The organism is Paenibacillus mucilaginosus 3016 (genome assembly GCF_000250655.1).
Taxonomy (GTDB): Bacteria; Bacillota; Bacilli; order Paenibacillales; family NBRC-103111; genus Paenibacillus_G; species Paenibacillus_G mucilaginosus.
Window position 1 is genome coordinate 313,948 of sequence record NC_016935.1, and the last position, 57,671, is coordinate 371,618.

The window sequence follows — 57,671 nt, forward strand, 5'->3', positions numbered from 1 at the left end:
CTGTTCCCGCGTTCTTCCTTTCGCATGACCGTGCGGCAGCGCATCTCCGTTGGTCTGCTTCAAGGGCTGTTCGGGATTCTCTTTATTCATTTCGGCTATCCGGTGACGGAGCATATCGTGCTCGATTACCGGCAGCTGACCCTCATGACGGCCGCCCACTTCGGCGGCTTCACCGGAGCGCTGACGGCCGGTCTGCTGATCGGGGGGTTCCGCTTCTGGGAAGCGGGAGGCGATCCCGGGGCCATGCAGGCTGCCCTCTATACGTTCCTTGCCGCAGCGGGGGCCGGGGGATCGCCCATTACATACGCACCTGCCTGCGCAGGTGGGTATCGATGACGGTTTATTTTGCAGCGGTGACGGCCGGGGCCCTGCTCCTGATCCTGCAGCCGCAGGAATACGGCATCCTTCCGTACTATACTTCACTGCTGCTCGGAGGCTCGCTCTTCGCCGCGCTGGTGTATACCGTAATCCAGGGCACGATTCTGCGGCTGAATGTCAATCGCACGATTGCCGCGCTGATGAAGGAATTCGAACGCGCAGATCACGGGGATATCCACCGGAAGGCGCTGCAGGAGATCATCGATCTGCTGGAATGCGATTACGGCAGTCTGCTAACCGTAGACCGCGGCGGCTACAAGATGGTCACGCTGCGGGACAACGGGGTGATGTCCGAAACGGCCTGCAGGGTAACGGATATCGATACGGAGTCCGTGGAGATTGTCCGCCGCCGGGAGCCGCTGCTCTTTCCGAACTGGAACCGGCGCAGGCCGTCCGGCGGGCTTGACCAGCATCTGTATGCGCAGGGGATGCGTTCTTCACTCCATCTGCCGGTCTTGTATCAAGGGCAGGTGATCGCCGTAATCAACGCGGGTTCGCGCCGGGCGGACCACTTCTCGCGCAAGCATCTGCTCCAGCTGGAGCAGACGGCGCCGATCTTCTCCTTCGGCCTGTCGCACATCAATGCCGAGAACATGTACCGGGCGGTGTCCCAGACAGGCCAGGAAGCCATTATTCTGGCGGACGGCGAGATGCGGATTCTCGAGTGGAATCCGGGAGCCGAACGGATCTACGGCTATACGCGCCGGGAAGCGCTGGGTCAGCCCTTATCGCTCATCATCCCGCACCTGTGCCTCGAGTCGTTTGCCGCACAGGAGGCGGCGGCTGGCCAGGCTGAGCCGGTTCCCGGCGGGACGCTCGAGCTGGAGGGGCTGCACCGCGACGGGCATACGTTTCCCATTGAAATTTCCTTCACCCGGTGGCAGGCAGGGACGCTGTTCTTTTACAGCAGCATTATCCGGGATATCACCCGCCGCAAAAAGACGGAGGCGCAGATTCTCGACTCGGAGAACCGCTTCCGAGCCTTGTTCGAGAACGCAAGCGATATGATTCTGCTCGGGGATTTTCACAACGCCGTGGGTCTCATTCTGGAAGCCAACGATGTCGCCTGCCGGAAGCTTGGGTATACGAAGAACGAGCTTAGAGGTATGACGGGAGCGGAGCTGGGTGTGGGGGATGAGCATTTCAACGCGGAGTATGCCAAGATCATCCGGCTGCTGAAGGAGGAAGGCTCAGCTACCTTCGAGTGGCGCCTCAAGGCGAAGAACGGGGAGGTGATCCTGTGCGAGTGCAGCACGAAGATCATCGAACTCGGCGGACGGAAGGCTTCGCTCAACATGCTGCGGGATATCTCCGACCGCAAACGGGCCGAGGAGGAGCTGAGGAACAGCGAGGCCCGATACCGCCGGCTGGTCGAGCTGTCTCCCGAGCTGATTGCCGTCCATACGGACGGCAAGGTGGTGTTCATCAACCAGTCGGGGGCCCGGATGCTCGGGGCGGCCTCTCCCGAGGAGCTCATCGGCCGGAGCATTATGGACTTCGTTCATCCGGAATATCACGAGGTGGTGGGGAGCCGGACCCGGCAGATGTACGACAACGGCACTCCCGTAGAATTGCTGGAGGAAAAGCTCGTGGGCGTCGACGGCCGGATCATCGACGTGCTTATGCAGGGAACCGATATCCGGTACAAAGGAAAGGCATCGGCCATGGTGATGGCGCTCGACCTGACGGAACGCCGGCGCGCTGAATTGTCGCTGAAGGAGACGGAGGACCGGTTCCGCAAGCTTATCGAGCTCTCGCCGGATGCCGTCTGCGTATACCAGGAGGGGCGGATTGTGTTCGCGAACGCCCGTGCCGCCGCCATCTTCGGACTCAGCGGTCCGGCCGAGGTGGTCGGCAGCCCGACGGAGCGATTCCTTCATCCGAAGCACTATGACAAAGAGCTGCTGCTGGCCAAAGAACTGTATCACAAGAACGGGATTCTTCCTCATCTCGAGCTGACTTATTTGACCGCGCAGGGTGCCGAGGTGATGGTGGAGGTCTCGATCTCCTCGATCCTCGACGGCGGCAAACCGGCGATCTTCACCTCGTTCCGGGATATCTCGGAACGCAAGGCGGCCGAGCAGAAGCTGCAGGAGACCAACCGCAAGCTCCAGGAGGCCAACCGGCAGCTTCAGCAGCTGTCCAGCCGCGACGGGCTCACGGGTATTCCGAACCGCCGCAGCTTCGACGAGGCGTATGCCCGTGCCTGGGAAGAAGCGGCTAGGGGCTCCAAGCCGCTCTCGGTGATCCTGTGCGACATCGACTTCTTCAAAGCGTACAACGATACGTACGGGCACCAGGGCGGCGACGCCTGCCTGCGGGCCGTAGCCGGCATCTTCGAAGCGGCGGCTGCGGGAAGCGGCCAATTGGCGGCGCGTTACGGGGGCGAGGAGTTCGTCATCCTGCTGCCCGGGAGCGGGGTGGAGGAGGCCCGTGCCGCGGCCGAAGCCGTACGGGCGAAGGTAGAGCAGGCCGGCATTCCGCATAAGGCCTCCAAGGCGGGCGGCTGCGTGACCCTCAGCGCGGGGATCGCCACCGTGATTCCGCACCCGCTGGTGCAGCCCGGCGATCTCATCGGGCAGGCGGACAAGGCGCTCTACAGGGCGAAGCTGCAGGGCCGCAACCGCGTGGCAGCCTACGGGGACGCCGCAGGGACCGGGAGATCCTAAGCTTCGGCGCGGTCTGGCGGCGGGACTGCAGGGAATACAGGAAGGGCACCGGTATGCAGCCGGTGTCCTTCTTGCTGCACGGGCACAGCGGCCGCTTCGCGGTGCGGGAGCGTCTTCCCATTCATTACATCCTATGGAGACCAGAGTCGATTCCGGCAGCTTAAGTCGATTCGCGGGAAGTTTATGTCTTTGTCTCCTTCTGGTACGATGAGATGAGGACAGAAAATGATTTGAATGCAGAGATGATTTCCTGGAGGAATAAACATTTTAGTGGAGCGTCAGGATAGGGGGCGGCGGTATGCTGCAGTATTTCAGGGACGTGTATACCTCGTGGATCGATTATCCGCTGCGTGAGGGCAGGCGGCTTGGCGGGCGGTACGAAATCGTCCGCTTCCTGGGTATGGGGAGCTACGGGCTGACGTACCTGTGCCGGGACAGCCGGGAGGCTGGGGCCGAGGTGGTCGTGAAGATGGCGAAGCCGAGCAAAAAAGAGCTGGGCCGCCGTCTGCTGCAGCGGGAGCATGAGATCCTGAAAAAGCTTCAGCACCCCCGCATTCCGGCAGCCGGGGGCACCTTCGAGGAGCGCGGCAGGCTTTGTTTGGTAACCGAGTATATCGCGGGGGAGACGGTCGAGGATCTGATCTTCCGGGAGGAGCGAAGGTTCACCGAAGAGGTGTCCCTGTTATTCATGCGGGAGCTGCTCGAGATTGTGGCCTTCGTCCATGGACAGGGTTACGTGCACCTGGATGTCCGCATTCCGAATGTGATGGTGCGCGGCGGTGATATTCATCTCATCGACTTCGGTCTCGCCCGCCGGATCGGCGACACGGAGGGACAGGAGCCGTTCGAGAATGACGAGATGCGGCGTCGCCGTACCCCGGAGGCGCAGAGCGATCTGTATGCGGCAGGCCACTTCCTGCTCTTCCTGCTCTATTCCACCTACCGGGCCGATTGGAACAGCCCGGAGGCCGGCTGGGAGGAGGAGCTCACGGTGTCGGAGGGGACGCGGACGCTGATAAGGCGGCTCCTGCAGGAGGAGCCGCCTTATGCGGATGCCGTAATCTGTATGGCTGAGCTGGACCGGGTGCTGGGTGCTCTTCAGAGGTCATCCCCCTGAGAGCGCTCTATGCACGGATGATTAACTGGAGCTGCCATGTCTGTTCTTATAGTAGCGCTGGCCGTATCCCGAACCGTAGCGGTCGGACGATGAGCCGCGGCGCATCGGACGGTTGAAGCGGTGGGAACTGCTGTAGCGGCGGTTGCTGTGCTTGGAACCGGTGACGGAGTGCAGGATCTTTTGAAGCAGGTGTTTCAGCATAATGTAGAATCCCTCCCCAAGTGGTTGTTATGGGATACTTTACGCAGAAGAGCGCGGCAGGTTTCGGAAAGAGTCAGAGAATCGGTTCAGGTAAAGAGTGGAGGTCCCCTTATTGCTGCCCCTCAATCCTTATCCCACTCCCGGATTTCGCAGAGGATCAGGTAAATGATCCCCACGATCAGAGCCGTCCGGCTCCAGAACGTGAGGGTGCCGCTGGGCGTGCCTCCCGGGTAGATGGCGGCCGAGAGCTCATAGACACCGGTGAGGAAAGCCGACAGGGCGCAGAAGGCGACGCCGGCTCCGCGTTTGGTCATGGTGATTCCCTCCTTGGAAAATAAGGAAGCCCCGACGTCTTGGGATGTCGGGGCTTCGATGTTCAAGCGGATGGGATGACGCCGGATTACCAGCGCGGGTTCACGGGCGAATCCTGCAGCTCGGCGCGCACCTGCAGGTACTTGTAGAAGGCTGTGGCCGCCTGTGCCCGGGTCATCTCGGTCTTCGGCCGGAACTTGCCGTCCTCGAGCGTCATGATGCCGAGGCCGTTCACGAGCGCGACAGCGCCGGGATTAGCGGCCGCACCGTTCTCGAGATCCGTCGCCTGCAGGACGAAGAGGCCTTCGGTCTGCGCCAGCTTGCGGTAGCCCATGGCGCGGACGAGCAGCTCGGCCAGATCGGCGCGGGAGAGGGAGGCATCCGGCTGGAACGTGCCGCTGGTCCGGTCGATCAGGCCGCGGTCGGCGGCGTTCTCGACGTAAGCGAAGTACTTGGAGTCCTTCGCCACGTCCGCGAAGGAGGCCGCACGCTCGGCATAGGCTCCGGCGGAGAGCGGCATGTAGCCGCCGTTCACGGCCGCGAGCAGCATCTTCACCATCTCGCCGCGGGTGATGAGTCCGTCCGGCTGGACCTTGCCGTCCGTGACTTCGAGGGCGCCGTAATCGATCATGAGATTCAGCGCTTCCTCGGCCCAGTGGCCGGCAATGTCCGCAGGAGGCGCGGCGAACGGATCGACCGTGCGGCCGCTCTCGCGGCTGCGCCACTTGCCGGATTCCCCGTCCAGGAACAATTGCTGCTCGCGTTCGGTGAACTTCGGCACAAGGCCGTAGACCAGCCGGGTCTGCAGCTTCTCGCCGCCCGTAGGGGCGATCTCGCCGGCGGCGGCCATCACGTTGTATTTCTCCACCGGCATGCCGCCTGCACCATCATACCCGTACGGGGAAGGCTTGCCCTTGTAATCGATAACGTACTGCAGCTTGATGTCATATTGGCCGAGGAGCAGCTTCCGTGCTTCATCTTCCGCGATGACCTTCCGCGGCTCCGCCGGGTAAGGGATCGTGGAGAGATTGGAGTGGAACTCCTTGATCTCGCCTGTCTTGCGGTCGAGGCCGAGGCTGACCGATTCATATTCCGTCGGAATCCCGCCGACGATGCGCCGGTAGTTCACCGGGTAATACGGCATGGAGGCCAGCTTCGATGTCCACTCCGGTGAGGCTTCGTTCTGCGGATCGAGATAGAGCTCGTGCACATATGCCGGCAGAATCTCCCGCAGATGCTTCTCCGCGCGGCTCTTCAGCTCGTCGGAGGTAAGATCTGCTCCAGCTGTGTCCGTCGAGGCGGCCAGCGGCCGGAAATCGTTCGGCGAGAAAGCGAGAATCACGCCGGTGGAGCTGTCGACGGAGGCATAGATCATCGTGCCGCCGTTCTCGGGCGACCCGCCAACGGACCAACGTAGATCCCAGGCCGATGTCGTCCGGTTCGTCCGGGGATCGGTGTACTCCCGGTACGAGGCGTCCTCGAGCTTCGCTTCCTTCGGAAGAGTGAATTTCCCTGTGATGCGCTCCACCGCCTGTTCCTTGGTGAGCTTGAGCGGAGCGGACGGAAGCTCGGCGAGCGGCTTGTCGCTCAAAGGCACGGGCTTCACGGCAGGAGCAGGCTTGCCGCCGGAGAGGGTCAGGACTTCGCCTGTGGCGGCATCCACCATCAGCGGGTCCGCGGTGTAAGCAACGTAGAGCTGCTGCGCGCCGCTTTCGGCATTATAAGGCGTAACGTACTGCAGACGCGGGTTCGTCGCCTCCTGAAGCGTGTCCGCGGCCTTGTCAGCTGCAACAGGCGTGCCGGACGGTGCGAACGCAAGCGATTCGTCCCACTGCTTGGAGTAAGAGATAATCCGGCCGTCGCCGTCCACCGTGATGCGCACTTCATTGCCATAAAAAGGAATGCCGTTCACGCTGCGGACCCAGCGCAGGGGATATTGGGTTTCCCCGCTGAGCGGCTTGCGGAAATTCTTTTCGTCCTCAAGCGCATAAGTCAGCTGGCTCTGCTCCTTCGGAAGCATCTTGGCCAGGTGGGCCTCGGCGATCGTCTTGGCTTTGTCCAGGGACACCTGCGGAGGGAAGGAAGGCTTGCGGTCCGGATCGCCGTCATAGATCTGGTAGGAGAGCAGCCCGCCGTTATTGGAATCTACCGTGACGCTGATGCTGCCATAATATCCCTTGGCGTCCTGCTTCACGAAGGACAGATGCCAGGCGCCGCGGGCGCTGCCGCCGGAGAACGGGGTGACTTGGTAATTGACGCTCTGGAGCTTGTAGTCGGTAGGAATGGTGACGTAGGTGCCGGCAAGCTCAATGGCGCGCTCCCGGGAGACTGCCGTATTCACGGGAGCGTCGCTTGCGGCTGGCAGCGCTTCCTTGGCCGGTGCCGACGGTCCGGCGGCCGGCAGAAGGACGGCTGATGTTTGTTTGGACGCCGCATCGGGGGTCATGGCCGCCAGGGGGGAGGCGGACGTCAGCAGAAGGGCGGTGGTGAGGCCGGCGATACCCCAAGGCTTGAAGAATGGCTTTTGCATAAGTGGATCCTCTCCGTATCGGTGGAATAGGTTGCTACGCACTAAACGCGGCCGATCCCCGGAAGGTTGCAGAGGTTCAAGAAAAATCATGAATCCAGAGGCCCAATTTCAGGAAGAAATAGATGCAAAAACCACATGAAGACACAGGTCGGCAGACATATGGGAAACCATGGCGTATTCCAATCCTTTTTTCCAGTACAGGTAGCCGAACCAGATCCCGAGCAGTCCGTTCAGGATGAGGATGCGGGCGACGATCACTCCGTTCAGCGTCCCGTACAGACCGGCCGCCGCGGGCAGATGTCCGATGCCGAACAGCAGGGTCGAGAGGAGAATGGCGCACCAGAAGTACCCGGAGGGAATTCGTGCCCCGGTCCGGCCTGTAATCTTGGAGAGCAGCCATACGATCAGGGTCATTGCAAAAAGACGCAGCAGGAGCTCCTCCGTGATGCCTCCGTAGAACATGGCGAGCAGGCCCTGCCACCAGGCGGGACGGGGAATCGGATCCGCTTGGGGCGCCTCAATGGCCGGGGTGAACACGTACGCATCGAGCAGCGCAATGAGGAGACAGCCGATCAGGCTGCCTGCGATGCCGATGGCCATCCAGGACCGGGAGACGGGCGGCTGGGGTGTCCGGGAGACCCATGCCCGCAGGTACGGCAGGTCCAGGAGTGTCCGCTCCTGCAGCTTGAGAGCGGCGGCGGTGAGGATGAAGAGGAGGACGGCCTGCTGGACCACGCCCAAAGCGAGCGCGGCGGGAAGAGGAAGACCGCCGGTGTCGGGCAGTTTCCCGCCGAGCAGGGCGAGCTGATACGGCAGGATGGCGGCCGCCCCGATCGTGCCAAGGAGGGTCAGGAGGAGCGTCAGAGGCAGGTTCTGTCTCATGCGCGCCCCCGGGAGTGATAAAAAGTGACGGCGAGGGTAAGCCCCATGACGGCGATGAGGACGAACAGGAAGCCGAAGGCGGTGGTGCCTTCCGGAAGCAGCAGGCAGGCCAGCATGAGCAGGCCGCCGATGAACCAGATTTTCCCGGCCGTGCGGTGGGTGCGGCGCCAATTCTCTTCGCTCGCCAGAGTCCAGGGCGTCCGGATTCCGATATACCGGTTCGGCTGAAAGCGCGGCATATAGTTGCCCAGGATCAGGAAGACGATGCCCATGAGGATGGTGACATACTTGGCCATGTCGAACTCATAGCCCACGGCGTACAGGATGATCGCGATATGGGCGCCGAACAGGAGGCCGATGGAGGTCTCGCGTACGAGGGTCTGGGCGGACAAGGTGCGGGCGTCGGACGGGTTCACGGGGACCAGCAGGGCTGCCGCCATCAGCAGAAGCATGAATAAAGGCGCTGTGGCCAGTGCCCAGAATTTGGTCATGAAGCCGTCCGGTGTGCCGTCGAAGCGGAAATGAACCGCCATCTGGTCGGGCATGTACGGATAGGCATAGAAGCTCAGGGCGACGGCAAGAATGAACAGGGTAAGGCTGGGCAAATAATGTTTCATGTAGGATCCTTCCTTTCCTTGGAGGCTGGGGCTGTCCGTTCCTCTGCGGGCAGAGGGAAGGCGAGCAGCCATTTCATGAGTTCCTGAAACACGGTCAGGTTCAGCGAATAGACGATGTGCTGCCCCCTGCGCTCGTCCCAGACAAGCTCCGCCTGCTTGAGCAGGTTCAGATGGTGGGAGATGCTCGGCTTCGACATGTCGAACTTGTCGGCGATCTCGCCGGCGGTCATGTCGCGTTCCTTGAGCAGATCGAGGATTTGCCGCCGGGTCGGGTCCGACAGGGCCTTGAAGGTATGATTGAGCGCCAGGATGGTTCACCTCTTTCTGTGGAGCATGGTGGTCTGTTGATTGATTATATATTTAGAAAATTATCTAAATGTTTAATTCAAGTAAACCACAAGGGGATGCCGGCGTCAAGGGCTCATGAGGACTCAGGCTTGATCCGGCCGGGTCTGCTGGACCGGGGACGGAGCTCCGATAACGCACACCCCCCCAGGCCGGTGGTCGGAGGTTTTATACAAAATCTAAGAATCTATATCTCGCCTGGGGTCGATCCTGCGATCTTAAGCGCTTGATTCTACTGGAGGCCAAGTCCGTTTATGAAAATAGCGGAAGTGTGGTGCGTTATTTCCACTTTTTGATGGTTCCCACCAGAAATAAAGGAACTCAGATGCGTTATTGTAGGGATGGGTGCGGTTTTCAGGCCCGTATTCCCTTTATAAGGCATTTGAGTTCCGCTATTTTTCGGGAAATGGCGGGAAATATCTCAATAAGATACCTCGCTTCCGCTATTTTTAAACGAACGTTGGCGAGTCCTTCGGAAACGATCGGTCACCAAAAAACGGACCGCACACCTTCCGGCTCCAACTGCAGGATGTGGATCGAGGCAGTCCCTTGCAAGCGACTCTAGCTGAAACCATTCGTCCGGCAGGTGTACTCCCCGCACCCTGTCCCCGTATGGACCACGGTGAGGCAGGGATCCTGCCAGATCAGGTTGAAGAACGGTCTGAATTTATAAAATTTCAGGGTGGAGTAGAGAGTGACCAGCGTAGGATTGGCCCGCAGAGATCTTAAGGACGGCAACAGGCGTTTTTCTTAGGAACTTCTCGGTAACGATGCGGCTGACCGTGAACGGGCAGCCGGTATCCACCGGAGGCAGCGGCATGCAGGGAGGTGCGGGAGGTTCTCCATATTCACCTGTTCCGGTAGGCCTGAGGCGAGCAGCCCTTGACTTTCTTGAACATCCGCGAGAAGAGAAGGGGATCGCGGTAGCCGACCGAGTGGGCGACCTCCGCGACCGACAGGCTCTCGCGCCGCAGCAGCAGACCGGCCTGCTCCATCCGGTACTGGAGCAGGAACTGCCGCGGCGGAACGCCGAGCGCTTCCTTGAAGAGCCGGGCCGCATACTTGCGGTCCAGGCCGAGCTCGGCGGCGAGCTCCTCCACGGTCATGCTGCGGGAGTAGTTGGTCTCGATGAAGGCGACCGCCCGGGCTACATAGCCTTCTCCCGCCGGGCTGCCGCCTCCCGGGAGAACGGTGTTCCGGGCGTTCTCCGCCCGGTCGACCAGCCCGCCGAGCAGCGCATACAGCGATGACAGGAGCCGGAGGTCCCGGGAGGCCGGCCGGCTGCCGGCCCCGATCATCTCCTCGATGAGCCGCCAGAGCCCGCCGCTCTCCTCATCGGAGCAGGTGAATACCGGCGATTCGGGACCGAGCCCCGCCCGGCTCAGGAAGCTGTCCGCCTGCAGTCCGTTGAAGGCGGCCCATGCATAGCTCCAGGGCTCGTCCGCATCCGCTTCGTAGTAAGCCACATCCTGAGGCCGGATCAGGAAGCCTTGGCCGGCCGTGACGGCATAGGTCCGTCCGCCCCGGCGGAAGATTCCCCGGCCGCGGCGGACCAGGTGGATTTTGTAATGATCCTTGAGCCCCGGGCCCCAGGAGTGTCCGGGAGTACAGTCCTCCGCGCCGCAGTAATATAATTTGAGCTCCATGCCGGGGACGGCGGAAGGAGCGGGGGTATACGTTCGTTTGCTGGATGGCATCGCAACACTCGTCCTCACTTGAGACTGCCTGAAATCATGGTGACATTATACTATATTTCGCTGACGTGCTGACATATGCCTGAGGAATGAAGAGAGGTACAATGGGGGGAGAGCGGCTGCCCGGACTAAGAAGCCGGTCCGGAGCTGCGGGAATGCGCCGGGGTCCTTTTGAGCCAAGATGCAAGCCAATCACAGATCGAACAGCCAACCACTATGAAGAATAAAGGATGGGATACCATGACGTACCTGGCCGAATCGAACCGCTATGAATCCATGAAGTACAACCGCTCGGGCCGCAGCGGTCTGCGGCTGCCGGCCATCTCGCTTGGCCTGTGGCATAATTTCGGAGGGATCGATACGTATGAGAACGGCCGCGCGATGGTGCGTCGGGCCTTCGACCTCGGGATCACCCACTTCGACCTTGCGAACAACTACGGTCCGCCTCCCGGATCGGCCGAAGAGAACTTCGGGAAGATTTTGGAGCAGGACCTTGCACCATACCGCGATGAGATCATCATCTCGACCAAGGCCGGTTATTACATGTGGCCGGGACCTTACGGCGAGTGGGGCTCCAAGAAGTATCTCATCTCGAGCCTGGACCAGAGCCTGAAGCGGATGGGCCTCGACTATGTGGACATCTTCTACCATCACCGTCCGGACCCGAATACGCCGCTCGAGGAGACGATGTCCGCTCTCGATCTGGTCGTGCGCCAAGGCAAGGCGCTGTATGTCGGGATCTCGAACTACCGCCCCGAAGAGGCGAAGGAGGCGATCGGCATCCTGCGCCGTCTCGGCACGCCGTGCCTGATCCACCAGCCGAGCTACTCGATGCTGAACCGCTGGGTGGAAGACGGGCTGCTCGATGTGCTGGAGGAGGAAGGCGTAGGCAGTATTGCGTTCTCCCCGCTGCACAAGGGCATTCTAACCGACCGCTATCTGAATGGGATTCCAAGCGACTCCCGCGCGGCGGGGCCGAGCGTCTTCCTGCGTCCGGAGGAGCTGACGGACAGCGTGCTCGGCAAGGTCCGGGAGCTGAACGCCATTGCCCAGGAGCGAGGGCAGAAGCTGTCGCAGATGGCGCTCGCCTGGGTGCTGCGCGGCGGCCGGGTCACTTCGGCGCTGATCGGCGCGAGCAAGGTCAGCCAGATCGAAGACGCGGTAGGAGCGGTAGCGAATCTGGAGTTCAGCGGCGAAGAGCTGGAGCGGATCGAACGGATCCTGCAGGGATAGTATTGCTTTCATACGGGGCCGGAGGCCGCAGAATGCTGCGGCTCACGGCCTTTTGCCTTTGTATTGACATGCCGGGGGAACTAACGGGAATGGAAAATCTATGCGGGAAGCCTATTGCCAAAACTAATCATATTAGTTATTATACTAACATCATTAGTTAATCAAACGGAGGCGATGGCGTATGCGTATGGAGCGCATCGATGGGCTGCACGGGATTACATTCTTTCCGGTATGGTTCCCTGTGAACTGTTACCTGGTGGAGGAAGAGGCGGAGCTGACGCTGATCGACGCGGCTCTGCCGATGAGCGCCAAGGGGATTCTGGCCGCGGCGGAGCGTATCGGCAAGCCGATCACCCGGATTGTACTGACGCACGCGCATGACGATCATGTCGGTGCGCTCGATGCGCTGCACGCCGCCCTGCCGGATGCGAAGGTCCTGATCTCCGCGCGGGATGCCCGGCTGCTCGGGGGTGACCGCACGCTGGACCCGGGCGAGCCGCAGATGCCGATCCGCGGCGGTGTCCCCAAGGGGGTGCAGACCCGCGCGGACATCACGCTGGCCGACGGGGACCGGATCGGCTCGCTGCAGGCCGTCTCTGTTCCGGGCCATACGCCGGGCTCGATGGCGTTCCTCGATACGCGGAGCGGGGCGCTGATCGCAGGCGATGCCTTCCAGACACGCGGAGGGGTCGCGGTATCCGGCAGGCTCGTGCCCTGGTTTCCCTTCCCGGCCTTCGCCACCTGGAATAAAGAAGCCGCGGTGGAGAGTGCCCGCCGCCTCCGGGACCTGAAGCCGTCGGTGCTCGCGGTAGGCCATGGACGGATGCTGAAGCAGCCGCTGGCCGCGATGGACCGGGCGATACAAGCCGCAGCTGCGGCACGGTAAGAGAGGAGCTGAAGAGAGATGGGAAGAGCAGGACTGGACAGCGGCAGCGTCCTTCAGGCTGCGGCAGCACTCGCTGACCGCGAAGGATATGAAGGCGTGACCCTCGCCGCACTTGCGGCTGAGCTGGGGGTCAAGACGCCGTCGCTGTATAACCACATCTCCGGCCTGCCGGGGCTGCGGAAGGAGCTTGCGGTCTACGGGCTGGTGCAGCTCCGCCACAGGCTGGCCGAAGCGGTGGCCGGCAAGGCGGGGAGCAGGGCCGTCCATGCGACGGGACTCGCTTATGTGGAGTTCGCGCGCCGGCACCCCGGCCTGTACGAGGGCATTATGCGGGCTCCCGATGTCATGGATGCGGAAGTCGAAGCGGCCGGAGATGCCCTGCTGCATCTGCTGCTGCAGGTGCTGGATGCCTACGGCCTGGAGCGGGAAGACGCCCTGCACACGGTCCGGGGGCTGCGCAGCCTGCTGCACGGCTTTGCGACGCTGGAGATGCGGGGCGGATTCGGGATGAGCCTGGACAACAACAAGAGCCTGGATCTGCTGCTCAGGACCTATTTGGCGGGATTGGAGCAATCGGTTCAAGCGGCGGAAGCGGGACCTTAAAGCGGGGAAGGACGTACACGAACACAGACGAAGGGACACGGCGTCCCTTCGTTTTTTTGACGTATCAGTAAGTAGCACTCGCTTAAGCTCGTGTCGGTCATCTGATCCGTTTCATAAACGCGTAAAGTCCTTACAGGACGGGGAAGCCGTTTATTTTGTTTGGTTTTCACTGCTCATCCATGGTCTACCCAGTGTCACAAATTTGACACACTTTTGAAGTTTTAAGAATGTGTAAATGAGGGTAAAAGGAGAGTACGGGATTTTACTGCTTTCCGATCCTGTTTTTTTTTGTCGATAGATAGGCTCCGGGAACCTGCCGAAAGAACCAATTTCCCCCATTTACATTTATTTTCATGTTATTTTCACATTTCTCATTTACAATAACTTAAAACCATTGCAATATCCGCATAGAGAGAAAGCAGCCGGAGGTGCGAGGGGCACCGGAACCGGCTGTGCCAGAAACGCGGGAAGATAAGGAGTGTGAGAAACGATGCGTCGTTCTTTGGACACCAAAGGACAGCCAAAGTCATCACGATCGAAGCTTGCCCGCGCGGGAAGAAACGGTGTCATTCTGTCGGCACTGTTGATCGTACCGGTTCTCTTGGTCTTTGGCATGGAATTCATTCAGCGGGGCAGCTGGGAGGACACCTGGACGTGGATCTCCGGCAACCGCTACCTGTTCGCGCTTAACGCGGTCATGACCTTCCTGGTCTTCAGTCTGCTCTACAGCCTCATCGGCAGCCTGCTGCCGGCGGTAGGGGTCAGCACACTGCTGCTTATGCTCGTCTCGATGATCTCGTACTTCAAGCAGAAGCTGATCGGCGAGCCCTTTTTTCCATGGGACATTTTCCTCAACAAAGAAAGCATGAACATTCTGCCGCTCGTTACCTCGAAGGCGGCGATGGTCCGGCTCGGGGCGGTATTCGGCACCGTGATCCTGATCTTCCTGCTCTCGCGGTGGGTGCCGCGGCTTCGTCCGCGTCCCGTTACGCGTCTGTCTCTGGCGCTCATGAGCCTGTTCATTCTCCATTCCTTCGGTGTGCAGTCGCCCTGGACACTCAAGGTGATGAGCGCAGCCGGAGCCAATGAGATCGTATGGAACCAGGGACAGAACTACGGGACGAACGGTCTCTCCCTGGCCTTCACCATGAATGTCAAAAATACGATTGTCCCCAAGCCCCCGGGCTACAGTGAGATGTCGATCGCTTCCATGGCCGAACGTCTCAATGAATTGGTAGGCGCTTCCAAAGCGAAAGCCGCTGCGGGCGAGAAACCCAACGTGGTCTTTATCATGAACGAAGCGTTCTGGGACCCTACGCTGCTGCCCGGCGTCAAGTTCAGCGAGGATCCGCTTCCGACCGTCCACCGCCTGCAGGAGGAATCGACGTCAGGCTATCTCCTGTCGCCTCAGTTCGGCGGAGGCACAAGCAACGTGGAATTCGAGGTGCTCACAGGCCAGTCGATGAGCTTCCTTCCAGCCGGTTCGGTGCCGTACCAGCAGTATATCTCGAAGCCGATCATGAGCATGGCCAGCTACTTCAAGGGGCAGGGCTACCGCAGTGCGGCGATTCATTCCTACGAGGGCTGGTTCTGGAACCGGGAGCAGGTGTACAAGCATATGGGCTTTGACAGCTTCCTGAGCAAGGAGGGGATGACGAGTCCCGAGTACAAGGGGGCGTTCATTTCGGACGACGAGGTGTCGCGCAGCATCCTGAAGGAGATCGACACCAACGAGGAACCGACGTTCATCTACGCGGTGACGATGCAGAATCACGGCCCCTATGACGACAAAAGATATGGGGAAACGGAGATTTCGGTGGAAGGCGAGCTGACCGACAGCGCCCGCGATGTGCTGCAGACCTATACGCAGGGCATCCGTGACGCCGACCGCAGCCTTCAGCTGCTCATCGACTCGCTGGAGAAGTCGGGGGAGCCTACGGTCATCGTATTCTTCGGCGATCACCTGCCGATGATGGGGTACGATTACGACGTCTATGTCCAGTCGAACTTCATTCACACCGGCAAGGCCGAGCAGTGGTCGCTTGAGGAACAGAAGCGCATGCACAGCGTTCCGTTCGTGATGTGGTCCAATACCGACCTGCCGAAGGAAGAAGTGCCGGTGCTCAGCAATTCCTTCCTGAGCGCGTACGTGCTGGACCAGCTGGACCTGCCGATACCGGCGGCTTGGGCCTATAATGTGGAGCTGGCGAAGAAGACGCCGGGGCTGCTGCGGTCCCTTGTGGTGGACTCGAATCAGGGACTGCACACGAAGGTGCCGCCATCGGCCGAGGAAGACGTGGAGAAATACCGCGAGCTTCAATATGACGAGATGTTCGGCAAGCAGTATCTTGCCAAATATACGGAGTCTCACGGACTGACCCGCCATGAAGGGCCGGTTCCGGGAGAGGACACGGCTTACGCCGCAAGCGAACGGGCAGCCCCTTAAGGGCTGTCCGTTTTTTTGCGTTTGTTGAAGAACAAAAAACTTGTCAACAATGTTGATGACGAAACCGGGTTTTCCTTTCATTGATGCTGAAAGCGCTTTTGCCTTAGTATAGCTCTACAGCCACTGCTGCTGCACCTAAGATCAAGACTTACAACCGGGGGGTATCCTAATGAGTACAACAGCAACACAGCCGGCTTCTGCCGGTGGCGGCATTCGAGTGAAGGTACAGCGGTTTGGCCGCTTTTTGAGCGGCATGGTGATGCCGAATATCGGCGCATTCATCGCATGGGGGCTGATCACGGCCCTGTTCATCCCGACAGGCTGGTTCCCGAACGAGGATCTGGCGAAGCTCGTCGGACCGATGATCACCTACCTGCTCCCGATCCTCATCGGGTATACGGGGGGTACGATGATTCACGGGGCGCGCGGCGGCGTAATCGGGGCGGTGACCACCATGGGGGTGATCATCGGCACGGATATCCCGATGTTCCTCGGGGCGATGATCGTCGGCCCCTTCGCGGCCTGGGTCCTGAAGCAGTTCGACCGGGCGGTGGAAGGCAGGATCCGTTCCGGCTTCGAGATGCTCGTCAACAACTTCTCCGCCGGCATCATCGGCGCTCTGCTGGCCGTGATCGCTTACCTGTTCGTCGGTCCGGTCGTGCAGGTGTTCAGCAAGGCACTGGCGTCCGGTGTGCAGGGTCTGGTCAATGCGGGGCTGCTGCCTCTGGCCAACGTGCTGATCGAGCCGGCCAAGATTCTCTTCCTGAACAACGCGATCAACCACGGCGTCCTGAGCCCGATCGCACTCGATCAGGCGGCCAAGACCGGCCAGTCGATGCTGTTCATGCTCGAATCGAATCCAGGCCCGGGCCTCGGGATTCTGCTGGCTTACTGGCTCGTCGGCCGCGGGAGCGTCAAGCAGTCCGCGCCGGGAGCGGTGATCATCCATTTCTTCGGCGGTATTCATGAGATCTATTTCCCTTACATTCTGATGAACCCTCGCCTGATCCTCGCGGTCATCGCAGGCGGCATTACAGGCACCTTCACCTTCGGCCTGTTCCATGCCGGGCTTGTCGCTCCTCCATCGCCGGGCAGTATCTTCGCCTTCATGGCCATGGCGCCGAAGGGCGGTCTCCTGCCGGTGTTCAGCGGGGTGCTGACCGGTGCGGCGGCTTCCTTCGCTGTGGCGGCGCTGCTGCTCAAGACCACGAAGCAGGAAGAGCAGGAAGAGAGCCTGGAGCAGGCGGCGGCCCGCATGAAAGAAATGAAGGGCACCCAGCCGGCGGCAGCCGTACCTGCTGCAGAGGCTGCAGCGGCATCCGAAGCGGCGGCGGCTCCTGAGGTGTCCCGCAAGGCCAAGGAAGACGTACGCAAGATCGTATTCTCCTGCGATGCGGGTATGGGTTCGAGCGCCATGGGCGCCTCGATTCTGAGAAAGAAGCTGAAGGACGCCGGTGCCGACGTCACGGTGATCAACACGGCGATCAGTGAGATTCCGGGGGATGCGGACATTGTCATCACCCACCGGTCGCTGACGGACCGGGCCAAGGCTCAGGCGCCGAAGGCGGAGCACATTTCGATCGATAATTTCATGAAAAGCCCGGAATACGACGAGCTGACGAAGCGGCTCGCCTAGCCGCAGGCTTCGGGCGGGAGGCCGGCTGCCGGGGATCTTCCCCACGCACCGGCCTGTCCCTGACTGAGGAAGGATGACGCCATGCGTGTCTCTACGAGACAACGACAGATCATACAACTGCTGCTGCTCCGCAGCGACGGCATCACCGCCGGCGAGATTGCGGAGGAAATCAAAGTGAGCACGCGAACGGTTCACCGGGAGCTGGATGAGCTGGAGGCCGTGCTCGCGGAGTACGGGGTGGAGCTGCTGAAAAAAGCGGGGAAGGGCCTGCTGCTTCAGGCTCCCGGAGAAGAGCTGGAGGCGCTCCACCGGCGGCTGTTCGAAGCGGTCCCCGAGGATTATACCGCCGAGGACCGGAAGGCCCTGATCCTGTTCATGCTGCTTCAGGCCGAAGAACCCGTGAAGCTGTTCGCACTGGCCCACAGCCTGAAGGTGACCGTGCCTACGGTTACGAATGACCTGGACGAACTCGAGGGCTGGCTTGCGCGGAGCGGGCTGACCTTGGTCCGCCGCAGGGGATACGGGGTGGAGCTGACCGGGGAGGAGGATGGCCTGCGCAGCATGCTCTCCCTGCTGGCGATGCAGCACCTCGATGAGGCGGACCTGTTCGGGCGCCCGGAGGACCTGGCCCGGGAGCCGGTGAAGCGCCGGCTGCTCGAGCTGATCGGCAGGCCGCATCTGAAGGCGGCGGAGGATGCGCTGTGGGCGGCCGACCGCTTGTGGCTGAAGCTGCTAGCAGAGCACGAATACGCGCGCCTGCTCATCCGAATGTCGGTCATGCTCGGGCGAATCCGGGAGGGCCGGCAGATCCGTGAGGTCCGGCAGGAACAGCAGCTCCCGGAGCACCTGCTGAAGCTGGCCGAGGAGCTGTCCCCGGCCCTCGGCGGTCTGCCGCCGGAGGAGGTCCGCTATCTGGCCGGGCTCCTGCAGCTGGCGGACACCCCGGACCGCCACGGGCTGGTGCCGGAAGCGAATCCCGGCTCCATGGACCTGGCGAAGCGGCTGGTCTCGGCCCTCGAGGCGGAGCTGCAGGCAGGCTTCGGCGAAGACCGGCAGCTGCTCGAGGGGCTGACCAGCCATCTGGAGTCGGCCCTGCCGCGCATCCGCGAGGGCTTTCAGATCCGCAACCCGCTGCTCTCCCAGATCCGGCGGGACTATGACCGCCTGTTCGTGCAGATCCGGGAAGCGGCGGATACCGTCCTGCCGGGTCTGCCGATCCCGGATGAGGAGATCGGCTTCCTCGTGATGCATTTCGGCGCCTCGCTGGAGCGGCTGAAGTCGCTGCGGCGGAGCGTGAGGGCGATCATCGTCTGTACGAGCGGCATCGGCTCCTCCAAGATGCTCGCCATCCGCCTCAACAAGGAGCTGCCGCAGGTGGAGATCATCAGTCATGCTTCCTGGTACGAAGCGGTCCGGATTCCGGAGGAGGAGTATGACCTTATCATCTCGACAGTGGATCTTCCGCTGGAAGAGCACCGCTACATTAAGCTCAGCCCGCTCCTGACCACAGAGGAATCGGAGCGTCTGCGCCGGTTCATCCGGGAGGTCACCCTGCAGCGGGGCCCCGGCCGCGGCGGTGTGGGGAGTCCTCCGGCCGAATCGCTGGAGCGTCTGCACCGTCTGCAGGCTTACCTGAATGAAATCGTGTCGATCGTCGACCAATTCCGGGTGCATGGACCGCTGGAGGCTCGCGGCGGGCTGCGCGGGATCCTGGAGGAGGCCTGCGGGCGTGTGAGACAGCGGGCGGAGATCACCGATCTGCCTGCGGTGGTGGAGCTTCTGCTGGAGAGACAGAAGATGAGCAGCCAGGTGATTCCCGATACAGGCATTGCGCTGTTCCACACGAGGAGCGGGCAGATCGGGACGCCTTCCTTCACGCTGTTCACCCTGCAGGAGGAGCTCCCGCTGAAATCCGGCGAAGGGGCCGGTGTGAAGCACCTGCTGCTCATGCTCGGTCCCCGGGAGCTGTCCAAGGAGAGCCTCGAGGTGCTCAGCGAGATCAGCTCGTTCCTGCTGGATGCGGAATTCGTTGAGCTTCTGAAGCAGGGGAGCGAGGAAGAGATTCGCCTGGAATTGTCGACGAAGCTGACGGAATTTTTTGAGAGTATTTATAAAACGGATAAGAGGAGAATCATACGATGAGCATACTGTCACCGAATAAAGTGCTGCTGAACGCCAAGGCCCAGGACAAAACGGAAGCGATCCGCATAGCCGGGCAGCTGCTGGTCGATGCCGGCCACGCCGCCCCGGGCTATATCGAGAAAATGCTGGAGAGGGAAGAGGCGCTGTCGACCTACATGGGCGGCGGCCTGGCCATTCCCCACGGCACCAAGGATTCCAAGGAAATGATCTCTTCGGCCGGATTGTCCATCGTCCTCTTCCCGGATGGCGTGGACTTCGGCGGCGACGAGCCGGCACATCTGGTCATCGGCATCGCGGCTGCGGGCAGCGACCATCTCGGCATTCTGACCAACGTGGCAATGATCTGCTCGGACGAAGCGAACATGGAGCAGATCCTGAAGGCGTCCTCCAAGGAGGAGATCATCCGGATCTTCGAGGAAGGGATGGGCGAATGAAGGCGGTCCATTTTGGGGCGGGGAACATCGGCCGCGGCTTCATCGGGCTGCTGCTGTCCCGCGCCGGCTATGAGGTGTGTTTCGTAGACGTCAATGAGATGCTGGTGTCCGAGCTGCAGCACAGAGGCGAATACACGGTCTCCCTGGCCAGTGACGGGCGGGAGACCTACCACGTGACGGGTGTAACCGCGCTGCATGGCGGAGACACGGACCGGGTCGCGGAAGCGGTGGCCGGGGCGGACCTCGTCACCACGGCGGTCGGCGTCAATATCCTGAAGCATATCGCCGAAGGCATTGCGAAGGGCGTGAAGCTCCGCCTGCAGGCCGGAGGCGGCCCGCAGCACCTGATCGCCTGCGAGAATGCGATCGGCGGCAGTGCGCAGCTCCAGGCGCATGTCTTCGGCTATCTGAGCGAAGAGGAGCAGCGGCTGGCCGAGGGCCGGCTCGCTTTCCCGAATGCGGCGGTCGACCGGATCGTGCCGCTGCAGCATCACGAGGACCCGCTTCACGTAACCGTGGAGCCGTTCTACGAGTGGGTCGTGGACCGTTCGCAGACGATCCCGGGTCTTCCGGAGATCCCGGGTGTGCATTACGCCGACGGACTCGAGCCCTACATCGAGCGGAAGCTGTTCACGGTCAACACCGGCCACTGCTGCGCCGCTTACATGGGCTTCCTGCACGGCAAATCGACGATCCAGGAGAGCATGGCCGATGAGCGCATCGCGGCCGAAGTGCGCGCCGTACTCGGCGAGACGGGCCGGCTGCTCACGGCGAAGCACGGCTTCGATGCGGGGGAGCACCAGGCTTACATCGAGAAGACGATGGAGCGCTTCCGCAACCCGCATCTGACCGATGAGGTCGCCCGGGTCGGCCGCTCCCCGGTCCGCAAGCTCTCGCCGAATGACCGTCTGGTCCGTCCGGCGCTGGGGCTGCATGACATGGACGTCCGTCCCGCGGCGCTGGCCCGGGCCATGGCGGCCGCGCTGAAGTTCCGGGCGGAGGATGACCCGGAAGTGCAGCAGATCCGGGCAGAGCTGGAGGAGCACGGCTTGTCCGCCGCGGTCAGCCGGTTCACTTCCCTTGCGGCGGACCATCCGGTGCACGCGATCATCGTCGAGCAGTACGAGGCGCTCAGCCGGGAGCTGGCGTAAGCTGCGCTTAACGCGCAGTTAGAGGTCGCTGCTTCGGCAGGTACAACGAAAGCTTGAGGATTGGACTGTAATGAAAATAGCGGAACTCCGATTCGTTATGTCCTCCGAAAGCGAAGCCTCATTGAGAATAAGGGAACTGAGGTTCGTTATTTCGATGCATAGGACGTCTGTCGGGGCAATTGGAAAGCAATAAAGCATCAGAGTTCCGCTATTGCTTGGGAAATAACGGGAAATAGTCGGATAAGGCATCCTAGTTCCTTTATTTCAGAGTTTAGCCCATTAGGCCGCACCTGCATTCTTGCGGGGAGCACGGTTAGCGGCATGCTCCATGCTTTGTGCTTGGATTCGTCCATAATTAAGGCCAGCCGTGATCGGCTGGCCTTTTTGGTGATAGCGGCCAGCCGTGGATGAGGATGAACAAATTCGCGGCTAACTGATCGCAGGAATGATGGCGGAAGGAGCGTTGGACCAAGCGGAAAAGGGTGCGCCGCAGGGTGGCCCTCTATGTCCGCTATTGGCCTATGATCTGCACAAAGAATGCACGAAGCGTGGCCTGTCGTTCGTTCGCGATGCCGACGTTTGCCCCCGCGCTGCTGCCCATGGGAATCAATGTATAGGATGATCGGTAATCCTAATCCGGGCAGGGCCGCCAGGCCGCTCCGCCCAAAAGAACCTGCCCGCTTCGTCATACCGGACCGAGACCGCCCCGAGCAGCCGATTCAAGGAGGAGGCGGCCAGCGTGTCTTCCTCCAGGGTATACAAGGTGCTCTCGGCTGCAGTTCCTGCAGTCCCGATGACATCTATGGTTCCGTTACCATCCGCGTCCGCCTCCACGCCATGGGCGTCAATCCGCAGGAAGAGGACCGGAGTCTCAGGGGTCGGATCCACATAGAAGGTGACCGGGCAGTTCGCCCCGCAGAAGCCGCTGATCTTGATCAGCTTGCGGAAGAAGGCGTATACCTCCCGGATTCCGATTATCCCCGGATCGACCAGTGGAAGATATCCGGCGGCGCCAATCTCATAGAGTCGGTCACCGCGGCGGAGGAACGAGGTCACCGCATCGGCTGAATTCCCGGCTATGCGCAGCTCGATGACGTCCTCCCTGAGGGCTCTGTTCGCGATGATGGCATAAGGCTCAATGGGCGTGACGGCGGGAAGAGGAGCGGGCGGATCGACGGGGATCCGGTTCAACGCCAGAGCGGAGACTTGAAGCGTAATGATTGCCGGCTCCGGGGCTGAGGGAGCGGGGGATACCCTGGAAGCGCAGCCGGGCATCGGCAGAAGCAGGGCCAGGGACAGCAGAAGGAAGCTTCGGCAGGTGACGAACATGGGCAGGGCTCCTCTGGGGAGTGAGTGAGGGCAGCACGGGCACGGGCCGGCTTGCTTGCTATACGTTGTAGACGCGGGGGCTGCCCATCAGGTTCATTCATCACATTGAATCCGGTGAATAACCGCCCGAAATCCATGCTCACTTTTCATCCCGGGAAGGAGTATGATACAATGTCCAGAACATTATGTGATCCACATGTAAACAAAAATGACATCTTAAGCTCGGCAGCGAGGGGGAAGAGCGTATGGATTTACGGAAGCTTCGGTTGGATGAACCGTCGTCAGGCACGTTCAGTGAGGAGCGCGACGAGTACGAGCGCGATTATGCGAGGCTGATCCAGTCGCCTGCGTTCCGGCGGCTGCAGGGCAAGTCGCAGGTGTTCGGCGCAGGCTCGGGCGACTATTACCGCACCCGGCTGACTCACTCGCTGGAGGTGTCGCAGATTGCCCGCGAGACGGCGCGACGGATGGGCAAGCTGTATCCCTTCCTGGGCCGGCGGGAGCATCCGGGCCTGATCCTGGACCCTGCGGTGGTCGAGTGCGCCTCGCTGGCCCACGATCTGGGGCATCCCCCGTTCGGGCACAAGGGCGAGGAAGTGCTGGACCGGCTGCTGGCCAAGGAGCACGGCATGAAGTATGAGGGCAACGCCCAGAACTTCCGGATTCTGATGTTCCTCGAGAAGCGGGCGGGCAGCGACAGCGGCCTGGACCTGACGGCTGCCGTACTGCTTGCGATCAATAAATATCCGTACTGTATTGAAGCCCCCGGGCGGCTCAAAGGGTGCTACGGCATGGAGTGGGAGGGCATCTCGGAGCTGCGGCGCAAGTGGAATATGCCCACGGGCTGTTCGACGCTCGAAGCGCAGCTCATGGACCTTTGCGACGATATCGCCTATTCCACCCATGATATCGAAGACGGCATACGGGCCGGGAAGATCGGGATGAACCGCACCTTCTTCGAGAGTGAGCGTCTTATCGAGCATCTTGTGCAGGAGATCGTCGACGACCAGGGGAATCTCGAAGTCGGCTGGGAATCGGTCGATATCGAAGGCATGGTTAGGCGGGTGCTGGAGGACTACCTGGCGCAGTGGGAAGAGATCTATGAGCAGTGCGGGCGGGAGTCGTCCCGGACTCGCCGGGAGATGAAGGCCCGCTGGGTGAGCACCTTCGCCGGGCGGGTAGGAATCATCGACGATACGGCCCGGGGCTGGAAGAAGGTCACCTTCGTCCGCGACGGACAGCAGGATCTGGAGCTCCTGCGGACGATGGAGATTCTGAAGAAGCTCGCCTGGGTGACGCTGATCAAGGACTTCCGTGTGCAGCGGCTGCAGAAGCGCAGCGAGATCATGATCAAGCGGCTGTGGGACAGCTTCAAGGTGCCCGAGCAGGGCAGGATGATCATTCCGCCGGACTGGATTGACAACTACAAGGCGCATCAGGGCAAGTGGACATGGCCGCGGTTTATTGCCGATTACATCTCGGGCATGACCGATGCTTACGCGGAGAAGGTCTATGCGGAGCTGTTTGCGAGCAAATCGGGCTCAATCTATGAGATGGACTGACCTGCGGGCGAAAGAAACCCAAGGGCTGCAGCACAAAAGGGTTCAAAAACGGGTCTGTACAGGGGCATTCCCCGCATATAATCAAGGAGCGGAATCGGCTGGCGCCGGACCGCTCCTTTTTGTGGATATATCCTGATTGGCAGAGGAGGCACAACGGTCCTTTGATCCTTCCCACACCGGCAAATCCCGAAGAGGCGAAGGAGAGGCATACGGAGCGGTTCCCGGCATGGCAGAGGAGGGAACAAGCATGATCGTGCTGCCGGAGAGCAGCTTTAGCGTCAGTGCGGCGGTGCAGATGCTGCCCCCGCTCGAGCGGGAGATTTATGAGCAGAAGCACGGCAGTCCGAACGCGTTTCATTACCCGTCGCTGGCGGCGCTGCTGTTCGAGCTGAAACTGAGGTCGGCGATCGTGGAGGCTGCCGTCCAGCTTCAGAAGAGCGATGCGGAGTTCGAATCGTTCAAGGATTCGCGGTGCAGCGAAGCCTACTGGATCCGCACGGAAGGAGGCGGCTTCCGGCAGAAGCCGGGGGTGCGCACATCCGAAGCGATCCGGGATATCTATATCAACGGCAAGGCTTACGCGTTTGAGTGCGCGACCGCCGTCATTATCGTGCTGTACAAGGCGGTGCTGGAGACAATCGGGGAGGAGGCCTTCGACCGGCTGTTCCGTTATCTCTTCCTGATGTCCTGGAACCATGATTCCCTGCTGCATCTTATCACGGTATACGGCAAGGGGGAGGTTTATCCGGGCGACGTCCAGTATGTGAAGAACCCGGACGTGGACCCCAAGGCGATCGAGTGGCAGGGAGAGAATATCGTGAAACTGCGGGGGGACCGCTATTTTGGTCACGGCGTGGGGATCGGGGATGTCGATATGTTCATCCGGAAGCTGAACCGGCACCGGCTGCCCGGCAGTACCGTATCCGCTTACCTGCTGGACGAGGCTACGTACCCGAACTTCCTGGCGCTGTTCGAAGCGGCGGGCACCGGACAGCTGCCGTCATATTTGCCGCAGCTTCCCATGCGTTCACACGGGCTGATCGTATCGCGCATCGGTACCCGGACAGCGATCTATTCGTAAGGTAGATGGGGGATTCCTCCTCAGGTGGGCATAACGGGCACTCTCTCTGCAGACACTAGCCCATAGCCCAAAGGGAGGGAAGTACGATGCCAGAAACGAATGACAGCCGGGAGCGGACAGCGCAGTCCGAACCCGCAGGAGACTCCTTCAGCGAAAGCCGTGAATACCAGCACGAACGCAATCCGGTGGCCGCCGCCCAGAAGCAGATGGCTTCCCAGGAGACCGCCGGTCTTCTGGATGAGCAGTAGCCGAAGAGCATCTACATGTTGAATGGCAGCAAAAAGACGCCATGTCTTGGGCAGCGGTCCCGAGGTATGGCGTCTTCTTTATGGTAGGCCGGCAAAAATATAAGAATGAATTAGTCCTTCAGCACCCAGCGGCAGGAGGAGAGCACATGATGCACGGCGTATGCGCCGGACTCCATGATCTCCAGGCCATTCAGCCGGAAGCCGAACGGGCAGCCGCCGTCGATGCCGATCTTGTCGCCGGCGAACCAGACCTCCGGGGTGCCGTGGATATCGACTGTCTTCGTGTGGCCGAAGACGACGGTCCGGTCCGCCGTCACCGGATGAGGCAGGAAATCCTCCCGGACGAGCAGGAACTCGCGCAGGGGCTGCTCGTGCCACGGCGTATACTGCGGATGCAGTCCGGCGTGCGCGTAGATATGGCGGTCATCTTCGGCATAATGAGGCAGGCTGTCGAGGAAGGCGAGGTGGTCCCCGAAGCGGGAGCGCACCGCCTCCGCCGCGGCTCCGAGCTTCTCGGCCAGCAGGGGATCCGCGGGGCCCTCCGGGAGCTCCGTGATCCCGTAGCTCTGCAGCGTCTGCAGGCCGCCGTGCTTCACGAACTTGTCCGCGTGCTCAGGGCGGCCGAGCATCAGGTCGACGAAGCGCTGATCGTGGTTGCCGCGCAGCGCTTCCGCACCGCCGCGGACCAGGCGCATCACTTCTTCGACCACGGCCCGGCTGTCCGGCCCGCGGTCTACATAATCGCCGAGCAGGAGCAGACGGTCGGCATCCGGGCGGTAGGCCATCTGCCGCAGCAGCGCCTGCAGCTCCGTAATACAGCCGTGAATATCGCTGATCACAAGGGTTCTTGTCATAGGGTTTCCTCCTGGCCGCAGACCGCAGTCTGCATCATGATGAATTTGGCTGCGCACTTGGCGCGGCACTGGCAGTGCTTGCTTACCCGCGGGAGCCGCTGAGCTCCTGCACATACCGGATGAGGCCGATGCCGATGAGCAGGAGGCCGAACAGGCCCCAGATCAGCAGTCCCCCGGCGAGCCGCAGGAAGGGCTCGAACAGGGAGGGGACCGTCATGACGAAGCCGACGGTCAGCAGGGCCAGGACGATCTCCACCCCGGCAAGGGTGAAGCCAAGTCCCATCAAGCCGTGGGCATCCGGCTTCCGCTCAAGCCGCCGAAGCGTCAGGAACGTCAGCAGAAGCCAGACCAGACCCCCGAGCAGGAACGGGAGCAGGTTGAAGCGGTAGGTGATGATGTTCCCTTCGCCGAGCAGCCCCTTCACCAGGAATTGGGGGCCGGTGAGCAGGTTGGCGGCCATGGGATAGAGACTTCCCTGGTCAGCGGGGTCTGCCTCTGCCGCAAGCAGGCCGGCGCCGAGGGTGAGCAGACCGTACAGCCCGAGGGAGAGTGCGGTCCATGTCAGTCGTCTTCGGGTCATCTTGCAGTCCTCGCTTCATGAATGAGATTTCCTTCCATTTACTATATCATGTCTGCGATCCGAAACGGACCCCCTTCTTTTGCTATAAAAGAGATTCAAACTCACTTTGGGGGAATATACAAGAAATTTCGCGGCATGTTTATGTAATATTAGTGTTTGGTTTCTGTCTGATGCTATAAAAACAACTTCCCATTTGTGCGCCGTTACAATTATTCGGTAAAACCATGTTAACAATATTGACGCAATCTGGACACTGGCATATGATCGGGTTGTAAAGGCGGGCCGAACGAAGGTTAGCGGAAGGAGAAAAGGACCCATGGCTCCGGAACAAGAAACCGAAATCTACAAAGCGATCAAGCAGGCGATCATCGAGCAGAAGCTGCGCCCCAATACGCAGCTGGTGGAGGAAGTGGTGGCCGAATCCTTCGGCGTCAGCCGGACCCCGGTGCGCAATGTCGTCCGCAGGCTGGCCAGCGAGAAGCTCGTGACGATAATCCCCTACAAGGGAGCCTTTGTCTCCTGTCCCACCATTCAAGAGGCCAGGGAAGTGTTCGACATGCGGCGTGTCCTGGAGTCCGCTGTGATCCACAAGGTATGCAAACTCTTGACGGAGGAGCAGTACGGTCAGCTGGAGAAGCTGCTGGAAGACGAACGGGAAGCCCAGGGCAAAGGGGATATTTTCGGGGCGATTCAGATCACCGGGGATTTCCACCTGAAACTGGCCGGATTCTCAGGCAGCTCGTATTACAGCCGATTCCTCGAGGAACTGGTCTCGTTAACTTATGTAATCATTGCCCTCTATGGAGAGCAAAAAACGAAGTGCTGCCAGGATCACCGGACGATCCTCGATTACATCCGTTCGGGTGATGCGGAGAAGGCCGAGAGGGCTATGCTGGCTCACCTGAGAGAGATGGAGGAGGCTCTGCGTTTTGATCAGGCGGGCAACCAGTCCCTGTCATTGACGGAAATTTTCAAATCCGGGATGCGGCATACGGTGAGGCGGTAACCCCTTATTTTTTGCCCCGGATTGTATACAATGTTGTATTTCTTGCTTGGGTGCCGGCAACACCGGGATCATCAAGCATCTCCATCCCAATGCCGAGAGAGGTGAGTTTCCTGTATGAAGCTGGTGGTAGAGCAGGTTGGCAAACGGTTCGGCGAGCGGGTCATCCTGAAGGATGTGTGTCTGAGCGTACGGGAGAACGAGTTCGTATGCATCCTCGGGCACAGCGGCTGCGGCAAGTCCACGCTGCTCAACATGGTCGCAGGGTACCTGTTTCCCGATGAAGGCGCGATCCGGGTAGACGGCCGGACCGTTGAAGGTCCTTCCAAGTCGCGCGGCATGGTCTTCCAGGATCATGCGCTGTTTCCTTGGTACAGCGTGCTCGAGAACGTTGCTTTCGGCCCGGAGGTGCAGGGCATGCCGAGGCCGAAGGCCAGGGAGCTGGCCGCCGAATTCCTGAGCCTGGTGGGGCTCGAGAGCTACGCCGCCCACTATCCTGCGGAGCTGTCCGGCGGGATGAAGCAGCGGGTGGGCATCGCCAGGGCCCTGGCGAGCCGGCCGGATATTCTGCTCATGGATGAACCCTTCGGCGCCCTCGATATTCTGACCCGGGATATGATGCAGCGGGAGCTGCGGAGCATCTATGAGAAGCTGAAGCCGACGATCCTGTTCGTTACGCACAGCATAAGCGAAGCCGTCAGCCTGGCGGACCGCGTGGTTGTCATGAAGCACGGGGTGATTGCCGATACGTTCGAGATCGGCATCCCGCATCCCCGATCCTATGATTCGCCGGGCTTCGGCGAGTACATGGCCCGGATCGAGAAGCTGCTGATGGACACGGGGGAGGGGGTTCCGGCATGAGCGAGCTGCAGAGTGCTGCCGTCCCGCAGAAGGATGCCGCCGTGCTGCCCCCGAAGAGTCAAGCTCTCAGGAAAGGCGGCCGGCCATCGGCGGCAACCGGGTGGAATATGGCCCCGTACGTGCTGTTCTTCGCGGTGTGGGAGATCTTCTCGAGGGTCAATGGAAGCCTGGCCCTGTTCAATCCGCTTTTTCTACCCGCTCCATCCGTGCTTGTGATCGAAGGCTGGGCCCTGGCGAAGACCGGCGTCGTCGCCGACAGTCTCCTCTCCAGTTCAATCCGCATCGCAGCCGGATTTATGATCGGGTCTGTCCTGGCGGTTGCCCTGGCCGTGCTCATGGTCAAGTTCAGCCGGCTTGAGCGCTGGATCTCTCCCGTGCTTACGCTGGTGAGTCCGATTCCGGCCCTGGCGCTGCTGCCGCTCTTCATCATCTGGTTCGGGATCGGCGAATTCCCCAAGGTGCTGCTCATCGCATGGACCACCTTCGTCCCGGTGCTGGTCAATACGCTCGACGGCTTCAAGTCGGTGCCCTCGACCTTGATCCGTTCCGCCCTCAGCCTGGGTGCGTCGGAGCGGCAGGTGTTCACCCGCGTCATGATTCCCTCGGCCGTCCCCAATCTGCTCATCGGCGCGCAGATCAGCCTCGGACTCTCCTTCTCCGCCCTGATTGTTGCCGAGATGATGGGGGCCGACTCCGGGCTCGGCTACATTATTGTGGATGCCCGCAACTACTTCAAGATTACCAATATGTTCGTTGCCATCATTCTGATCGGCATGGAATACAGCCTGTTCTCCTTCCTGCTGAAGCTGCTTGAGAGGAGGGTGCTGGCTTGGCGCAAGGGCGGTATGAGCGGGGCCGTCGAGAAGTAGGGGAAGGCAGCACACATACCAACGAGGGTGGAGGGAAATTCAATGAAGAGAAAAAACGGCACGGGTTCCATATTGGCGGCGGCACTGGTACTTCTGTTATCGGCATGCGGCACAGGCGGCCCCTCGGGCGGCAGTCCGGCGGCATCCGAGAAGGCGGTTACCGCCACCGGTACTGCGGAGGGATCGGGCGCTTTGGAGACCAAGGACATTACCCTGATCGGCGTCAGGGATGCGCAGATTTCTTCGCAGCAGATCATCGCGGATAAGCTGGGCTATTTTAAGGAAGCGGGACTGAACGTAACGAGCAAGCTGATCGAAAGCGGGCCGGATATCGGTCCGATGGTCTCAGGGGGAAGCGCTCCGGTCAGCATCCAGACGAACTTCATGGACATCATCCTGAAGTCGAACGGGATCGGAGTGAAGATCGTCGCCCCTCTCGCGCAGATTGCCGGCACGCAGGCCGTAGTGGGAGCCAAGGATCTTGACTTGAAGAGCGCCAAGGATCTCGAAGGCAAGACGATCGGGATTCCGAACGGGGCCGACGTGAAGATCGCAATCGATAATATGGGGAAGGAGCTTGGGGTCGATGTCAGCAAGATCAAATTCGTAAATCTGGCGCCGAGCGACGCAGTCGTCGCCCTCCAGAACGGCGATATTGATGCGATGGCCTGCTGGGAACCGTTCATCACCAAAGCGACCCAGGCCGGCGGGAAATTCCTCTTCAGCGGGACGAAGAGTGAGCTGCCGGAGAAGAAGGGCGATGTGAACTGGATGAGCGTTCATACGACGATGCAGGTAACGGATGCTTATCTCCAGAAGAATCCGAATACGGTCAAGGCCGTGCTGGGGGCTCTGAAAAAAGCGACGGATTATATCAATACGAACCGCGATGAAGCGATCAAGATTCTGGCGCCGGAGCTGCATCTGACCGAGGGCGAGCTGAAGGAGATCATGAACCGGAACGTCTACTCGATGGAGGCGGGCGATACGTATGTGAACGGGAGCAACGGCCCGGCCGTCGGCGCCTACCTGAAGTCGGTCGGGAACATCAAGACCGTTCCGGAGCCGGCGTCCTACCACGATCTCAGCCTGCTGCAGGCGGTTGATGCTTCCCTGGTCAAGTCGCAGTTCAAATAAGACGTCAGCCTCAAAAGGGCCGGGTCCGCAGAGAAGTGCGGTTCCGGCCCTTGTTGGGGAAATATCAGGGGGTATGGCGGCGGTCCTAGAAGGGGATATAAAACGGCTCCGCCGAGGGACGCAGGCAGTATTCGATGCGCTGGCGGAAGTTGCCCCAGGTGACTCTCTCCAATGCTTCAGGCAGAGGGAAGAAGCCGCTCTCCAGGCTCTCCTCCGTCGGAACCGGTTCTCCGCCTATGGGACGCCCCAGGAAGAGCGTGTTGCAGATGCTGCCCCTGACATTCTGGAAGATCCCGCAGAAGCGGACAATCTCGATCTCGACGCCGGATTCTTCGAGGGTCTCACGCACCGCGGCGGTGCCCAGCGATTCGCCTTCCTCCACCTGGCCTCCGGGCATCTCCCAGCCGCGTTGGGGGCCCCGGACGAGCAGCAGCTCTCCCCGTTCATTCAGCACGATGGCGGCGGCGGAGACGATGTGCTTCGGCGGCAGCCTCACGCCAACGCCTCCGTCTCGTCGGAGGGCTCCAGCGGAACATACACGTCCACTTCACTTGGCCAGAGAGGGCGCTCGAAGGAATAGAATTCCAGCGCCAGCGCCCGGATGTCCTTGCGCAGCCCATTGGCGAGCAGCCCGTTCTCGATATCGAGGTAAGGATCGCCGTCCGAGCGGATGGCGGCATAGCGGTGCGGAGGGACCGTGAAGCCGGTCATTCCGCCGGGAATCGCGTCCAGGGAGCTGACCTCCAGGCAGTAAAAATACGTGAACAGCACCTCGCTCGCATAGTGGGCACAGACATAGCGGGCAGGCTGTACGGCATGGCGAATCTCGTGCCGCCGGCGAATGAACTCTTCGCGGACACGGTGCACCGAACGTTCACCGTCTTTGCCGAGCTCGAACGGGATGGTGACGTGCAGGCCGATCAGCTGCAGCTTCTCGAGGGAGACCAGATGGATCCCCGGCTTCGACAGGATAGGTAGGGACATCGCGAAGACTCCTTTGCTTATGGTATGGGTTGGGGCGGCTGATCTGCGACGGCGGGCTGCGGCAGCGGTCGTGAGGCGGGAGGTTCGCAGCGGGGAGAAAGGACAAGGGTGAAGCACGCAGGTAAAACGGGTTAACTCCAAAATGTAAGCGCAATCATAAGTGAATGTGTCTTGGCTTCGATTGTCCGAAAGGTACCCCGGTGAGGAAGGGAACTGTTTCGCAAGAGGTAACTGGTTAATATATCCAATGGGACTATCATATCACAACCGGGGCCCCGCGGGCAAAAGCCCGCTTGTGAAAGCTTCGTGACCAGAGAGTGTGCCGTGCCGTATACAGCGGGGACCCTGGATAACTAGCCGGTCCGTATGTGCATCCCGCCCGATGTGCGCATGTTGAAGACCGCCGGGGCTGCTGTATCAGAACGAAGGAGCGGGAGTGGGGCAGCGTTAGAAATCCGGTTGAACCCGGCAGCGGCATTCTCCTGCGAGGGCAGGCGGCAGCGGCATCCCGGTTCCGTGAGAATGGGCGCACGGCAAAAGCCTCCGTCCGGCCGGGGCCGGAGGAGGCTTAAAGCTTCAGTTATTCGGTTGTCACGGAGAGGGCGGCGGAAGCGGTCGATTCGTTGGCCGCATCGTCTTCTGCTTTGACCGTGAAGCTGTAGGCGGTCTTGGAGGTCAGGCCGGTCACGGTAAAGGAAGTCGATGCCGTGCTGCCCACCTTGGTCGTCCCCTGATAGATGTTGTACTGCTTCACGAGATCGTTGTCCGTGCTGGCCGCCCAGGACAGGGTGGCTGTCGTGGAAGTAAGGCCCGTCAGGGCGACATCCTTCGGCGTGGCCGGAGGGGTCTTGTCGGACGTCGTCGCCGAAGCCACATTGCTTGCGGCAGCCTTGTTGCCTGTGGCATCCTTCGCACGGATTGTGATCTGATACGTCGTGTTCAGCGCCAGATTGCTGAGGGTATGGGACGTGTTGGTCGGGCCTGTCGTGGCGACGAGCACTGAACCGTTGTAGATCTCATAGGAAGCGACCTCGACGTCGTCGGTCGCCCGCGACCAGTTCAGCGTCAGCGATCGCACATTCTGCGACGATACGCGCAGATCCGAGACGGCCGCAGGCGCCGTCGTGTCCGCCGGGTTGATGTTCGGGCCGATGACCTTGTGCGGCACGTTCGTATCGACGGTCGTACCATTGCCGAGCTGACCGTTGGCATTGCGGCCCCAGGAGTACAGGATGCCGTCATTGCCGTAAGCGATGCTCTGGTTCTCGCCGGCGGCGATGGAAGCGATCGATGCGAGGCCCGGGATGGCGGCCGGCACGCTGCGGCTCGTGTTGTTGCCGTTGCCGAGCTGTCCGTATCCGTTGTAGCCCCAGCTCCAGACCGTGCCGTCGCTTTTCAGCGCCAGCGTGTGGTATGGGCCTGCGGCAATGCCCTTGATGCCCGTTACGCCGGACTGCACCGGTGTACTCTGGGAGATCGTCGAGGAGTTGCCGAGCTCTCCGTTGCCGTTATACCCCCAGGCAAAGACCGAGCCGTCCTTCTTGAGCGCCACCCCGTGGTAGTCGCCTGCGGCAATCGCCTTGACGTCGGTGAGCAGAGCCACCTGAACCGGTACGCTGCTGCGGGTCGTGGTGCCGTTACCGAGCTCGCCGTAGGTGTTCTGGCCCCAGCTCCAGACCGTTCCGTCACTCTTCAGGGCAAGGGAGAAGTCCTTGCCGGCTGCGATCGCCACGACACCCGTCAGATCCTTGACCTGCACGGGGGTGCGCTGGCTGGAGGTCGTGCCGTCGCCGAGCTGTCCGTAGCCGTTGTAGCCGAAGGCCCAGACCGTGCCGTCGCTCTTCAGCGCAAGGCTGTGGTTCTCGCCGGCCGATACCGCCGTCCAGTTCGTCAGGGTGGAGACCTGAACCGGACTGTAGCGGGTCGTAGTGGAGTCATCGCCAAGCTGGCCGTATCCGTTGTAGCCCCAGGTGTGCAGCGTGCCGTCGCTTCTCAGCGCCACGGTGTGATTCTCCCCGCCGGCAATCATCTTCATGCCGGTCAGGTTGATGACCTTGCCCGGCACGGAGGTGGAGTTCGACGTGCCGGTACCGAGCTGGCCGTGGCCGTTGTAGCCCCAGCCCCATACGGTGCCGTCGCTCTTGATGAACATGGTGTGGTTGCCTAGCAGGGAGACGGCGAGCGGAACCGCGCCGAGGGCTGCCGAGGTTACCGCGGTGACCGGCGCGCTCGCTGCCGATTCATTGCCTGCGGTGTCCTTCGCCTTGACCGTGAAGGTATAAGACGTGTTAGGGGAAAGCCCCGTAACCGTAAACGACGGCTCGGTGGAGGAGCCTGCCTTCGCGGTCCCGTTATAGATATCGTAGCAGGCAACCTTGACGTCATCCGTCGATGCCGTCCAGGCCAGCGATACGCTGGTGCCGGTTTTGGCGGTGACGGTGACATTGGCCGGTACGCTCGGTGCCTGGCTGTCGGCCACCTTCACGAGCTTCATGGCATCAAGCGGAACGGTATAGCCCGTGCTCGAAGCGTTCTTGCCGGTTACGGTGAAACGGAAGATCTTGAAGCCCGGGGAGTTAAAGTACACCTGTCCCCGGCTGTATTCCGTGATGGCCGACTGGGCGGCCGGCTTGTAGAAGTCGATCGGCGCCCCTTGGGCCGTGCCGTCAACCGTCAGCACCGCCGTGCCGGCGTTCGCTCCGGCCTTGCCGGCTACGCGCACTTCATAGCTGCCGGCGTTCGCTCCGGCCTTGCCGGCTACGCGCACTTCATAGCTGCCGGCTGCGCCTACGTTCAGGGCATACTCGACATAGTCGCCTACGGCGTTCGCGTTATAGCTCTCCCACTGGCCTCCGCTGGCGGCTGCGTCGGCGGTTAATGTCGTTGCATCGCCGGAATCGGCCTGCGGCGCCGACTCCGCTTCGAAGGTCAGCGACGTGGAGGAAGCGGCGTTTGTCGTGACCGCCAGAGGGCTGCTGGCCGGGGAGGCGTTGCCTGCGGCATCAAGCGCCTTAACGGTGAACGAGTAGGCCGCAGCCGGGGCAAGGCCTGTCACGACATGCGTCGTGCCGGTGACGGTAGCCAGCTTCGTGGCTCCGCTGTAGATGTCGTAGCCCGTGACCCCGATATTATCCGCAGCCGCTTTCCAGGAGAGGGAGACGGTCGTATCCGTCTTGCCCGTGGAGGTCAGGCCGGACGGGGCGGTGGGCGCCACATTATCGGCCGCACCTTGCGGCGTCAGCTTGATTGCGTCCAGAGCGATCTTGTAGTCCGTGCTGGAGGCATTGCGGCCGGTGACGGCGAAGCGGAACTTCTTGGTGCCCCCGGCGGCGAAGGTGATGCTGCCGAACGACTTCTCGGCGTAAGCGGCCGTCGTGCTGTAAGCATCGACCGGCGAGCCTTGGGCTTTGCCGTCCACGGAGAGCTGGACGATGGACCGGTTGTTGGCCGAGCGCACCAGGCCCGTGATCGCATAGGTGCCGGCCTGCGGCACGTTCAGATCGTACTCGATATAGTCGGCCACGGCGTTGGCGTTGTAGTACTCCCATTTGCCTCCGCTGGCAGCCGTATCGCTGTACTGTGTCGTGGCGTCGCCGGAGTCCCGCTGGGTCAGCAGCTCCGCTTCGAAGAGCAGCTCTCCGGCGGTCAGGGCGGCGATGGCCGGTGTGGTGACGGAGAGGCTCTTGCTGGCGGGGGACGCATTGCCCGCCGCATCTTTGGCCTTCACGGTGAACGAGTACGTGGTGTTCGGCGCGAGGCCGGTCACCGTATAGGAAGTGTCGGGAACGGAGGCGACCTTCGTTGCCCCTTGATAAATGTCGTAGCCGGTTACCTTCACGTTATCCGCAGCCGAGGACCAGCTGAGCGTCACGGAGCTGGCCGTCACCGCCGTGGAAGTCAGAGAGGCCGGTGCTGTCGGAGCCGTGGTATCCGTACCGTAGGTGGCCGCGGTGACGGAGCCATAGGTGGAAGCGGTAACGGTGGCGGAACCCGAGGCGGAAGGGGAGGAGGAGCCTTGGGTGTCCGTCCCGGCGGCACCGGCCGTGCCGAGAGACTGGGAGGCCAGCAGCAGGGAGCTGGCGATGAGGAGGTTTTTGCGGTTGGATGGTTTGGAACTCATGATCAGGTCATCTCCAATGTTCGTGAATTTGGGGTGAGGAAGGGGTAGAGGACTAGCGGTCTTGCGCGGGCGAGTGCGGTGGGTATCTCCCAGGGGATAAATCATGTATGCTGATCTTTCGCTGATTCCGTTCTTCTGCGCTGCAGGATTCGGCTGCACCGCCTGCAGCGGACGATACATATCGTATCCGATCCGGCAGTCATATGACTACTGACTCCTGTCACAGGTTCGGTCATGGAAGTATTTAGGAGGGGCCTGGACAGAAAAAAGACGCCTCTCCTCAGAGAGGAGAAGCGTCCGGGGAAGGGGGCCATACCGCCGCGGGGAGAGAGGATCCGGTGCCTTCGCATGCATAGGGCAAAGACACGGGCTCACCTTCCCGGAGTCCGGAACAGGAAGGGCTTGGCCTGCCGCAAGAGTGCGGGCCGGCCGGCAGAGTTAGGCTCCTGGTCCCCGCCACAGGCGGGTAACGGCGTACAGGCACGGACCTGCGGCATCCTCCATGAACTCCGCTTTATAAATATCCGGCATGGACGTGCTCTGCCAGAAGCGGAAGCCGTAAGCGGGGTCCCAGGCTCCGAGCATCAAGGTCATGATGTCGCCGTGCGTACCGAGGGCAAGCCTGCTGCCCCGGTGACGGAGCAGCAGACCGCGGAGGACGGCTGTCCCCCGCTGCCGGGCTTCTTCGCTTGACTCGCCGCCGGGGTACCGGAGCTGCGGGTCCGCGAAGAGGGAGCGCTTCGCTTCGAAGAAGGCTTCCCGCGATGGGAACAGAGGCTCCGCGGACAGCTTGCGCTCCCGGAGATCCTCCTCCTCCGCGACGGGCAGTCCGAGACGGTCGGCCAGCGGCTGGAGCGTCAGGACAGCCCGCCGATAGGGGCTCGAGACGAGGAAGCCGATCCCTTCGTCTTCAAGAAGCAGGGCGGCTCTCCGGGCGGCCTCTTCTCCGGCCGCAGACAATCCGCGCTCGCGCTCCCGCTCGGCGGAGTAGGGGGAATCGGCATGACGTACGAAATAAACGGTGGTGATGACCCCGGTCATGATTGCCTCCTTCCTAAGGGTAAGGAATCCGTGAATATCCTCCGCAGCGGTTACTTGATCCGGCCGAACATGGTGACCGCGGAGGCTACCACGAGCGAAGGGTTCTGCGTGTGCAGGTAATGGCCGCTGTTCCCGTCCGTCACATGTACCGAATCATTCGAGAGGGCGGCCAGGCTGCGCTGCAGCTGTGCCCAGCGGGCTTCGCCGTCGATGAACGTGTCGGGATAACCGTGATTTCCGCCCGAGAGCACCGTGATGGGCACACTGCGCAGGAAGTCGGTCTGGCGGCCCTGGTCGATCTGGCGGTATGTGTTGTCGACATCGGGGTAATAATGGCCTTCTCTGCCGCCGGAGGTAACGAGGTCATCTTCGACGATGCTTCGGCGCGTTTCTACGGGGTATTCGGGGAACAGGACATCTTCCATGTGCTCGTGGGAGGCGTCCACGAAGATCAGACCTTTGACGGATGTCGGGTACAGGTACGCATATTCGCGGATATACAGTCCGCCCATGGAATGGCCGATGAGGACGAGAGGTCCGTTCACTCCCGTTTTCTTCAAGAGCAGGTTCAGCCGGTTGGCGGCGTCGAGTGCGGAGTAGGAGGCGGAAGAGGGGGCATCGCTCAGGCCGATGTTGGCCCGGTCATAGGAGACGACCTGGGTCACCTTGGCCAGCTCTGGCGCGGCGGCGTCCCAGATTCCGGAGGAATCGCCGTAGCCGTTCTCAAAGACCACGGTAGGCAGGCCTTCGCGGCGCTCCCCCCGGATCGTGACATACAGCCCGTAGCCGCCGATGTCGACTTTCCCCTGGAATACAATGCCGGATTGGCTTACGGGGCGTTCCGTTGTAGAGTCGGCTGCCGCCGTGGGAGCCGGGGCGGACAGGTCTTCGCCTGCCCCCTGTGCGTAGGGAACCGGCAGGGAGACGGTAAGAAGGAAGGATAAGACCGCTGCCATGCTTCTGCGTTTCATGAACAAATGTACCTCGCTTTACTGGATATTTTTGTAAACCGTCGTATGGGTTTGACGGCTGAATTGTACCCTATTACGGTAGTGAAGTAAAGAATTGGGAACAAAGCAGGGTGGGCTGCACGAATACTTTGGCAGAAGATAAAAAGAGGAATTGGGGGCGCCATGCAGAAGTCAGAAGCCCACTGGATTGGGTATAGATAGGGAATGGGCAGGCGGCGACCTGAAGATAAAAATAGGGGGGGAAGCGGCACTGTGTTTCCTGAGGCTTCCGGAAGGCAAGGATAGATGAAAGGAGCCCCGGGTAGATGGGGCAGCCGATAAGAGGAAGGAGGGGACACGAATGAAAAAAGCAGCGAGATGGCTGTGCCTGCTGCTGGGTCTGGCGGCCGCTGCAGGGATAGAGGGGTGCGGTTCCCAATCACCGGTGCCTCCGGCCGGGCAGCAGCCCCCCCAGTCCCTGCAGCCGGAGCGGTCCGGTAATGAGGCTGCACAGGAGCCCGTTGAACCGGCGATGAAGCCGCGTGATGACATCCGGGACCGGGTGGAGGCCATGTCCCTGGATGAGAAAGTAGGCCAGCTGCTGCTGGTCGGGTTGGAAGGCACCGAAGTGGACGGGCGTGCGCGGGAGTGGATACATACGTATCATGCAGGAGGCTTCATCCTGTTCCGGGATAACATTCAGAATACGGCCCAGCTGGCGAAGCTGGTCGGAGATCTGAAGGAAGCGAACCGCAGCTCCGGGGGCGTGCCGCTGTGGCTGAGCCTGGATGAGGAGGGCGGCCGGGTCAGCCGGATGCCGGCGGAGCTCACCAAGCCGCCTTCCGCCGCGGCGGTCGGCCGGGCGGACAAGCCTGCCGCCTCGCTGGCGGTCGGCCGCGCCGTCGGCCGGGAGCTTGCCGCCTTCGGGATGAACATGAATTTTGCCCCGGTGCTGGATGTGTTCAGCAATCCGGCCAATACGGTGATCGGGGACCGGGCCTACGGCCGCGACCCGGCACAGGTCAGCCGCATAGGCATCCAGACGATGAAGGGGCTGCAGTCCCAGCAGGTGGCGGCGGTGGTGAAGCACTTCCCGGGCCATGGAGATACGGTGGAGGATTCGCACTACGGGCTGCCCGTGGTCGCGCATGATCTGGAGCGGCTGCGGAAGCTGGAGCTGAAGCCGTTCGCCGAAGCGATAACAAGCGGGGCCGATGCCGTCATGGTCGCTCATATTCTCCTGCCGAAGCTGGATGCGGAAGCGCCGGCCTCGCTCTCCCGCCGGATCGTGACGGGCCTTCTCAGGGAGGAGATGGGCTTCGGCGGCGTCGTGGTAACCGACGACCTCGTGATGGGCGCCATTACCAAGCGCTACGATCTCGGGCAGGCGGGTGTGCAGGCGGTGGCGGCAGGTGTAGATGTGCTGCTCGTCGGGCATGGACACGAGGCCGGCACGGCCGTGTTCTCCGCCGTGAAGCGCGCCGTGCAGGAGGGGGTCATTACGGAAGCAAGGCTGAAGGAGAGCGTCACCCGGATCCTGCGGCTGAAGGCGAAGTACCGGCTCACCGACGAACGTCCGGGGGCTGTGGACACCGCCGCCCTGAACGCCGGGCTGAAGAACGCGATGAAAGAGCTGGAAGTAACGGCCCCGGCCGGAGGGAAGTAGCTCCGTTTGTCGGCCTATAGCTCTTTTGCCGGGGGAATTACTCCCTTTGTGAATGTGACCTTTGTGCAGGGCACAAGGGAATGCAATGTTCTTATTACCGAGGAGTTACGTCCTTTGTGAATGTGACCTTTGTGCGAGGCACGAGGGAACGCAATGCTCTAATTACCGAGGAGTTACATCCTTTTTGAATGTGACCCCTTGTACAGGGCACAAGGGAATGCAATGCTCTTATTACTGAGGAGTTACATCCTTTTTGAATGTGACCTTTGTGCAAGGCAAGGGAACGCAATGCTCTAATTACCGAGGAGTTACATCCTTTTTGAATGTGACCTTTGTGCAAGGCACAACGGAACGAAAAAAGTGATGTAACGACGCTTACACATGCCGCACTTGGACCCGGCGAAGCAGAGTCCGCAGCTCTGCGGTACCGGGCGGCCTTGCCGCTACATACGCCATGCCGGCGTGGGCATACCGCTCCTGCCCGCCTCTCCCTCCGCCGGGCGCCAGGCCGATCACCAGCGGCCGGCGTTCCGGGGGAAGCAGGGACCGGATGCGGGAAGCGGCGGTCACCCCGTCCATGACCGGCAGCACCGTACTCATGAGAAGCAGGTCATAGGGCTGCCGCTGAACGGCCTTGACCGCGGCAAGCCCGTTCGGCACCGTATGCACTGTGTGCCCGAGGCGGCTCAGAATCCGCTGCAGATGCATCCGCGCGGCCTGGGTTTCTTCCGCCACCAGAATGCGCAGCGGCTTCCCGGGCCCGTCTTCTCCGGGCTCCCCGCCTGCAGCCTGCTCCTGCCGGCGGCCCTCTTCCGGTGCGGAGTGTGCCGGCAGGCCCACCGCCATCGGAGCCTCCGACCCCTCCTCGGGAAAGAGGAGGGTGAAGGTGAATGAGGACCCGGCGCCTTCCGTGCTTTCCACAGCGATGGTGCCGCCCATGAGCTCGACGAGCTTTTTGCAGATCGCAAGCCCCAGGCCCGTGCCCCCGTACTTGCGGTTCATGGCCGGATGCACCTGGGAGAACGACTGGAAGAGGTGGTGCAGCTTCCCTGCCGGAATGCCGATCCCTGTATCCTCGACGGTGAAGTCGAGCATCCGGGATCCCGCCGGGGCGGGGCGGCTGCGGACCGTCAAGGTGACGCTGCCTCTCTCGGTGAACTTCAGCGCGTTGCCGACGAGATTGATCAGAATCTGCTTCACCCGGGTGGAGTCGCCGAGCAGCGGCGGCACGCCCGTCTCCAGGTCCGCCTGCAGCCGAAGGCCTTTCTCCTGAGCTTTCGGAGTGAAGAGATCGAGCACCTCGCGTACCGTGTCCTCGACTTGGAAACGGTGATGCTCGAGCGCCATTTTGCCCGCTTCGATCCGGCTGAAGTCCAGGATGTCCCCCAGAATGCGCAGCAGGGAGGCGCCGCTCTGGCGGATGATCTCCGTGTATTCCCGCTGCTCCCCCGTCAGATCCGTATCGAGCAGGATGTCGGTCATTCCAATGATGCCGTTCATAGGCGTGCGGATCTCATGGCTCATCACGGCCAGAAACTCGGACTTGGCCTCGGCTGCGCGCTCGGCTGATTCCTTCGCCTGGATGATCTCCCGCTCGCTGGTCGTGTCGGTGAAGACTACCACGGCCCCCACCAGCTTCCCCTGGTCATAGATGGGGTGCGTGCGGTATTCCACAAGGAAGGAGGTGCCGTCCTTGCGCCAGAAGACCTCGTCGGTCACATACCGGGAGAGCCCGTCACGTGCCGTCAGGTAGATGGGGCATTCACGGCGGGGATAGGGGCTGCCGTCGGGCTTCGAATGATGGACGGAGGTATGGACCGGCCTTCCTTCGAATTCCTCCGGCGTATACCCGAGCATATCGGATGCGGCGGGGTTGAGGAAGACGCCGCGCCCCGACAGATCCACCCCGTAGATCCCCTCCGCCACCGAGTTCAGAATCAGGGTATACTGGCTGCTCAGCTTCTGGATTTCCACCACATGCCTTTTGCGCTCGGTAATATCGCTGGCCATGCCGTAGACGCCCACCACACGGCCTTCCACCACGATCGGCACATACTGCATCTGCACGTCGATGTCCCTGCCCTCCCTGCTGCGGAGGACCATCTCCCCGTTCTGCGGCACTCCTTGGCAGGCCAAGGTGAAGTAGCCGGAGGCCTTCGCCAGATCACCGGGGGCAGCGAGCCGCTCATGAGGGCTTCCAAGCAGTTCCCCGCGGCTGCAGCCGACCAGCTTTTCGAGCGAGGCGTTGACGCTCGTAAGCCTTCCTTCGAGATCCATCGAATAGATGGCCGACGGATGGTAATCGAAGAGCGATTTGAACCGCTGCTCGCTCTCCCGCAGGCGGTTTTCCATGTGTTTGCGCTCCGTGATGTCCTGTGTCGTTCCGATCATGGAGCAGACCCGGCCGTCCGGGCCCCGGCAGATGTCCGCCTGGGCATGAATATGGCGGAGTTCGCCGTCCGGCAGCACAATCCGGTAGTCATAGTTAAACGGGGCACCCTGCAGAGCAAGGCGTACGGCACGGTCGACTCCGTCACGGTCTTCGGGATGAATGCAGGAGAGGAACACACCATACGAACGCACCTCCCGGCCCAAAATCCGCTGAAACTCCGCCGAGCCCTCGATCGAGTCCGACAAGACATCCCAATGCCAGGAACCGCAGCGGGCGACCCGCTGTGCCGCGGCCAGGCTATTCTCGCTGTGCTTCAGGTGCTCTTCCATCCGCCGTCGGTGAGTGATGTCCCGCCCGATCCCGAGGTAATATTGGACGGCCCCGTCCGCGCCGCGGACCGTTTTGAAGGTCGTTTCGACCCAGATGTACTCCCCGGAGGCGCGGCGGAACCGGCAGGTGAAGACGTCCTCATCTTCGAAGGAACGCCCCCGGAGCGCTTCATAGTCTTCCGGATGGTACAGGGCGGACAGTCGGGTGCCCTCCAGCTCTTCCGGCGTATAGCCCAGCAGCTTGCTCACGGAGGGGGAGATGAACCGGCAGATCCCGTCGGGCGTCGAATACGAAATGATATCCTGCGCATGGGTGGAGATCAGCTCGTACCGATCTTCGCACTCCCTGCGTTTGCGTTCATTCTCCAGCTTCTCCGTTACGTCTTTGCCAATGCCGTAGGCTCCGATAATGCGCCCGTCCGAGACGATCGGAATGTAGGTCACTTCGAGATCGACCGTCCTCCCGTCCCTGCAGGTCAGCCGCATCACATAAGGGGAGGTGGCCTCCCCGCGCAGCGCTTTGGAGAACTCTCTCTCCCGCTGCCCGAGCAGCCGCCGGTCCCTGGACAGCTGTTCGGTTACCGCCTTGGCGGCTTCCTGCACGCTGTATCCGGTAAGCCGCATGGCGGCCGGGTTCGCATGAAGATGACGCCCCTGCCGGTCAAGGATATAGACGGCGTCGGGGTGATGCTCGAAGAGGGACGGGTAGAGGCCGCTTTGGGCCAGCAGGGCCGGTGTCGCCGGGTTGAGGTCATGAGGCAAGGCCGATCAAATCCTTTCCTATCCGTTCATGTTTCTTTGGGACTGTTACTTATGTTTAAAGAATTAACGGCGGCGTTGAAACAAGGGAGGAAGATCCAACTTTATTAAATTTTAGGAAAAAGGTTCCGATCCCATGCAACCCGGGGCGCTTTGTGGTACGATGAGGGAAACGGCAGGGGGGACGATTGATGAGCATACGTGCCTATAACCCGTATGAGGATCCGGCGCTGCATGCCACCCAGACGCATCGAAGCCGAGGATGGGATGCGGAAGAACGAGTGCCTTTCAATGATGCGATCTCTCACTTCGATACCGTCAATGGCTTTCGGATGCCGAAGCGGATAGGGGAACTGCCTGCGAGGGTACGGACCGCTTTCCGGATCTATGCCTCGGTGTCGGCGGTCACACTCGCTGCTGCGCTGGCCGACTCGCTGATCTCCTCCATCGGCGGGCTTCTCCCTTAAGAAAAAAATAAGATTTATGCAGGGGCATTTTATAGCAGATGCGTTTAATATAATAGATACAGAATCGTCCTGAACAAGAGAAAAAAGGGCGGTACCTGAAATTATGCAGGGGGTACGGTCATGAAATGGAGTAAGGGGACGGCGGAACGGGTCCGGGTGCTGGTGCTCTCCGGCAATCTGGGCGACGGGCACCGGCAGGCGGCCAAGGCCCTGGCGGAAGCCTCCCGGCTCGGAACCCGTGAAGCGGTGGATACGGAAGTCGTCGACTTCATGCAGCGCGTCTATCCCCAACTGCAGCACGTCGTCAAGTACGGATTTTTGAAGATGGTGGAAAAAACACCGTCAATCTACGGATATCTCTATCATAGAACGAAATATGACGAGGGGCTGTCGCCCTTGTTTTCGCTGTTCCTGCGGCTGGGACGGCGTGCTCTTATGCGTCTTGCGGCCGAATACCGGCCTGACGCCATTATCTGCACGTTCCCGCTTGCCGCGGCGGCCGTGTCGCTCCTCAAGGAAGAGGGCCGGCTGCACGTTCCGCTGATCACGGTGATTACGGATCATACGGATCACGCCCTGTGGCTCAATCCGGCAACGGACCTCTATCTCGTCGGATCGGAGCAGGTGGCTTCGGCGCTGCGGGCCCGCGGGATCGCTTCTTCCCGGGTTGCGGTAAGCGGGATCCCGGTGGCCCCGCGCTTCCACGCGGAAGAAGACCGCACGGTGGTGCGGCAGCAGCTAGGTCTGCAGCCGGACATGCCTGTCGTGCTTGTCATGGGCGGGGGCGGCGGGCTGCTCAGCGAGGGCATCCGGTCCCTGCTCCGTTCGGAGGCGGTCTGCGCCGGCATGCAGCTCGTCATTGTCTGCGGCAGCAACCGGGCCGTGATGCGCGAGCTCGAAGAGGAGCTGGCGCACCGTCCTTCCGGCCGGGTCCGTCTGCTGGGCTTCGCGGAAGATATCCACCGCTGGATGTCGGCGGCGGATCTGCTGCTGACGAAGCCCGGCGGCCTGACGACCTCCGAGGCCGTGGCCAAAGCGCTGCCGATGCTCCTCTATAAGCCGATCCCCGGCCAAGAGGAGGATAACGCGGCGGTGCTTATGCGCGCGGGCGTGGCTGTGCAGGCCGAGGGCGGCCGTGCCCTGACGGACCAGCTGCTTGAGCTGGTCCATGACCCGGCTCGCCTGGCGCATATGCGCGGGCGGGCGGAGGCGTTCCGCATCGCGAGGCCGGCGGAGCGTGCGTGGGAGGCGCTGCAGCCTCGGCCGCAGCCCGAGCTCAGCATGAGCAAGGCCCGGTAGGCACGCGGCGGCTGGTGCGGGCTGAGCAAGCCAGGGGCGTGCACTGCGGCGGAGCGTGCGTTGGTAGGCGTTACTGGGACTGCAGCCTCGGCCGCAGTCCGAGGTGGCGCCGTGGAAGCCGCGATGGGTAGACCGAACTGGGGATGCAAGGCACAGCACACCTAGGCCGACTGGGAATAGCGCGTCATCCCCAGCAATTTTGGAAATAGAGGAACTGAGATGTCTTATTCGGCTATTTCCCATTATTTCCCGAGCAATAGCGGAACTCAGGTGTCTTATGGGGGCTGAGTCGGCCCCCAATCCCTCTGATTCGCAAGAATAGCGAATTTCAGTTCCGCTATTTGGGGAATAGGGACTGCGAAGACCAGAATAAAGCACCTGAGTTCCGCTATTATTTGCCCGTCTGCTGCACCTTCTTCGATGAGCAGAGAAGGCCGGGCATAGGAAAACGCCCCTTGCGTTGCAGGGGCGTTTTTGGGCTGTCGTGATATGAAATCGCATTCATTCGCTGCTATAAGTCGGGTCGGCCAAGGAACGGGTAAGGGGACTGAGCGGATAGAAGGTAAGACCCCGGCAGGACGTACAGGTGCTGCTGTAGCAGTCCGCCATCTCTTCTATCGCACTGCCGCAGGTGTCGCAGCATTTGAGAGGCAGGTTCTCGTAGAACTCGCTTGATCGCATGTGCATGATACCATCACTCCCTTTTCTCCAGGATACTCTTACTATACTCGGTTCCTCATGGGAATGTAAGCGATTTCTTGTCGATTGGCCAAGTATTTTTCTAGATGAGGGGATTGACGAGGTTTTAACGGTCGAGTTCAAGATGGATAGATGGCCTGCTGTGAGGCAAATGTACCGGATGTGGGATACGATAGCTCTCGACCGCTGGCTTTATTGTGTAGGAGGATTTGGGATTGGCCTAGTAGGTGAGAGGGTACCGCCGGCGGGTCCTAATGTAGTCGGGCGGTTGAACGCTCGAAGTGGGGTTCGGAGAGGACGTCCAATCTAGGTTACAGAAGGCAGCGGGGCATCTATGTGTAAACGGGTGCGGAGGTTGTAGAGTTTGCACACGCCGGTATGGCCTGCTGTGCGGCTGAAGTGCTAGACGTGGAAAACGATAACTCTGGGAATGGGTTTTTTGCCTGTAGATGATAGGGGTACCGTGGCTAAGGCCATACGACGGTTGAGTGCTGAAGAGGGGGCGGGGGGACGGCCAATCATGGTTACAGAGGCACCGGAGCAGTCGAAGGTGAAGGGTACGGAGGTTGTAGAGTTTACTTACGCCGGGTATGTCCTGCTGTTAGGATTATGTACCGGACGAGGGATACGATAGTTCTCGACCGCTGGCTTTATTGTGTAGGAGGAGTTGGGATTGGCCTAGTAGGTGAGAGGGTACCGCCGGCGGATCCTAAGGTAGTAGGATGGTTGGATGCTCGAAGTGGGGTTCGGAGAGGACGTCTAATCACGGTTGCAGAGAGCAGCGGGCAGTCTATGTGTATACGGGTGCGGAGGTTGGAGGGTTTGCTCATACCGATATGGCCTGCTGTGCGGCTTAGGTACCGGAGGTGAGACGCGATAACTCTCGACCGCAGGCTTTGTTCTGTAGGAGGGGTGTGGGTTGCCTAATAGATGAGAGGGTACCCGGGGCCCGGGGGCGTAAGGCTGTCGGGCGGTTGAGCGCTTGGGGCCAGAGAGCTGTGCCGGGACACAGCCGGCGATTGCCGCAGGCGGGGATGCTATCTGGGTCCAGGGGCCAGCTGCCGCCTCCCGTTGTCCTGCTGCGCATGCAGAGGCCCGACACTGCAAACCGCAGGGCCCGGGCGAAGCCTTGGCGGCAAGCCTGCACCCGAGCTCATCGTCATACCGCCGGGCTAGTCGACCGGCAGCACGATGTCCAGGCGGCAGCCGTCCAGGTCGCCGGCGGAGAGATTCATCGATCCGCCGAGCTGCTGGACGCGCTCCTTCATGGCCGTAAGGCCGTAGCCCATGGGGGCTCCGGTATAAGGCCTGCCGTCGTTGGTCAGCAGGAAATGCAGCTCCCGCTCTTCCTGGGTGAGACGGAAACGGAAGCGCCGGCTGTCCCCATGCCGCATGCCGTTCGCCAGCCCCTCCTGCAGGGCATGGTAGATGACCTTCTTCTGCAGGGCGCTCAGCGGCGGCATCGGGGAGATGCGGTGCTCGACTTCAATGCCCGACGTATCCTGAGTGTCGTGAAGCAGCTGGCGAAGCGCGGCGGCCAGGTCATAGTCGGCCGTGCTGGCCGAGAGCATGTGCACGGAGTGGCGGATTTCGTTCAGGCTTTTGCGGACGAGCTCCTGGGAGACATCGAGCTTCTGGAAGCCCTTCTCGTCGTTCTTGGCGATCAGCCGCTTGGCGGCCTCGATCTGGACCACGGTCGTCGTCAGGGTATGCCCCACGATGTCGTGAATCTCGCGGGCCGCACGGCCCCGCTCCTCCGCCACGGAGAGCTCGGCGACCGCTTCGGCCGTCTCCCGCATCGACTCCTGCAGCCTGAGCTTCGTCTCTTCATGAGCGAGCGTCCGCTCTTCCATCTGCATCTCGAGCGAACGGTGCATGCGGTACAGCTGCAGCTGCTGTTCGATACGGGCGAGCAGTTCTTTTTTGACGACGGGCTTGGTCACACAATCGTTGGCTCCGGCTTCGAAGCCTTCGACGAGGCCGTCCACACGGTCTTTGTCCGTCACGAGCAGGATCGGCAGCTCGGTGGCTTTGTAGAGACGGCGAATGTGCCGGATGATGTCATAGCCGGTCATGCGGGGCATCATGAGGTCGATCAGAAGCAGATCCGGCTTCTCGGCCGTAATGGAGGCCAAGGCTTCAGGGCCGCTTGCCGCCTGAACGATCGTGTACGGCTGGAGGGCCAGGAGGTTGCCCAGCACCTGCAGGTTCACGGGATCTTCGTCCACGATAAGAATCCGTGCCGCCGGCCGGAAGGCGTGATGGCTGCGCGAATCCGCCGGCAGCCCGGGGGCTCCGGAGTGTCGGCCGGCCGACACTTCCTGGCGGCCTTGGGCCGCGGAGAAGACGGATGCTTCCAGCGAAGGATCAGCGTGAATCCCGGCGGTCCGGACCAGCCGTTCTCCGTCAATCGGAGAAGAAACCACCCCTGGAGTCCTCTCCCACATGGGGAGGGTGAAGCGGAAAAGGATACGGTCCAGCCCCTGTCGGTCCTCAAGTGTGCCCCCGTAGCCTTCCACGAGGGTTCGGGTCAGGGAAAGCGCAGGCTCTCCTTCGTGTGATGCCCGCTCTGCAGGCACCGTATCCGTTCCGAAGGCCAGCTGGATCCTCTCCCGTGCCTCCTTCTGCAGCCCCACCCCGGTGCCGAACACGGTCACCTCGATAAAGCCGTCCCGCGAACCGGCCTTCACGCCGATCTCGCCAGCGGAGGTGAAGGCAAGCGCCTGACCGAGCAGGGCGTAGAGAATCTGCTCCAGGCGGCTCTCCTCTGCAGACGCGGCAGGGAGGCCGGCAGGCAGGGAGGCGGTCAGGGCGACGCCCTTTTTGGCGGCCAGCGGAGTGAACACGTCGAGCGCGAGGCGGATGGAGCGGCCCACTTCGACCTCCGTGCGCCGCAGCGGCTGGGGATGCTTCGCCAGGGAGAAGTCGATCAGATCCCGCGTCAGGCAGGAGAGACGTTTGCCGCTGGAGACCGCAAGCTCCAGGGAGCTGCGGGCCGTCCGGTTCAGGGGTCCGGCAGCGCCGTCCAGCAGCGATTCCGCCAGGCCGATAATGCCGTTCAGCGGCGCCTGCAGCTCCCGCGAGGCTATCGCCAGACGTTCTTCGTTCAGCCGTCCGGCTGCAGCCAGCATGTGATTCTGGCGCTGGAATTCCTCCAGGAAGCGTTCAGCCCGGATGTAAGCCTCTGAAGAGCGCTGGAGGAGCATCATGCCCAGACAGACGAGGAAAAGCAGAACCGTCAGAAAAATTCCGTCGGCCGCATCTCCCAGCGATGGAACACCGGCATCACGCCAGGTGCCCGGAAGAAGGCGGGTCAGCACGGACAGTACGAGAGCGAGAGCGCCTACGCCATAACCGGCCAGCAGCCAGGCGTCCGACCTCTCCCTGGAGCTGCGGTAGGACTGCACTGTGAGCCAGGCCGACAGCAGGAGACAGACCAGGAACAGGAGCGGAAAGACCAGGGTGATGGTATCTTTATACAACACGCGGTCCCAAAGGGATGCCGCGAGGCTGATGGCAAGAAGGCCGAGCATGCTGCGGCTCATCCATCGGCGCAAACGCAGCGGACCGCTGCCGCAGAACGAATCGAGCAGGGCGAACAGCGCACAGCCGCCCGCGGGCAGGGCAAGGAGGGCGAGCTCCTGAAGCCGGTCAAGAAGGAACAGAGCGGCCATCTCCGTGGTGAGCAGCGTGCCGAAGGCGGCTGAGCCGGCGAGAAGGGCGAAGTACAAGTAAGCAGGCTTCGTGCGGCGGCGGAGATACAGAAGACAGCCTGTAACCGCAGCACCCAGGAACAGTGTGCCGGGTGCCAGGTGGTTCAGATCGCGGCGGAAGAGCCCGAGCCATACGTCCCGTTCACTGCCGATGGACAGATGGCCCAGCTGAATTCCCTTGGCGTCCTGATAGCTCCGGACGAGGAGCGTTCCGCTGCCGGGGCTGCCGGAGCCGGAAGAGGTCTGCCGCAGCGACGGCCCGGAGGCCTGGAGCTCCAGGAGAGAAAAGGAGCTGTCGAGCGGCTGCGCGCCCAGATAGACCTCATAAGCAGCCAGGTCCCGGACGTACAGCACGGGATGCTTCCAATCGCCGGCCGGAAGGGGGCGCTTCAGCCACAGGTACCCGGTATACCGCTTGCCCTCATACTGCGGGACTGCCTCGTTCCAGGGCTTCCAGTCCGCTGCGGATTCGTCGGGTGCCCGGCCCGCCTGCACCGGAAGATCCCCGATATGAACGGACCAGCCTCCGTCCCTCATGCCCAGGTCGTATCCGCCGGACGAAGCCGGCGGCACCGGAAGGAACCCGAGCAGGCCTGCGCCGGCGGCGGCCAGGACAAGGAGCAGCAGGGCGGTCAGGGCCAGCCGGGAAAAGGCGGTGATATGGAAGTACATTACGATAAGGCCCCCTTCGCACAGTAGAATGGCTATCCGGTCAATCCGAGGAGCCCGGGCAGCGCACGATTGCGGAATTGTGAAAAATCGCACAGTTTGAGATGTATCCTCTCTACTATGAAGCATGGGACAGTCACATGATAAGTGACGCCAGTCATAAGTTCGTGCACGAACTGCAGGACGAACCGCCCATTATGCCTGAGCAGGGGGGCCGGGATCAACAAACCAAATTGAAATACGCATACGTGAAAAAAGACGGCCATCCCGGTACCTTGGGACGGCCGTCTTTTGTGGTGCGGTCCGGCAGCGGGGCAGCCCGAGCCGGGATTACGGAGTCATCCATTCCTTCAGGGCAAGAATGGCCTTCGTCCGGTCGTTGGTGCCGATTTTGTTGTAGATCATCGACACATAGTTCTTCACGGTGCCTTCGCTCATGAACAGGAGGCCGGCGATCTGCCGGTTGTTCTTGCCTTCCATCATCAGCGAGATGATGTTCTTCTCCCGCTCCGTGAAGGAGATGCCCTCCGACTTGAGCCGCTTCGGGTCGAACTCGGCGGTGGCGGCCGCCGAGGCGGAGGACAGCCGGGCCGCCAGCTTGGAAGCGATCACAGCAGGCATCATGAGCTGGCCCTTCACGCAGTCGCGGATGGACTGGATCAGCTTGTCTCCCGGCATATCCTTGAGCAGGAAGCCCGAGGCGCCGTTCGCAAGCCCTTCCACAATATAGTCGTCTTCGGCGAAGGTGGTGAGAATGAGGATGATCGTCTCGGGAAACTGCTTTTTGATCCGCTTCGTGCTCTCAATTCCGTTCATCACCGGCATTTGAATATCCATCAGCACCAGATTCGGACGCAGCTGCTCCACAAGCTCAAGGGCCTGCTGGCCGTTCTCGGCCGTACCTACGACCTCGAGATCATCTTCGAGGGTCAGGATCGTGTGCAGCCCGTCACGCATGAGGGTCTGGTCGTCCGCCAGGACGATGGTCGTAGCGCTGTTCATGGTTTTCACTCCATTCATGCTTCCATTATAGAGCAATCTAGGGACGAAATGAATGCCCGGCCGCCCTCTCCTCCGAAAAAATATGACTGCCCCCATGATGCCGGTAACTGGTCATTGTGACCGGGCCGGTCCTATGATAAATAGCGTAAGCCGCAGCTGCTGCGGAAGCGGCCGGGCCTGGCGCTCCCTATCCTGAGCGAACGGTTCGCTGCCAGCCTTCCTCCCGCATGCCGGCCAAACTTGAAATGAAGAGGTGTCAACTCATGAAACCGATGGAACCCGGCCGACCGATCTCCGAGAAGGAAGACATCGAGCGGAACAAAACGTCCGCCGTGCTGGCCTACATTCTGTTTTTCCTGCCGCTCTTGACCGCCAAAGACTCCCGCTTCGCCATGTATCATGCGAACCAGGGACTTCTTCTGCTGCTGACCGCGATGGCATTCAATATTATTCTGGGCCTGATCCCCGTCATCGGCTGGCTGCTTATGCCCGTCACGAACCTGGCTGTTCTCGTCCTTGCCGTGCTTGGCATGGTGAAGGCCGCAAGGGGAGAGCGCCGGCCGCTGCCGGTTGTCGGCTCCTTCACGCTGATCCCTTCGCCTGAATAATTCCTTCCGGGTTTACGCTGCAAGCGAAACCATGTTCAGCCCGAACCGCCCCGCCTGACCTTACCCTGCAATAGCACGAACGCTGTGTAATTCTCGCAGAATCCCCTTCGTCTCCTGTCCCCTAACCCCCAAGTAAAGGAGAAGAACCATGTCCCCGAACTTCCCGCCTCCCGCAGGCTCCTCCGCCGTCCTGCCGCGCCCGAATCCCGGCCGCATGGTATTCACGGCCCAGTCTCCTGCCGCTGCGCCGGCCTCCGCACCTACGGCGGAGCCGCTGCTCCTGCCCGCCGGGGCTTACGGCGAGCTGCAGTCGCTGCTCGCGGCAGCGCTCGTCCGCCCGGCTGACGCCGCCGGCCGCCTGCAGCGCTGGCTCGGCGCCCTGCCGGACGGCGCCCGGCTGCCCGCGCTGTGGGCGTCCGCCATGCTGCAGCGGCTCGCCCCGTCCGCCGGCGCGCCCGGCCCCGCCCTCGCGGCCCCGCAAGCCGTGCAGGCCGGGCCAGCCCTGAGGCGGCGGCGCACGGCCGGCGGCGGCGCTGCTCGCGCGGCTCGGCCGGCCGGACGGCGGCGGGCTGCGCCGCTGCGCTCGGCCCCGGCAACCGCGGGCACAGCCGCGGCAGTGCGGAGCTGCTGCGCGCCGCCGGCCGCCCGCTACCCGGCCGGGTCGCCGTCTACGCGGCGGAGGCCGACCCGGCCGCGCTGCTCGCGGGCGAGCGCGCCCTGCAGCGGGCCGGCACCGCGTGCGGCCTGCCGGTGCGCTTCCATGCGCTCCCGCTGCACGGCTGCGCGCTGCCGGCCGCCTGGCCCGCGGAGCTGTCCGCCGGCAGCGGGACGCTGCTCGCCTATGCGGCCTGCGGCCTGCCCGGCGCGGGGCCGTCCGGCTTCACGCCGCAGGCGGAGCAGCTGGCCGCGGTAGGCGCCCTGCGCCCGCGGGCGCTCGTGCTCAGCGCACCGGACGCGGACTTCGCCGCCGGAGGGCCGCTCGGCCGCTTCGAGGCGGCTTGGCCGTACTACGAGGCGCTGTTCCGCTGGCTGGGCGACCGCCTGCTGCCGGCGGGCGTGCGCTCGGGCCTGCACGCCCGCTATGGGGCGGGGCTGGCCTCCGTTCTCGGCGAAGCGGCTTCGCCTGACGGGGCGCAGGCTTCCCGGGCGCTGTTCGTTCGCACGGCGGAGTGGATCCGCCGCCTGCAGGCCGCCGGGTACCGGCCCGCTCCGATTCCACCGGGAGCCGGCCTGGGCAGCCCAGCCGCGGACGGGCTCCGGGTAGAGCCGCACCCGTGGCATTACGGATTGTCCTATGCGGGCGTCAACCTGCAGTCGGTCCTCTGCGCCATCCCCGCTTCTTGAAGAAGCATCCCTGGGGTATAATGGAAGTGAACGGCAACCACGGCTCCGAGCCGTCCGCCGCCCGGAGGTCCTTATGCCCTTTTCCAAAGTATTCTTCGTCAATGTCTCGCTCCTCGTTACGCTCTCTTACCTCGTGAACCTGGGGTATAAATATACGGCCGACCGGTTCGGCTGGTGGACCGCCATGTCCGCAAGAGCGCGCGAAGCCCTGGTGGTGGCTCTGCTGGTGTCCGCCGGCTGGGTGACGATGCTCTTCGGTCTGCAGATCAATGAAAGCATGCTCTTCGATCTCCGTCTGGTGCCGGTGATTGTGAGCATTTTTGTGTTCAGGAGGGCTTCGCTCCCTCTATTGGTCGGCATCGGCATCGGTCTGGTCCGCCTGACCCTCGGCTGGAATTATGCGGCCTTGGCCGGCTTCTTCAATCTGTCGCTGCTTGGATTCGCCGCCACCGGCTTGTCCCTCTGGTTCCGGCAGACACAGGTGGGCTATCCGGCGAACTTCGTCATCTCGCTGCTCGCGATCAATGTGCTCAATGCAGTGAATCTGTCGCTGTTCGGTGCGATCCCCTCATGGATCTATGTGACCACGATCATGCCGTATACGCTGCCGCTCGGGACACTGCTCAGCGCCTTGTTCCTGTTCATTCTCCGGGATTTCTATCTTGACCGGAAGCGGACTGGGGAGCTCCGCGCGACGAACCGGCTGCTGATGAGGCAGAAGAAGGAGCTCGAACGGGCGAAGGCGGCGCTCGAGGAGCAGGCGCGGGAGCTGCGGATGGCCTCCCGGTACAAATCGGAGTTTCTGGCGAACATGTCGCATGAGCTGCGGACGCCGCTGAACAGCATCATCACGCTCTCGCAGCTGACCGCCGATGGGCATGAGGGGCGCTTCACGGAGGAGGAGGTGCAGTACCTCGGCATCATCCGGGCGTCCGGCGAAGAGCTGCTGCGGCAGATCAACGATATTCTCGATCTCTCAAAGATGGAAGCGGGCCATCTGGAATTTCACCACGAGGAGGTTTCCGTCCACGAGATCGCGCAGATTCTGGAGCATACCTTCTCCTGGGCCGCAGGGCAAAAGGGACTCACCTTCTCCGTCACCGCCGCCGGGGATATTCCCGAGATCATCCGGACGGACGGGGCCCGGGTGCATCAAATTCTCAAGAACCTGCTGACCAATGCCGTCAAATTCACCGAACAGGGCAGCGTGGGGCTGGATATCCGCAAGGAGCATGAAGGGCCCGGGGGAGAGGCGGGGTCCTGGGTGGCCTTTGCGGTGACCGATACGGGCATCGGGATCAGCAGGGACAAGCATGCGCTGATCTTCGAAGCGTTCCGCCAGGCGGACGGGTCGATCTCCCGGCGTTACGGCGGTACGGGTCTGGGCCTGTCCATCTCGCTGGAGCTGGCCAAGCGGCTGGGCGGGCACCTTGGCGTAGAGAGCGAGCCCGGAAAGGGCAGCCGGTTCACCTTGTATCTGCCCGTGCATCCGGAAGACGATCAGCGAAGTTCATCCTAGTAAGGTTCAAGGCGTCGGTCCGGCGCCTTTTCTTTTTCATTCGGTGAAAGGGACGCCGGAGAGGGTCCCGTATAAAAACAGGCTCCGCTGGTCAAAGTAGGAAAGGCGTATGGCCCCTGGGCTGGTGTGATTTGTAAAATAAAATTTACAAAACATTATATACTTTACAAAAGTAAGTGATTGGGATATGATGAAAAAAACAAGATTTGGGAGTGAGCCTAATGAGCCAAGTAAACCAAACCATCAGCGCGGAAGAAGCGATTCTGTCCCGCCATTCCGTACGCAAATACGAGCGTGACGTAGTCATCCCGCAAGCCGAGCTGGATGAAATCCTCTCCCTGGCGCACAGCGCACCTTCTTCGTGGAACCTGCAGCACTGGCGTTTCCTCGTGATTCAGGAGCAGGCGAACAAGGACCGTCTGCTGCCGATCGCGTTCAACCAGCAGCAGGTATCCGACGCTTCCGTCGTTGTCGTGGTGCTCGGCGACCTGGAAGCGAACCTTATCGCTCCGAAGATCTATGAATCCGCGACGCCGGAGATCCGCGACATGATGGTCGGCCAGATCAACGGCGCGTATGAGAACAATCCGGCCGTTGCCCGCGACGAGGCGATCCGCAACGCATCCCTGGCGGCTATGCAGCTGATGCTGGCGGCCCGTGCCAAAGGCTACGACACCGTACCGATGGGCGGCTACAACCCGCAGGCTCTCATCCAGGAGTTCAAGATTCCTGCGCGCTATGTACCGGTAATGCTTCTGCCGATCGGCAAAGCGGCAAGCCCTGCCCGTGCGACTGAGCGTCTGCCGCTCGACAATGTTGTCATCAACGAGAGCTTCTAAGTTTGTACGGTGGACCGCAAGGCTCACTTACCGAACCCCCGATTCCGCCCGAGGCGGACCGGGGGTTTTTGTCATGGGGCCGGGAGGGAGAGGCCGGCTGCCGGCCTCCTCATGTCTAATTTGCAGGTGAAAAGATGCATAGATCGGCCCGTAGGCGAAGGCTGACGCACTAAGGTATAATCAGGGTAACATCACCGGACGTACGGAAAGCCCAGCGCATCTGCTGTAGTAAGCGTTACCAAGAGCTTCTGGTTTTCCTCCCCGGATGCCGGGGCGCAAACGTCCGGCTCTTGAGGTGACTTCACATGAATCCGGTTACAGCACTTATCCGCTGGTCCAACAACATCAATATCCGCAACAAGCTCATTCTTGCTTTTATCCTCGTCGTCTTTATTCCCGTGATGCTTGTCGGCGGCTTTCTGACCTATGAGTTCCGCAAGACGGTGCTTGACCACGCGACGCAGCAGACCTCGAACAACGTGGATAAAATCAAGCAGCGTACGCTCGAGATCATCCGGATGCCGATCGAGGTATCGAACAAGCTGCTGGTGGATCCCCGCCTCAGCACGCTCGTCAACACGCGTTACGACTCAACCTATGAGGTGGTGGAGGCCTACCGGAACTACGCCGAATTCAAGGAATACATGAAGCTGTACAAGGAGATTGTCAACATCCGATTCTATACGACGAATCCGACGCTGATCGACAACTGGGATTTTATCCAGCCGGACACGAAGACGATGGGATCCTTCTGGTACCGCCATGCGATGAGCAACAACCGCGATACGATCTCCTGGCATTATATCGAGGACGAGACGAAGAACAGTCAGAAGTATCTCAGCCTGGTGCGGCGCGTGGTGTTCCATGACTACCGGACCTCGGGGGTGCTGGTCATCAATGTCAATGCCGATTCCCTGAATGCCATGGTACGGCAGGAGCCGTTCGATACGATGCTGCTGGATGAGCGGGGGTATGTCGTGGCCGCGAAGAACCCGGCGTGGGTCGGACGCAATGCGGCGGAGCTGCAGCTCGGACCCGATTTCCTGAACATGATGACCGGAACCTATGAAGCCGTGTTCGGAGGGAAGCCGTCGAAGGTGCTCGTCGAAGACCTGCTGCCTGAAGCGAGCGGCAACGGGCTTAAGATCGTGTCGATATTTACGATTGAGAGCATCGTCAGCGGAGCCAACCGGATTTCCCTGATGGGCCTGATTATTATCCTGACCAGCCTGTCGATCGCGATGGTGCTCATCTACTTCTCCTCGAAGCTGCTGTCGAGCCGCCTGTTCCGGCTCAAGGAGCAGCTGGTGCAGGTGTCCACGGGGAACTTGAACGTGGCCTCGACCATCGACGGGAACGACGAGATCGGAATGCTGTCGCGCCAGTTCAACTACATGGTGGAGAGCATCCGGGAGCTGATGGAAGAAGTAAGCGAGTCCAACCGCCAAAAAAGCCAGCTCGAGCTGCAGCAGCGGGACATTAAGCTGAAGATGATGGCGAGCCAGATCAATCCGCATTTTCTGTTCAACGCGCTGGAGTCGATCCGGATGAAAGCCCATATGCAGGGTCAGGCCGAGCTTGCCGCGATCGTCCGGTCCCTCGGCAAGCTGCTCCGCAAAAATCTGGAGATCGGCGGAGGGCGGATTCCGCTGACCGAGGAGCTGGAGATCGTGCGCTGCTACCTCGAGATCCAGACGTTCCGCTTCGAGGACCGGCTGACGTTCAAGCTCGAGCTCGACCCGCTGGCGCGCGATGTCCCGCTGCCCCCGCTGATGATCCAGCCGCTCGTGGAGAATGCGATCATCCACGGCCTCGAGAGCCGGGAAGAGGGTGGCGTCGTCGAGGTGCGGACGAAGCTGGAGGACGACCACCTGCGGGTCGAGGTGATCGACAACGGCCTCGGGATCCCTCCGGAGCGCATGGCGTTCATCGAACGATCGCTGGCGGACAGTGACGGCGAAGGGGAGCACCGGATCGGGCTGCGCAATGTGCACCAGCGGCTCAGCCTGACTTACGGCGAAGGGTACGGGCTGCAGATTACGAGCGGGCCGGATGCCGGCAGCCGCATCCATTTTATGATACCGATAGGGGGATAACGTGATGAAGAAAGTCGTGATTGTCGATGATGAGCTCGCGATCCGTAAAGGGCTTCGCACGCTGATCGACTGGGAGCGGTACGGATTTGAAGTGGCGGGCGACGCGGCGAACGGCAGGGAGGGGCTGCGGCTGCACGCGGAGCTGGCGCCGGACCTGATGGTGGTCGATATCAAAATGCCGGGCATGGACGGGCTGCAGCTGCTCGGCGAAATCCGGAAGACGGACCCGGTATGCCGGTTCCTGGTCCTGAGCGGCTACGCGGACTTCCAGTATGCCAAGCAGGCCATCGGGTGCGGCGTGAACGGGTACATGCTGAAGCCCGTGGATGAGGAGGAGATGCACCGGGAGCTGGAGCGGATCGCCGCCGAGATGGA

The 57,671-nt window shown here is 61.5% G+C and carries 47 protein-coding genes (2 of these 47 only partly in view); 27 read left to right on the plus strand and 20 right to left on the minus strand.

From position 1 onward, the window contains the following. The 3 genes from PM3016_RS39245 to PM3016_RS01515 all read left to right on the plus strand — a co-directional run. Positions 1-336: the 3' portion of a LytS/YhcK type 5TM receptor domain-containing protein gene (locus PM3016_RS39245; protein ID WP_238540415.1), read on the plus strand. It extends 66 nt beyond the left edge of the window; the window shows 336 of its 402 coding nt (coding positions 67-402); the start codon falls outside the window, past its left edge; the stop codon is at positions 334-336. Continuing rightward, positions 333-3,047, plus strand: a complete 2,715-nt coding sequence (locus tag PM3016_RS01510; RefSeq protein ID WP_238540416.1) for a PAS domain S-box protein — start codon at positions 333-335, stop codon at positions 3,045-3,047. The genes PM3016_RS39245 and PM3016_RS01510 overlap by 4 nt, the downstream gene beginning before the upstream one ends. Positions 3,048-3,345: 298 nt before the next feature. Next, on the plus strand, positions 3,346-4,164 hold the full coding sequence (locus PM3016_RS01515) for a serine/threonine protein kinase (RefSeq protein ID WP_014368197.1): 819 nt from the start codon (positions 3,346-3,348) through the stop codon (positions 4,162-4,164). 21 nt (positions 4,165-4,185) lie between these two features. Here the strand turns inward: PM3016_RS01515 and PM3016_RS01520 are convergent, their stop codons facing one another. The 7 genes from PM3016_RS01520 to PM3016_RS01550 form a co-directional block, all read right to left on the minus strand. Then, positions 4,186-4,365, minus strand: a complete 180-nt coding sequence (locus PM3016_RS01520) for a hypothetical protein (RefSeq protein ID WP_013914113.1) — start codon at positions 4,363-4,365, stop codon at positions 4,186-4,188. Positions 4,366-4,487: 122 nt separating this feature from the next. Then, a complete protein-coding gene (locus tag PM3016_RS01525; protein WP_014368198.1) occupies positions 4,488-4,679 on the minus strand; it encodes a hypothetical protein in 192 nt (63 codons plus the stop codon). An 86-nt stretch (positions 4,680-4,765) separates the two neighbouring features. Beyond that, positions 4,766-7,207 (minus strand): YcdB/YcdC domain-containing protein, encoded by a 2,442-nt coding sequence (locus PM3016_RS01530; RefSeq protein WP_014368199.1) that lies wholly within the window; start codon positions 7,205-7,207, stop codon positions 4,766-4,768. 108 nt (positions 7,208-7,315) lie between these two features. After that, the gene (locus PM3016_RS01535) at positions 7,316-8,089 is read right to left on the minus strand and encodes a CPBP family intramembrane glutamic endopeptidase (RefSeq protein WP_014368200.1); all 774 of its coding nucleotides are present in this window, start codon (positions 8,087-8,089) and stop codon (positions 7,316-7,318) included. Then, on the minus strand, positions 8,086-8,706 hold the full coding sequence (locus tag PM3016_RS01540; RefSeq protein WP_013914117.1) for an SdpI family protein: 621 nt from the start codon (positions 8,704-8,706) through the stop codon (positions 8,086-8,088). Before PM3016_RS01540 ends, PM3016_RS01535 begins: the two co-directional genes overlap by 4 nt. Next, a complete protein-coding gene (locus PM3016_RS01545) occupies positions 8,703-9,014 on the minus strand; it encodes an autorepressor SdpR family transcription factor (RefSeq protein WP_049819018.1) in 312 nt (103 codons plus the stop codon). Before PM3016_RS01545 ends, PM3016_RS01540 begins: the two co-directional genes overlap by 4 nt. Before the next feature lie 885 nt (positions 9,015-9,899). Next, positions 9,900-10,748, minus strand: a complete 849-nt coding sequence (locus PM3016_RS01550; protein WP_014368201.1) for an AraC family transcriptional regulator — start codon at positions 10,746-10,748, stop codon at positions 9,900-9,902. 237 nt (positions 10,749-10,985) lie between these two features. Here PM3016_RS01550 and mgrA point away from each other — a divergent pair, with 237 nt between their 5' ends. The 8 genes from mgrA (at position 10,986) to PM3016_RS01590 (ending at position 21,276) form a co-directional block, all read left to right on the plus strand. After that, positions 10,986-11,978 carry an L-glyceraldehyde 3-phosphate reductase gene (mgrA, locus tag PM3016_RS01555; RefSeq protein WP_014368202.1) on the plus strand — a complete coding sequence of 331 codons (993 nt, stop codon included), beginning with the start codon at positions 10,986-10,988 and terminating at the stop codon, positions 11,976-11,978. Between the two features lie 181 nt (positions 11,979-12,159). Continuing rightward, complete coding sequence (locus PM3016_RS01560; RefSeq protein ID WP_014368204.1) at positions 12,160-12,864, plus strand: MBL fold metallo-hydrolase; 705 nt, start codon at positions 12,160-12,162, stop codon at positions 12,862-12,864. A gap of 18 nt (positions 12,865-12,882) precedes the next feature. Next, on the plus strand, positions 12,883-13,467 hold the full coding sequence (locus PM3016_RS01565; protein WP_014368205.1) for a TetR/AcrR family transcriptional regulator: 585 nt from the start codon (positions 12,883-12,885) through the stop codon (positions 13,465-13,467). A gap of 490 nt (positions 13,468-13,957) precedes the next feature. Continuing rightward, positions 13,958-15,913, plus strand: coding sequence for an LTA synthase family protein (locus PM3016_RS01570; RefSeq protein WP_013914124.1), 1,956 nt, complete (start codon positions 13,958-13,960; stop codon positions 15,911-15,913). Between the two features lie 169 nt (positions 15,914-16,082). Further along, positions 16,083-17,549 (plus strand): PTS mannitol transporter subunit IIBC, encoded by a 1,467-nt coding sequence (locus tag PM3016_RS01575; protein WP_014368206.1) that lies wholly within the window; start codon positions 16,083-16,085, stop codon positions 17,547-17,549. An 81-nt stretch (positions 17,550-17,630) separates the two neighbouring features. Further along, positions 17,631-19,691 carry a BglG family transcription antiterminator gene (locus tag PM3016_RS01580; protein WP_014368207.1) on the plus strand — a complete coding sequence of 687 codons (2,061 nt, stop codon included), beginning with the start codon at positions 17,631-17,633 and terminating at the stop codon, positions 19,689-19,691. After that, positions 19,688-20,125 (plus strand): PTS mannitol transporter subunit IIA, encoded by a 438-nt coding sequence (locus tag PM3016_RS01585; protein ID WP_014368208.1) that lies wholly within the window; start codon positions 19,688-19,690, stop codon positions 20,123-20,125. The genes PM3016_RS01580 and PM3016_RS01585 overlap by 4 nt, the downstream gene beginning before the upstream one ends. Then, positions 20,122-21,276 (plus strand): mannitol-1-phosphate 5-dehydrogenase, encoded by a 1,155-nt coding sequence (locus tag PM3016_RS01590; protein WP_014368209.1) that lies wholly within the window; start codon positions 20,122-20,124, stop codon positions 21,274-21,276. Before PM3016_RS01585 ends, PM3016_RS01590 begins: the two co-directional genes overlap by 4 nt. A 606-nt stretch (positions 21,277-21,882) precedes the next feature. Here the strand turns inward: PM3016_RS01590 and PM3016_RS01595 are convergent. After that, positions 21,883-22,605 carry a hypothetical protein gene (locus PM3016_RS01595; protein WP_014368210.1) on the minus strand — a complete coding sequence of 241 codons (723 nt, stop codon included), beginning with the start codon at positions 22,603-22,605 and terminating at the stop codon, positions 21,883-21,885. A 245-nt stretch (positions 22,606-22,850) separates the two neighbouring features. Between PM3016_RS01595 and PM3016_RS01600 the strand changes: the two genes are divergently transcribed. From PM3016_RS01600 to PM3016_RS38370, 3 genes are all read left to right on the plus strand, one after another. Further along, positions 22,851-24,167: a deoxyguanosinetriphosphate triphosphohydrolase family protein gene (locus PM3016_RS01600; RefSeq protein WP_014368211.1), complete on the plus strand. Its 1,317-nt coding sequence runs from the start codon at positions 22,851-22,853 to the stop codon at positions 24,165-24,167. A gap of 247 nt (positions 24,168-24,414) precedes the next feature. Further along, positions 24,415-25,248 carry a hypothetical protein gene (locus PM3016_RS01605; RefSeq protein ID WP_014368212.1) on the plus strand — a complete coding sequence of 278 codons (834 nt, stop codon included), beginning with the start codon at positions 24,415-24,417 and terminating at the stop codon, positions 25,246-25,248. 86 nt (positions 25,249-25,334) lie between these two features. Then, positions 25,335-25,496: a hypothetical protein gene (locus PM3016_RS38370; RefSeq protein WP_013914133.1), complete on the plus strand. Its 162-nt coding sequence runs from the start codon at positions 25,335-25,337 to the stop codon at positions 25,494-25,496. Positions 25,497-25,606: 110 nt separating this feature from the next. Here PM3016_RS38370 and PM3016_RS01610 read toward each other — a convergent pair whose 3' ends face one another. After that, a complete protein-coding gene (locus PM3016_RS01610; protein WP_014368213.1) occupies positions 25,607-26,350 on the minus strand; it encodes a metallophosphoesterase in 744 nt (247 codons plus the stop codon). Positions 26,351-26,432: 82 nt separating this feature from the next. After that, positions 26,433-26,930 carry a hypothetical protein gene (locus PM3016_RS01615; RefSeq protein ID WP_014368214.1) on the minus strand — a complete coding sequence of 166 codons (498 nt, stop codon included), beginning with the start codon at positions 26,928-26,930 and terminating at the stop codon, positions 26,433-26,435. A 316-nt stretch (positions 26,931-27,246) separates the two neighbouring features. Between PM3016_RS01615 and PM3016_RS01620 the strand changes: the two genes are divergently transcribed. The 4 genes from PM3016_RS01620 (at position 27,247) to PM3016_RS01635 (ending at position 30,800) form a co-directional block, all read left to right on the plus strand. Then, a complete protein-coding gene (locus PM3016_RS01620; protein WP_014368215.1) occupies positions 27,247-27,936 on the plus strand; it encodes a GntR family transcriptional regulator in 690 nt (229 codons plus the stop codon). Between the two features lie 114 nt (positions 27,937-28,050). Further along, entirely contained in the window at positions 28,051-28,794 is a 744-nt protein-coding gene (locus tag PM3016_RS01625; RefSeq protein WP_013914137.1) for an ABC transporter ATP-binding protein, read from the plus strand. Next, the gene (locus PM3016_RS01630) at positions 28,791-29,663 is read left to right on the plus strand and encodes an ABC transporter permease (protein ID WP_013914138.1); all 873 of its coding nucleotides are present in this window, start codon (positions 28,791-28,793) and stop codon (positions 29,661-29,663) included. The genes PM3016_RS01625 and PM3016_RS01630 overlap by 4 nt, the downstream gene beginning before the upstream one ends. A 42-nt stretch (positions 29,664-29,705) precedes the next feature. Next, on the plus strand, positions 29,706-30,800 hold the full coding sequence (locus tag PM3016_RS01635) for an ABC transporter substrate-binding protein (RefSeq protein ID WP_014368216.1): 1,095 nt from the start codon (positions 29,706-29,708) through the stop codon (positions 30,798-30,800). Between the two features lie 85 nt (positions 30,801-30,885). On the opposite strand, the gene PM3016_RS01640 is transcribed toward PM3016_RS01635, so the two are convergent. The 5 genes from PM3016_RS01640 to PM3016_RS01660 all read right to left on the minus strand — a co-directional run bounded on the left by PM3016_RS01640 (position 30,886) and on the right by PM3016_RS01660 (position 37,916). Continuing rightward, a complete protein-coding gene (locus PM3016_RS01640) occupies positions 30,886-31,296 on the minus strand; it encodes an NUDIX hydrolase (RefSeq protein ID WP_014368217.1) in 411 nt (136 codons plus the stop codon). Then, positions 31,293-31,784, minus strand: a complete 492-nt coding sequence (locus PM3016_RS01645) for a GyrI-like domain-containing protein (protein WP_013914141.1) — start codon at positions 31,782-31,784, stop codon at positions 31,293-31,295. Before PM3016_RS01645 ends, PM3016_RS01640 begins: the two co-directional genes overlap by 4 nt. A gap of 580 nt (positions 31,785-32,364) precedes the next feature. Further along, entirely contained in the window at positions 32,365-35,904 is a 3,540-nt protein-coding gene (locus PM3016_RS01650) for an RCC1 domain-containing protein (protein ID WP_148279648.1), read from the minus strand. A 438-nt stretch (positions 35,905-36,342) separates the two neighbouring features. Continuing rightward, positions 36,343-36,945 (minus strand): histidine phosphatase family protein, encoded by a 603-nt coding sequence (locus PM3016_RS01655; RefSeq protein WP_013914144.1) that lies wholly within the window; start codon positions 36,943-36,945, stop codon positions 36,343-36,345. A 50-nt stretch (positions 36,946-36,995) separates the two neighbouring features. Then, positions 36,996-37,916, minus strand: coding sequence for an alpha/beta fold hydrolase (locus PM3016_RS01660; protein WP_014368219.1), 921 nt, complete (start codon positions 37,914-37,916; stop codon positions 36,996-36,998). 340 nt (positions 37,917-38,256) lie between these two features. On the opposite strand from PM3016_RS01660, the gene nagZ reads away from it, so the two are divergent. Then, complete coding sequence (nagZ, locus tag PM3016_RS01665; RefSeq protein WP_014368220.1) at positions 38,257-39,561, plus strand: beta-N-acetylhexosaminidase; 1,305 nt, start codon at positions 38,257-38,259, stop codon at positions 39,559-39,561. A gap of 375 nt (positions 39,562-39,936) precedes the next feature. On the opposite strand, the gene PM3016_RS01670 is transcribed toward nagZ, so the two are convergent. Then, positions 39,937-43,044, minus strand: a complete 3,108-nt coding sequence (locus PM3016_RS01670; protein ID WP_014368221.1) for a PAS domain S-box protein — start codon at positions 43,042-43,044, stop codon at positions 39,937-39,939. 188 nt (positions 43,045-43,232) lie between these two features. On the opposite strand from PM3016_RS01670, the gene PM3016_RS01675 reads away from it, so the two are divergent. Next, complete coding sequence (locus PM3016_RS01675; protein ID WP_014368222.1) at positions 43,233-43,508, plus strand: hypothetical protein; 276 nt, start codon at positions 43,233-43,235, stop codon at positions 43,506-43,508. A gap of 120 nt (positions 43,509-43,628) precedes the next feature. Beyond that, positions 43,629-44,807 (plus strand): MGDG synthase family glycosyltransferase, encoded by a 1,179-nt coding sequence (locus PM3016_RS01680; protein ID WP_014368223.1) that lies wholly within the window; start codon positions 43,629-43,631, stop codon positions 44,805-44,807. Positions 44,808-45,308: 501 nt separating this feature from the next. On the opposite strand, the gene yhfH is transcribed toward PM3016_RS01680, so the two are convergent. The 3 genes from yhfH to PM3016_RS01690 all read right to left on the minus strand — a co-directional run bounded on the left by yhfH (position 45,309) and on the right by PM3016_RS01690 (position 50,890). Next, on the minus strand, positions 45,309-45,494 hold the full coding sequence (gene yhfH, locus PM3016_RS36965) for a protein YhfH (RefSeq protein WP_013914151.1): 186 nt from the start codon (positions 45,492-45,494) through the stop codon (positions 45,309-45,311). Positions 45,495-46,678: 1,184 nt separating this feature from the next. Further along, positions 46,679-49,891 carry a response regulator gene (locus tag PM3016_RS01685; RefSeq protein ID WP_014368224.1) on the minus strand — a complete coding sequence of 1,071 codons (3,213 nt, stop codon included), beginning with the start codon at positions 49,889-49,891 and terminating at the stop codon, positions 46,679-46,681. A gap of 327 nt (positions 49,892-50,218) precedes the next feature. Then, positions 50,219-50,890 (minus strand): response regulator transcription factor, encoded by a 672-nt coding sequence (locus tag PM3016_RS01690; protein ID WP_013914154.1) that lies wholly within the window; start codon positions 50,888-50,890, stop codon positions 50,219-50,221. Between the two features lie 263 nt (positions 50,891-51,153). Between PM3016_RS01690 and PM3016_RS01695 the strand changes: the two genes are divergently transcribed. Next, positions 51,154-51,498, plus strand: coding sequence for a DUF4870 domain-containing protein (locus PM3016_RS01695; RefSeq protein ID WP_013914155.1), 345 nt, complete (start codon positions 51,154-51,156; stop codon positions 51,496-51,498). A 121-nt stretch (positions 51,499-51,619) separates the two neighbouring features. Here the strand turns inward: PM3016_RS01695 and PM3016_RS37965 are convergent, their stop codons facing one another. Continuing rightward, positions 51,620-51,979 (minus strand): hypothetical protein, encoded by a 360-nt coding sequence (locus PM3016_RS37965; RefSeq protein ID WP_148279649.1) that lies wholly within the window; start codon positions 51,977-51,979, stop codon positions 51,620-51,622. 269 nt (positions 51,980-52,248) lie between these two features. On the opposite strand from PM3016_RS37965, the gene PM3016_RS37970 reads away from it, so the two are divergent. From PM3016_RS37970 to PM3016_RS01720, 5 genes are all read left to right on the plus strand, one after another. Next, entirely contained in the window at positions 52,249-52,842 is a 594-nt protein-coding gene (locus tag PM3016_RS37970) for a hypothetical protein (RefSeq protein ID WP_148279650.1), read from the plus strand. Positions 52,843-52,915: 73 nt separating this feature from the next. After that, the gene (locus tag PM3016_RS01705) at positions 52,916-54,361 is read left to right on the plus strand and encodes a sensor histidine kinase (RefSeq protein WP_013914158.1); all 1,446 of its coding nucleotides are present in this window, start codon (positions 52,916-52,918) and stop codon (positions 54,359-54,361) included. A 221-nt stretch (positions 54,362-54,582) separates the two neighbouring features. After that, a complete protein-coding gene (locus PM3016_RS01710) occupies positions 54,583-55,200 on the plus strand; it encodes a nitroreductase family protein (protein ID WP_013914159.1) in 618 nt (205 codons plus the stop codon). Positions 55,201-55,505: 305 nt separating this feature from the next. After that, positions 55,506-57,296, plus strand: coding sequence for a sensor histidine kinase (locus PM3016_RS01715; RefSeq protein ID WP_013914160.1), 1,791 nt, complete (start codon positions 55,506-55,508; stop codon positions 57,294-57,296). Between the two features lie 4 nt (positions 57,297-57,300). Beyond that, positions 57,301-57,671, plus strand: partial view of a response regulator transcription factor gene (locus PM3016_RS01720; RefSeq protein WP_014368226.1) — the 5' end (the start) only. Its footprint extends 1,237 nt past the window's final position; 371 of the gene's 1,608 nt are visible here — the first part of the coding sequence; it begins with the start codon at positions 57,301-57,303; the stop codon falls past the right edge of the window.

Excerpts from the sequence above, each read along its gene's own strand:
- PM3016_RS01510 (WP_238540416.1), top strand. The coding sequence starts at position 333 with ATGACGGTTTATTTTGCAGCGGTGACGGCCGGGGCCCTGCTCCTGATC.
- PM3016_RS01515 (WP_014368197.1), top strand. The coding sequence starts at position 3,346 with ATGCTGCAGTATTTCAGGGACGTGTATACCTCGTGGATCGATTATCCG.
- PM3016_RS01520 (WP_013914113.1), bottom strand. The coding sequence starts at position 4,365 with ATGCTGAAACACCTGCTTCAAAAGATCCTGCACTCCGTCACCGGTTCC.
- PM3016_RS01525 (WP_014368198.1), bottom strand. The coding sequence starts at position 4,679 with ATGACCAAACGCGGAGCCGGCGTCGCCTTCTGCGCCCTGTCGGCTTTC.
- PM3016_RS01530 (WP_014368199.1), bottom strand. The coding sequence starts at position 7,207 with ATGCAAAAGCCATTCTTCAAGCCTTGGGGTATCGCCGGCCTCACCACC.
- PM3016_RS01535 (WP_014368200.1), bottom strand. The coding sequence starts at position 8,089 with ATGAGACAGAACCTGCCTCTGACGCTCCTCCTGACCCTCCTTGGCACG.
- PM3016_RS01540 (WP_013914117.1), bottom strand. The coding sequence starts at position 8,706 with ATGAAACATTATTTGCCCAGCCTTACCCTGTTCATTCTTGCCGTCGCC.
- PM3016_RS01550 (WP_014368201.1), bottom strand. The coding sequence starts at position 10,748 with ATGCCATCCAGCAAACGAACGTATACCCCCGCTCCTTCCGCCGTCCCC.
- mgrA (WP_014368202.1), top strand. The coding sequence starts at position 10,986 with ATGACGTACCTGGCCGAATCGAACCGCTATGAATCCATGAAGTACAAC.
- PM3016_RS01560 (WP_014368204.1), top strand. The coding sequence starts at position 12,160 with ATGCGTATGGAGCGCATCGATGGGCTGCACGGGATTACATTCTTTCCG.
- PM3016_RS01565 (WP_014368205.1), top strand. The coding sequence starts at position 12,883 with ATGGGAAGAGCAGGACTGGACAGCGGCAGCGTCCTTCAGGCTGCGGCA.
- PM3016_RS01570 (WP_013914124.1), top strand. The coding sequence starts at position 13,958 with ATGCGTCGTTCTTTGGACACCAAAGGACAGCCAAAGTCATCACGATCG.
- PM3016_RS01575 (WP_014368206.1), top strand. The coding sequence starts at position 16,083 with ATGAGTACAACAGCAACACAGCCGGCTTCTGCCGGTGGCGGCATTCGA.
- PM3016_RS01580 (WP_014368207.1), top strand. The coding sequence starts at position 17,631 with ATGCGTGTCTCTACGAGACAACGACAGATCATACAACTGCTGCTGCTC.
- PM3016_RS01585 (WP_014368208.1), top strand. The coding sequence starts at position 19,688 with ATGAGCATACTGTCACCGAATAAAGTGCTGCTGAACGCCAAGGCCCAG.
- PM3016_RS01590 (WP_014368209.1), top strand. The coding sequence starts at position 20,122 with ATGAAGGCGGTCCATTTTGGGGCGGGGAACATCGGCCGCGGCTTCATC.
- PM3016_RS01595 (WP_014368210.1), bottom strand. The coding sequence starts at position 22,605 with ATGTTCGTCACCTGCCGAAGCTTCCTTCTGCTGTCCCTGGCCCTGCTT.
- PM3016_RS01600 (WP_014368211.1), top strand. The coding sequence starts at position 22,851 with ATGGATTTACGGAAGCTTCGGTTGGATGAACCGTCGTCAGGCACGTTC.
- PM3016_RS01605 (WP_014368212.1), top strand. The coding sequence starts at position 24,415 with ATGATCGTGCTGCCGGAGAGCAGCTTTAGCGTCAGTGCGGCGGTGCAG.
- PM3016_RS38370 (WP_013914133.1), top strand. The coding sequence starts at position 25,335 with ATGCCAGAAACGAATGACAGCCGGGAGCGGACAGCGCAGTCCGAACCC.
- PM3016_RS01610 (WP_014368213.1), bottom strand. The coding sequence starts at position 26,350 with ATGACAAGAACCCTTGTGATCAGCGATATTCACGGCTGTATTACGGAG.
- PM3016_RS01615 (WP_014368214.1), bottom strand. The coding sequence starts at position 26,930 with ATGACCCGAAGACGACTGACATGGACCGCACTCTCCCTCGGGCTGTAC.
- PM3016_RS01620 (WP_014368215.1), top strand. The coding sequence starts at position 27,247 with ATGGCTCCGGAACAAGAAACCGAAATCTACAAAGCGATCAAGCAGGCG.
- PM3016_RS01625 (WP_013914137.1), top strand. The coding sequence starts at position 28,051 with ATGAAGCTGGTGGTAGAGCAGGTTGGCAAACGGTTCGGCGAGCGGGTC.
- PM3016_RS01630 (WP_013914138.1), top strand. The coding sequence starts at position 28,791 with ATGAGCGAGCTGCAGAGTGCTGCCGTCCCGCAGAAGGATGCCGCCGTG.
- PM3016_RS01635 (WP_014368216.1), top strand. The coding sequence starts at position 29,706 with ATGAAGAGAAAAAACGGCACGGGTTCCATATTGGCGGCGGCACTGGTA.
- PM3016_RS01645 (WP_013914141.1), bottom strand. The coding sequence starts at position 31,784 with ATGTCCCTACCTATCCTGTCGAAGCCGGGGATCCATCTGGTCTCCCTC.
- PM3016_RS01650 (WP_148279648.1), bottom strand. The coding sequence starts at position 35,904 with ATGAGTTCCAAACCATCCAACCGCAAAAACCTCCTCATCGCCAGCTCC.
- PM3016_RS01655 (WP_013914144.1), bottom strand. The coding sequence starts at position 36,945 with ATGACCGGGGTCATCACCACCGTTTATTTCGTACGTCATGCCGATTCC.
- PM3016_RS01660 (WP_014368219.1), bottom strand. The coding sequence starts at position 37,916 with ATGAAACGCAGAAGCATGGCAGCGGTCTTATCCTTCCTTCTTACCGTC.
- nagZ (WP_014368220.1), top strand. The coding sequence starts at position 38,257 with ATGAAAAAAGCAGCGAGATGGCTGTGCCTGCTGCTGGGTCTGGCGGCC.
- PM3016_RS01675 (WP_014368222.1), top strand. The coding sequence starts at position 43,233 with ATGAGCATACGTGCCTATAACCCGTATGAGGATCCGGCGCTGCATGCC.
- PM3016_RS01680 (WP_014368223.1), top strand. The coding sequence starts at position 43,629 with ATGAAATGGAGTAAGGGGACGGCGGAACGGGTCCGGGTGCTGGTGCTC.
- yhfH (WP_013914151.1), bottom strand. The coding sequence starts at position 45,494 with ATGCACATGCGATCAAGCGAGTTCTACGAGAACCTGCCTCTCAAATGC.
- PM3016_RS01685 (WP_014368224.1), bottom strand. The coding sequence starts at position 49,891 with ATGTACTTCCATATCACCGCCTTTTCCCGGCTGGCCCTGACCGCCCTG.
- PM3016_RS01690 (WP_013914154.1), bottom strand. The coding sequence starts at position 50,890 with ATGAACAGCGCTACGACCATCGTCCTGGCGGACGACCAGACCCTCATG.
- PM3016_RS01695 (WP_013914155.1), top strand. The coding sequence starts at position 51,154 with ATGAAACCGATGGAACCCGGCCGACCGATCTCCGAGAAGGAAGACATC.
- PM3016_RS01705 (WP_013914158.1), top strand. The coding sequence starts at position 52,916 with ATGCCCTTTTCCAAAGTATTCTTCGTCAATGTCTCGCTCCTCGTTACG.
- PM3016_RS01710 (WP_013914159.1), top strand. The coding sequence starts at position 54,583 with ATGAGCCAAGTAAACCAAACCATCAGCGCGGAAGAAGCGATTCTGTCC.
- PM3016_RS01715 (WP_013914160.1), top strand. The coding sequence starts at position 55,506 with ATGAATCCGGTTACAGCACTTATCCGCTGGTCCAACAACATCAATATC.